Consider the following 57,671-nt stretch of genomic DNA (forward strand, 5'->3'; position numbering starts at 1 on the left):
CAGGCGAACGCAATGCGATCGAAGGTAAGTTTGGCGAAGGAAAACGGAAATATGGACTGAACCGAATCCGGGCGCGACTTGAGCAAACGAGTGGGGCTGTCATTGCCCTTCAGTTTCTCATGATGAACCTGGAACGCCGCTTGCGGCTTCTTTTCGTCTACATTTTCAACATGCTGCTGAATCGTACCACGTACAGACAATTCGCACTGTAACGAATCGTTCAGCAAGCCCTATATAGTGAAGAACTCACATTATAAAATTTACCAGTCGGACTTGCAATACAATTTCGGAAATAGCAAAGAGGGGTTCGCCGCCCCTCTTTACTATTTCCGCCAATACATCTCCCATTTAATTTTCCTTCCGCACTAACAGTGAACAGCACTCCACATGTGTTGAGTAGACAATGAGAACATAGTACGATGTGTCCTTAATGAAATGACACCTAAGGATTAATCAACTTAGGTGTCATGAAATATTACTCTTGGCTAATAAGATTATTAATATTGACTAACGGAAGTACTAGCGGTTCGAAATTCGAAGCCTTTGTAATATCAGCAATTGCAGACCTAAGGAAAGGGAACAAAGCCGTTGTACCATTTACTCTACAGAATTCATAAAAAAGTTCATTAGAAATGCTTTCTTTTGATCTAAAAAATCCTTTAAGTGAAACATACAAAGAGAATGGGTAGTTTTTCTCTAATGAATCTTCAAAAACTTTACAATGCAATGTAACAATCCCCACGTTATTTTCTTCATTTATTGCTACTTCAACATTTACACGAAAGTTAATTTCCAAAGGATTTTCAAATTTAAAGTTAGGGTTTGCTTCGAAATTTATTGAATTTAATATGTAGTTTTCAAATATAAAGCTACTTGTAATAGACTTGTCCATCATGCCACCTCAGGGATACTAAAACTATCGTACATATTTTTGGTACTATAAGTACCACGTTTATAATTATTTGGTGCTCCCTCGATAATGTAGGATTGATTAGTCTTTGTTTGCTTATACTCAACTGAATAACTAAATTTCTGTGTATTATAGCTATAGGCGTTAATCATCAATTCGTCTGCCCCTAGATAAGACGAATCGCTTTCTTCAAAAGGGCACTTTTCAATTCCCGCATCTAACAGAAGTTGATCAAATTCCTCATCATTCATCGAATCGAGACGATCCAAGATTTGTTTAGTGTATTTTTTTATGTCCATAATTCATGCCTCCCGAATCGTTTTAATACATGAGTGATTTCTAACGCAAAGCTGTATGTGTATAGGCTCAATGTTCGTACGATATACAGTATGGCCCCTAGGAATAACAAAAGCAGCTCTTACCATATCATAAGGGGCAATCTTATACATAGCGTTTAACACAACAGCGTTTATTAACTTTCGTGGTTTTTGGTCTTTTCTTTTATGATATCTATCCTTAAGCTTTTCTGCAATTTTTTGAAACTCCTCACGAGTTTCAGTATCAAGTAAATCAATAACTTTGGATGCCTCGATCTGACTTTCGAGTACAGTCCAAGCCTTGTATTTTCGTACTTTTGTACACCAATACTCAGCTTGTTTACGGTCGTTTTCAAAAAAATAAACGCCATCCCCAAGCCACTCTTCGTCATCAACAGAAAACGGAAACCGCTGTTCAGATAAAATTTTATCTGCGCTTTCACGAGTTGTACCATGATAACCCAAGTAATTGGAAGTCATTACTAATCTGCCCTCAGTTATATTTTATTATACAATCGGATTTTTGCTTTAGACCTTAAAGACCATTTTTAAAATTAAAAAAACTATTCGCCAATCGACACCGATTTCCTTTTTCATAAGAAAGCTCAACTTATCTTATGCACAACACAACCTACTGGGGATGACTAGTGAATTGGCTACACTGAATTGGACAAGTTCTCTTAAGTTCTAGTAGATGAAAAGCAAATCGATGAAGAACGGAGAGAATTTCATGAGCAAACGCGAGCGTCGTGCATTTACAGATGAGTTCAGATGTTTCAACTCTATGAGAATGGCAAACCACGAGCAGATATTCTGAGAGAATATGATCTACGTGCATCCGCATTTGACCGTTGGGTAAAACAGAGTAGAAGTACCGGTTCCTTCAAGGAGAAAGACAATCGTTCGGATAAACAAAATGAACTGATTCATCTGCGGAAGGAAAATCAACGTCTGAAGATGGAGAACGATATTTTAAAGCAAGCAGCGCTGATCTTCGGACGAAAATCATAGTGATCCAGCAAAACGCACATAAGTACCCTGTATCGGCCATGTGCGAGATCCTCAAGGTCAATTGGAGCACCTACTATTACGAGAGTAGCCAGCAGCCTTCTAGCGATGACGGAGTGGAGCAAGCGATCATCCGTATTCTTGAAGAAAATCAGCGCGTTTATGGAGCGAGAAAGATCAAAGCCGTCCTCCGCGAACAAGGAATGGTGGTTTCCAGACGGCGTATTGGACGTTTGATGAAGAAAAACGGGCTTGTATCAGTGTAAGCGTAAACAAGCGTTGTGCTGTTCTTCGGAACTTCTTTTTCTTGTTCAAGTCCTCTTTAATCCATTGATCAAGAATAGGTTTAACAGGCTCCATAACTCTAGCTTTCCGAATTTGTTTGGGCTTTTCTTGTAGGTTGAAATCATCCATTTCTGCATACTTCTGAATCGTTCTCGAATCCCGATTCATTTGTTTGGCAATCTTGCTATAAGCTTGCCCTTATCTGTTTGCCTCGTGCCTGATATAATTAATTTCTGCCACTGCTAACATCTCCTAACTTTATACCTCCCGTCGTCAGTTTGCCCAACTGGGAGTGTATTTGGTTGCGGGGACGTTGGCAAGTGGTTTTTTAATTTATGCAGCCCCGTAGGGGTTGCATAAATTAACTGCCATAACCTACATTTTTAGTCTGCCATAAACAGTACCTGAGCACGTCATTATGTCATGTAGGAAACCTCAATCCACCTGTTTCCTTTATTCCTCTCCCCTGTGGGGGGGAATAAAGTTTCCTAATCCACCTGTTTTTCCAATATCAATAAACTACAAATTTCTGAAATCAGGGCGACAGCCCCGTAAGCGTAACGAAACGAATCATTAAGAATACTTGACCCACCCCGAAGGGGTGGGAAATAAAAAATGGTTTAGCTTTGGGTTCTGACAGCACCATACTTCTTAAGATTAATTTCATCCTTAAGGTAGTGACATTGTTCTAAATCAATATCATACAAATTAGCCAAAGCAAGTGTGTAATACAATACATCATAAAGTTCGTCTTCAATTGTACCTTTGATATTCTGACTTTCATCCATACGTAAATTCTTACGAATTACCTCTGATAGTTCTCCAATCTCTTCAACTAACTTAAGGAAATAGGCTTGTTTATGTTCTGGACGGAAGTCCTTGTGCTTGATGTAGGATTGAAGAGTCTTTATCGTCATATTCTCCTTCATTTCCTGCCCCCCCATTTTATCCCAATTAATTTATCTTAAAGACAATTGCATATGATGTCGATATACCTTTTTCCTCGCAACTATGCCCACCTTGCATCGATTGTTAGCGCGAGAGGGGGAATGAAACAATGCAAGTAAAACGTACATTCATAGGAACGGCAAACCTAGAGGACATTTTATACTCCATCTGAGTAGCCAATTTGACAGTATTGCCACCAATTTATACGATGTTGATAGAGCAAATGTCATTCCTTCTAACATGGAAGGAGTGTCGGAATAATGTTAAAATGTGCTATCTACGCACGTGTCAGTACACGAAGAGAAGAACAGCAGAACAGTCTACAAAATCAAATTGCCTTAGCTGAAAAAATAGCTAGGGAAAACGGCTTTACAGTTGTAGGACGGTACATTGACAACGGAATAAGCGGTTATGGTATGAAAAACCGTGTTCAGATTTTACAGTTATTAGAAGATGCTAAGAACAAAAAGTTTGATGTAGTTATTGCGAAATCTGTTTCTCGTTTGGGGCGGAATCCACGCAATAGCATGGAAATGGCTGACCAACTGGAAAGACTATCTGTTCGTTTAATCTTGCCTGAAGATAACTACGACACAGAAACGAGTAAAAGCAGGTTTATGTTCAACCTGAAAGCTATTTTAGCTGAGGAAGAAAACTCCAAGCTTTCAGAGCGTATTAAGTGGGGATTGAAATCCAGTGCTGAGCAAGGTAAACGAAGAGTATCCGTACCGCCGTATGGATACACAGTTAATCCAGTTACTAAGGAGCTTGAAGTCGATGAATCAACCGCTCCAATCGTAAAGGAGATTTTCAGACTGTACCTTCATGAGGGTTGGGGGATGTTTAAAATTAGTAACCTTCTTATGAAAAAGGGTATCCCAACACCCAGAATGGTATCAGGGGCGGCAAATGCAGGTGTGAAATGGCATCAAAACACCATTAAGGGAATCCTGTCTAACCCTGTTTATACTGGCAAACTTGTTTTCCATCGAGAAGAAACGACTGGGACATTAGCTGATTCTGAACTTTACAAGATAAGACGCAAGGTTGAATCTGAAAAGCAGATTGTCATTGAAAATGCCCACCCTGCCATCATATCAGAAGATGACTTTCATGCCGTTCAAGAACTGATGAAAAAGAAAGGCGAACGCAAAAGTAACGGCAAAGAAAGCCTGTTTGCTCATATCGCCAAATGTGCGGATTGCCATAGCGGTATGCACTTCAAGCCTGACAGACGTAATGGGGCGTATGTTTGTGGGGGCTATGTAAAGTATACTACCTCATATTGTTCTTCCCATATCATCGAAGAACAAGCCTTATTACAAGCGATTAAAGATGACCTTAGAGCGTTGATACAAGACAGCGTAAGAATCGAACGGCTATACGGACTGGCTGAGGAAAAAGCCAACGCTTTACAGTCCACTGTCACAAAGGAATTAAAGCGACTTGACAAACAGTTAGCTGAATTGGACAAACGCTTTGAAAGGTTACTCAGCCTTCACGTTGAGGGAGCAATAACAACAGAACAATTCAAACAGCAAAATGAGCGTATTATCCAACAACAGCAAGAACTAGCAAACAAGAAGGCTGAACTGCAATCCTCTTTAGAAGCAAGGAAAGACCTCAACGAACAGCTACAAGCCTTTAGAAAAGAAGTGAAACGCTTCATTAACCTTGACATAGACGATGAACAAGTATTGAAGCAGGTGCTCCAAAGGCTTATCCACGAAATAGAAGTATTCGAGGGCGGAAAGATTAAGATACACTACAATCTTTCCAACCCTCTCCCCTCAAATTAGGTACAGTTTACTTGGCTGTATCTTTTCTTTCAAGTCTCACTATCACCTCCACATGCCCCGTATGCGGAAACATATCCACCGGCTGCACTTCCTTCACCTCATACTTCTCCGCCAGCACTTTCAAATCCCGCGCCAGCGTCGACGGGTTGCAGGATACGTACACCACCTTTTGCGGCTGCATTTCCAGAATGGTGGCGAGCAGGGCTTCGTCGCAGCCTTTGCGCGGCGGGTCGACGACGATGACGTCGGGGCGGATGCCCTGGTCTTTCCAGGCCGGGATGACCACTTCGGCCGGGCCGGTCTCGAAGGTCGCGTTTTTGACGCCATTCAGCTCCGCGTTGCGGTTGGCGTCTGCGATCGCTTCCGGGACGATCTCCACGCCGTACACGTGCTTCGACTTTTGCGCCAGGAACAGGGAGATCGTGCCGATGCCGCAGTATGCGTCGATGACCGTCTCCGTTCCTGTCGCGCCGACGTACTCGAGCGTCTTGTTGTACAAGACCTCCGTCTGCTCCGGGTTCACCTGATAGAACGAACGGGCCGAAATCGCGAACTTGATCGGGCCGATGTAATCGTAGATGACGTCGCTGCCCCAGAGGGTGACGGTCTTTTTGCCGAAAATGACGTTGGTTTTGTCCGGGTTGATATTTTGCACGATGCTGGCGATGCCCGGCACCTGGGCGCGGATCGCTTCCACCAGCTCGTCCTTGCGCGGGATGGACTCCTCGGTCGTCACCAGGACGACCATGACTTCGCCTGTCTTCACGCCGATCTTGGCGACGACGTGGCGCAACAGTCCGGTGTGGCGCACCTCATCGTACGGCTGGATGCTCAGGCCAGCCGCGATCTTTTTCACGGCGGCAACGGCCTCGTCGTTGGCCTGGTGCTGGATCAGGCACTCGTCCATGTCGATGATGGTGTGCGATTTTTCCGCGTAAAAGCCGCCGACCAAGGCGCCGTTTTCTTCGCCGATCGGGACTTGCGCCTTGTTGCGGTAGCGCCACGGGTCGGCCATGCCGAGCGTCGGGTGGATGGTGATGGCCCCTTCGCCCTCTACCGAAAAGCCGCCGATCCGGCGCAAATTGTCGCGGACGATCTGCTGCTTGTGGCGCAGCTGCTCTTCGTAGGCGAGGTGTTGCAAGGAACAGCCGCCGCAGCGGTCGTAGACGGGACAGGGCGGGAGCACGCGGTGGATGCTCGGCTCGACGACTGCCGCCAGCTTGGCGAATCCGAAGTTTTTCTTTACATGGCCGACGCACGCCTGTATCCGTTCGCCGGAGAGGGCGCCTTCCACGAACAGCGTATACCCGTCGATCCGGCCGACGCCTGCTCCCTCATGGTTCAGTCCGGTAATCTCCACTTCCACGGTTTGTCCGACATGGACAGGCACATCCAGCGGTGCCTTCGCTGCCGGCTGCGGTCCGCGCCGCTTCTTTGTCGTTTTTGCCACAGTCTTCTTTGCTCCTTTATATACGTATGGGGCTTCACGTTGCGCGGGCGTTTGCATCGCGCTGGACGAAGCACCTGGAAATGTCATTTGGTGAACTGCGGGGAGGGTCCCACTTTCTCCCCAACAAACTTCAGGGATGCGCGAGCGGCATCCCTTTGGCAGTTGCTATTCATTTTACTATCTTCTTACGGGACGAACAACTCGATATGGCCGGGCAAGGCTTCCACGACGCAGGGGAGCTGGCCGCCCAGTTCGCCGTCCAGGTTGAGCTGCACGGTCTCGCCTCCGGGGGAGGTCGCCTTGATGTAGTCGGCCTGGAAGTAAAGGATGTTCGGGTCCTTCAGGTGCTCGCCGCGCACGGCTTGCGTCGCCAGGCGGATGAATTCGGCGATGTTCGTTTTTTTCACCACGATGACGTCCAGCTTGCCGTCCGATAGGTCCGCATCCGGCGCCAGCTTGTCGAAGCCGCCGACAGAGCGGCTGTTGGCGATGAGGAAGATCATGATCTCCTCGTCCAGCAGCACCTCTTTGCGCGACTCCAGGCGGACGCGGATCGGGTGGAGGGAGGGCAGCTTTTCCAGCCCCTTGACGTAATACGCCAGCTGGCCGATTATCGTCTTCAGCTTGCTCGGGACCTCGTAGGTGAGGTTGGTGAGCGAGCCGCCGCCTGCGATATTTATGAAATAACGGTTGTTGATCCGCCCCAGGTCGATTTTCTTTTTCTTGCCTTTCGTAATAATCTCGCAGGCGCGGATGATCGATTTCGGAATGCCGACTGCCCGGGCGAGATCGTTGCTGGTGCCGCACGGAATGATTCCCAGGGAGGGGCGGGATTTTTGCTCCGCCATCCCGTTGACCACTTCATAGATCGTGCCGTCTCCGCCAGCGGCAATAATCAGGTCGTAGCCGCGCGTAACGGCACGCGCTGCCGCTTCCGTCGCATCTCCTTCTCCCCTGGTCGCATGGCATGATGTATCGTATCCGGCCGCCTCCATCAAGTCGAGGATATCCGGCAATCGCCGCCGCACGATCTCCCGGCCGGAGCTCGGATTATAGATTAATCTGGCTCGTTTCAAGGCAGATCCCTTCTTCCTTCCCTCGCTCACGGAATTTACGCTGTTCTCTACTCATCATATCCTGTATAGCCATTTTTGGGAATCGCTATGCGACGTTGGGCGTGGTAATATAGAAAAAGATGCCATTGGAATGGATGGGGGGAACCATCGTGGAACAAATTATTGTAGGTGTAGATGTAGGCGGTACGGCGATCAAAATGGCTTTGATCACACCGGACGGGAAGCTGGTGACCAAAGTACAGGAGCCTACTCCCGTCGCACAGGGAGAAGACGGTATTTTGCAAAAAGTGGCGCAATTGGCAGATGAGCTGCTCTGCAAGCACGGGTATGCCAAACAGCAGGCGCTCGGAATCGGCGTCGGGGTACCCGGTCCGATCGACTCCCGAAACGGAATCGTGCTGCAAGCCGTCAACTTGCATTGGCGGGAGCCCGTTCTACTCCGCGACAAACTGAAAGCGCTAACCGGCTTGCCTGTCGCTGTAGAGAACGACGCCAACATGGCCGCACTGGGCGAAATGTGGCAAGGAGCTGGACAAGGCGCGGAAGATCTCGTGGTCATCACGCTCGGTACAGGTGTGGGCGGCGGCATCATCGTCCACGGCAACGTGGTGCACGGCATCAATGGCGTCGGAGGAGAAATCGGCCATATTACCATGACACCGGGCAGCGGATCGATTTGCAACTGCGGCAAAACCGGCTGCCTCGAGACCTATACGTCGGCTACCGCGATCATCCGCGAAGGTATGCAGGCGGCCAAAAGCGGAGCGAGTCCCGCACTTGCCACAGTGCTTGCCGAGCACGGGGAGATCAAGGCGAAGGACGTCTTCGATGCAGCCAAGGACGGCGACAGCGCTTCGCTGGCGATCGTCGACCAGGCGGCGCTCTATCTCGGTCTCGCGCTGTCCCACCTGGCGATCATGTTGAATCCGGCCAAATTTGTCATCGGGGGCGGTGTCGCGGCGGCAGGCGAATTCCTCTTTTCCCGCGTGCGCGAGTCGTTCGCCCGCTTCGTCCCTTTCACCTACGTCGTGGAATCGACCGAAATCATCCCCGCTACGCTGGGCAATGACGCAGGCGTGTACGGCGCAGGCTGGCTGATCCACTCGCAACTGGACGAATAAAGCCGAAGTTTCATCAGATGCAACATGCAAAAGACGCTCTGGCATGAACAGCCCCTTTCGGATGTGAGAAACTTTTGACATCCGGGATGCGCTTCACGCCCAAGAGCGTCTTTTCCTTGTGTGCGGGTTCGCCATCAGGAGTTGTCGGGCTGACTGCGTTCAGCGGAAACTTGTCCGATCGCGCCAAGCTCTCGCCTCGTTTCCTTTCCGGTTTGCCGTCAGGAGAAAGGGCTTTTGCCATCAAGTCGAAAGCACACTTGCCAGTAGAGTTGGGGCGAAACTGCCATCAAGTCTGGGGCGCACTCGCCGTCTGCTTGCCCTCCGCAGCTTGCCCTGCCGCTTCTTCCTTGCCGGTGGCGATGAGGACAGCCCCGGCGAGTACTGCTGCCCCTCCCGCCAGTTGCAGCCATTGAAACGATTCGCCCAGGAGCAGCGCGGAAAAGGCGAAGGTCACGACCGGCTCCAGCGTGCTGAGGACGGATGCTTTTGTCGAGCCGATCAGTTGCAATCCCCGAAAGAACGTGCTGATGGCAACGACAGTGGAAAAGACGACGATGCCGCCAAGCGCCCACCAGCCCGACGGACCAAAGGACAGATCGAGCCCGCCGTCTTTTTGCGCGACCAAAAACGAGGACAGGCTCGCAAACAGCGAAATGTACGCAGACGTGACGTAAGGCGAGAGCCCCTTGACCACCCGGTTGCCCGTGACGATATAGACGGAGTAAAACAGGGCGGCGGCCAGCGCAAGCGCGACCCCAAACGGGTGGATTCCCCCAAACGACAATCCCAGCACCATCCCCAGCCCGGCGAGCGACAGGAGCATCGCTGCGATTGTTTTAATGCGCAGCGCCTCTTTCTCCACGAAGTAGCTCAAGATAGCGACGAACACAGGAAACGTGTACAACAGCAGAGCCGCCAGCGAGGTCGGGATGTACTGAACGGCGGAAAAAAAGCAGAGGGACTGCAGCGTATACAGGACTCCCCCCAGCAGCACCATGCTTGCCAGCTGCTTTTTGGCAATGCGAAGCGGCTCCTTGCGCCAGATGAGCAACGCGAAAAACAGCACGGCTGCAAACAAAAAGCGCAGAAACAACAGCGTCGAGACAGAGACACCTGCCCCATAGGCGTACACGGCGAAGATCGACATGACACCGAAGCCGGCAGCAGACACAAAAACGTACAATACGCCCAGGTACAGTGGATGCATGAAAATTCACCAGCTTTCTTATCCTTACAGACTCGTTAGTTTTTAATGACGGCTCCTTCCCGGCGAAACAGCTTTGCCGTCAGGGCAATGATCGCCGCCACATAGAGCAGCATCGTGCCCAGCCCGATCAGCCCGTGCATCGGGTCGACCTTGCCGTAAAAGACTTCCTTGCACAGCGCCACACCGTTGAAGACAGGGAGCACGTAGTGATAGAGGGGAATGTCGACCGGATTGAGCGGCATCAGCATGTACGAAGGAACCATCGCCACAAAGATGATCCCGCTCATATACGTCTGTCCCTCCTTGAACGACTTGGCAATGGTGCTCAGACCCAGTTCCAGACCGGCGAACAGGGCGGAGAGGAGCAGAACGGTCAGCACCAGCACGAGCGCAGTAGCAGGCGATAAAAAGCCCAGAGAAAATTCGGTCCCCTCCATATCCAGAGGCCCGATGCCAAGCACCAGCGACACCGAGACGAGCGAGGCCATGGCGCTCATCGTGCTCATCACCATCACGGTCAGCAGCTTGGCGGTCAAAATATGGTTGGCGGCGATCGGGGCGGTCATCAGCGACTCCAGTGTGCCCCTCTCCTTTTCCCCGGCGACGAGATCATTGGCTGCAGCGACACCGCCGGACGCCAGCGACACGACGAGCATCAACGGAATGATGCCTGCCAGCATGCCGCCGGACAGCCTCTCCTCTGTCGCCATGTTCTGATAGGTCGACTTGATCGGCTGGATGGCGTTTTCCGACAGTCCGGCATGTCTAAGCCGCTCCGCTACGATCTGCTGGCTGTATGCTTTCACCGTCTGCTCGATCACGTCTCTCGCGTACACCGACTTCTGGTTCGTGGAATCGTAGGCGACGGTCAGCTCGGCCGAGCCGCCTGCCTGGATGCGATCATCGAAGGACGGAGGAATCGTGATAATGGCCCGCAGCTCTCCCGCCTGCAAGGACTGCTCGGGATGCTCCGTTTGCACGATGCGGGCGCCGGGGATTTTTTCGAGGGCAGCGACCAGCCCGGATGTGCCGTGGACCGTGATCGGGATGTAGGCGCGGGCTTCCTTTTCGACGTTGCTGTAGGACATTCCGAGCAAAAAGAAAACGAACGGAATGATAACCAGTGGCACGAGAAACGTCCCCAGCAGCGTTTTGCGGTCGCGGAACAGGTCGAGCAGCTCCTTGCGAAACACGGTCCAGATGACCCGTCTGCCCATCACTTCTCGCTCCCTTCTACGACAGCCATGAAAATGTCGTCCAGGTCGCTGGTGCCGAACCGCTCGTGCAGGCTTTCCAGCGTCCCGGCATAGCGCAGCCGCCCTTTGTGGATCAAGGCGACCCGTTTGCACAGCTTGCTGATCTCGCCCATGTTGTGGCTGGAAAACAGGATCGTCTTGCCCTCCTCCTGCATGCGGCTGACCATCCGCCGAAAGATGTTGGCCGCCGTCACGTCCAGACCGGTCGACGGCTCATCGAGCAAGATGACATCGGGATCGTGGACGAGCGTGCGGGCAATCGCCACTTTTTGCTTCATCCCCCGGGAGAACGCACCGACCCGTCTGTCGATGAACTCTTCCATATCCAGCATTCGGCTCAAGCTGTCGATCCTCTCCTGCAGGCGGGCAGGGTCGAGACCGTACAGCGAGCCGAAGTAGGCGATGTTCTCCCGCGCCGTCAGCCGATTGTACAAGCCGACATCGCCCCCAAACAGGATGCCGATCCGCCGCCGCACTTCGGCCGGTTCGCGCCGCACCGAGTAGCCGCTGATCTCGATGTCTCCTTCGGTAGGCTGCAGGATCGTCGCCATCATCCGCATCGTCGTCGTTTTTCCTGCGCCGTTCTCCCCCAGAAGACCGTACACTTCTCCTGCCTCGACGCGAAAGGACAAATCATGCACCGCTGTAAATTGCCCGAATCGTTTTGCGACCTGTTTGACCTCGATCAACCGCACTCCCCCTCTCTGATGCATGCGGACACTTACTGCCCCTGCGATTTTTGCCTGATGATCCAAAGCTTCGCCAGCCGCATCGATCGCCATGAAGACCATAAAGAAAGCATGCTGACCAACTCCAAATAATGGATGTCTTTAGCATGCCCCGTCTGTACGCGATCGCATGTGCCTGGCCGCTATGCTACCGTGTGGACGATCAATCCTGGATAGCGCTCCATATACGCTGCCAGCGAGAACCCTTCAAACAGAGCCAAAAACGTTTCCGTATCGTTAATGTAATGCCGTTTTTCCGGAGTATTCGGATATTTTTCCGCAAACAGCAGGGCAGCCAGATGATTTACCGGCACTTTTTCCGCCGCCTCATCGTAAATGCCGCGTTCTGCCAGGACCTTCGCAAAGTAGCGGACATAGGTCACCGTCAACGTCTTTTGCTGTCCGTTTTCTTCCCAGGTCACGATGGAGCGGTCAAACGTCTCGGCGGGAGAGCCCCCTTTGCTCGGCGGTACATTTTCACCTGTGATGGAAATCAGTTTCATCTTCTGCTCTTCCTCCTTTGCAATCATTCATGTATGTTCATTATAGGGTAGAGTAGAATCGGTTACAAAATTTTTTCCCACTTTGTCAGAAAACCTGCTTCCGTAAAGTCTATGTCTCAAGTCAGCAAACTAGCGAGGAGTTTTTTCGATGGATAACATGGTCGTGAATCGATACGCCGAACAGGAGGATGGCATTGCCGATGAGATCCTGTGGAGCAGGCGAAGCAGGGCGACCGGGAGGCGTTCGGGGAACTCGTCAGGCGGCAGATCGCGCATACGATAAAAAGTACGGGCTGTCTCCCTGCAGAAATCTTGCTTGGGAGGCAGCCCGCATGTTTTTTTGAGGTGGTGCTTTGGCTATGGCGCGGCGCGGTCACTCCTCCGCAGCGGCTTCCAGCTCCAATAGCAATACCGCTGCATCTGCCCGCGTGAGGGAGTCTTGCCTGCCCCAAAAAAAAGCGCCCTCCCCTGCCTATCGGGGAGAACGCCTTTCATCCGGTTCCTTACATGTCTTTCAATACTTCCGCGATCAGCTTGTTGACCATCGGCGGGTTCGCCTTGCCTTTGGTTTGCTTCATGACCTGGCCGACGAAGAAGGCCGCTGCCTTTTCGTTTCCGGCTTTGTAGTCGGCCACTGCCTGCGGGTTGGAGTTGATGGCATCCACGACGATCTGACGCAGCGCGCCCTCGTCGCTGATTTGCACCAGTCCTTTTTCTTCCACGATCTTCTTCGGCTCTTTGCCGGTCTCGATCATTTCCTTGAAGACGGTCTTGGCAATCTTGGAGGAAATCGTGCCGTCCGCGATCAGCTTGATCATCTCGCCAAGTCCTTGCGGCGTCATTTTTACATCCGCAAAGGCCATGTCGTTGGCGTTCAGATGGGCCAAGAGGTCGACCATCAGCCAGTTGGCGACCGCCTTAGGCTCTGCCCCAGTCTTCACGGTCTCGTCGAAGAAATCGGCGGTTTCCTTGGACATCGTGAGGACGGCCGCATCGTCTTTGGACAGACCGAATTCGTTCACGTAGCGGGCCTTGCGCGCATCCGGCAGCTCCGGAATCGTCGCGCGCACCGCTTCGATCCACTCCTCGGAAATTTGCATGCGCACGAGGTCAGGGTCCGGGAAGTAACGATAGTCGTGCGCTTCTTCCTTGGAACGCATCGCGACCGTCTTTTTGTTGGCCTCGTCCCAACGGCGTGTTTCCTGCACGATCGTGCCGCCGCTGGAGAGGACCTCCGTCTGGCGCTGCACTTCGTATTCGAGACCCATTTGCACGTTGCGGAAGGAGTTCATGTTTTTCAGCTCGGTTTTGGTCCCAAATTCTTTCTGTCCGTACGGGCGGATGGATACGTTGGCGTCGCAGCGCAGCGAGCCTTGCTCCATGCGCACGTCAGATACCTCGGTGTACTGGATGATCGCTTTGAGCTTCTCCAGATAGGCGCGCGCCTCTTCCGGCGAGCGCAGGTCCGGCTCGGAGACGATCTCCACCAGCGGAACGCCTACGCGGTTGAAGTCTACCAGAGACTCGCCGCCGAAGTCGCTGTGCGTCAGTTTGCCCGCATCCTCCTCCAGATGCAGACGGGTGATGCCGATGCGCTTGGTCTCGCCGTTGACCTCGATGTCGATCCAGCCGTTGTAGCCGATCGGCTGGTCGTACTGGGAGATTTGGTACGCTTTCGGCGAATCCGGGTAAAAGTAGTTTTTCCGGTCGAACTTGGTCTCGCGGGAAATTTCGCAGTTGAGCGCGAGCGCCGCTTTCATCGCGAACTCGACGGCCTGCTTGTTGGTCACAGGCAGTACGCCCGGATGGCCCAGGCAAATCGGGCATGTATGCGTATTCGGCTCCGCCCCGAACTCGGTTTTGCAGCCGCAGAAAATTTTACTGTTGGTGGACAGCTCGGCGTGGACCTCCAGGCCGATGACCGTTTCGTACTTGCTCATGCTCTTACCCCCTCACCCATTCCGGCTTGCGCTGGTGGTAGCCGACGGATTGCTCATAGGCGTGGGCCACGCGCAGGACCGTGGATTCGTCAAACGCTTTTCCGATGATCTGCAGACCGATCGGCAGACCTTTCCCGGAGAATCCGCACGGCACGCTGATCGCAGGCAAGCCCGCCAGGTTGACCGGTACGGTGCAGATGTCTTCCAGGTACATTTTCACCGGATCGTCTACGTTCTCCCCGATCTTGAAAGCCGTAGACGGCGTGGTCGGATGGAGAATGACGTCAAAGTCGGCAAAGATGTTGTTGTAGTCCTGGATGATCAGGGTGCGCACTTGCTGCGCTTTTTTGTAGTACGCATCGTAGTAGCCGGACGACAGCGCGTAGGTACCGAGCATGATGCGGCGTTTGACCTCTGGCCCGAAGCCTTGGCTGCGGGACTCTTTGTACAGTTCGATCAGATTGGACGCGTTGTCGGCACGCACGCCGTAGCGCACGCCGTCAAAGCGCGCCAGGTTGGAGGATGCCTCCGAGGAAGACAGCAAGTAGTAGGCAGGCACGGCATACTCGGTATGCGGCATGGATACCTCGCTCCAGGTCGCCCCCATGCTCTCCAGCTGTTTGAGCGCAGCCAGCACGGCTTCGCGCACCTCGGGATCGATGCCTTCCCCGATCAGTTCTTTCGGCACGCCGATGCGCAGCCCTTTGACATCTCCCGTCAGCGCAGACAGGAAATCAGGCACTTCGACATTGGCGGAAGTCGAGTCGTACGGATCATGTCCAGCGATCGCCTGCAGCACGTAGGCTGCGTCCTCGACGTTTTTCGTTACAGGGCCGATCTGGTCAAGGGACGATGCGAACGCCACCAGACCAAAACGGGAGACACGGCCGTATGTCGGCTTCAACCCTACCACGCCGCAAAAAGCAGCAGGCTGGCGGATGGAGCCGCCGGTGTCGGAACCAAGGGTAAAGTAAAAATGACGCGCAGCCATCGCTGCCGCCGAACCGCCGCTGGAGCCGCCCGGCACGTACTCGGTGTTCCACGGGTTTTTCGTCGGGTAGAATCCCGAGTTTTCGTTGGAGCCGCCCATGGCAAACTCGTCCATGTTCAGCTTGGCGACGATGACCGCATCGGCCTCCTTCACCTTTTTGGAGACGGTCCCGTCATGCACAGGATCGAAGTTGGCCAAAAATTTGCTGGCGCAGGTGGTGCGCACGTCTTTCGTGATGAGGTTGTCCTTTAGTCCAGCGGGCAGACCGTACAAAAGGCCAAGCTCCTCGCCGCCTTTTGCCAGACGCTCGTCCAGCTGGCGGGCATGGGCAAGAGCGCCTTCCTCGTCTACGTGCAGAACGGACTTGATTTCGTTGTCGTGCTCCTTGATGCTGGCGATGGAAGCCTGCACCAGATCGGTCACGGACAATTCCTTTGCGCGCAGAGCGCTATGTATTTCTGACAATCGCTTGTCAAACAGCGACACAGCGGGTTCCTCCCTTCACTTCTCCTGGGGTCGTTTATTCAAAAACAGCTGGCACTTTGAACTGTCCATCTTCGTGGTCAGGCGCGTTTTTCAGCACTTCCTCACGCGGCAGGGACGGACGGTTGACGTCTTCGCGCATGACGTTTTTCACGTCAGTCGCATGGCTGGTCGGCTCTACGTTGGATGTATCCAGTTCATTCAGCTTCGCGGCGAATTCCAGAATGGCGTTGAGGTCTTTCGTGTAACGCTCTGCTTCTTCCTCTGTCAATTGCAAGCGGGCAAGATTGGCTACGTGCTCGACTTCCTTGCGGGTAATGGCACTCATGTTTCCACCTCCGAATCGTATCACATAACTTTGATCTTACTTGAAAAGAGCGGGTTCAGTCAATTTTCGACGGAATTTCTCATGGCTTAAAAAAGTTGATTGAAAAAAAGAATGTTTGGTTGTGGCCGCGGCTGTAGGGGAGGAAAAAATCAGGCACCTTACACGAACACCTGTCAAGGAGACATTCATTAAAAAGCCTGCGTGTTACGTCTTATTCTTTGTGTTCTTTTGACTGAACAATATCACTACCGAAGATAACATGGTAATAAGAGAGAGAATTAAGAGCGTGACTGACTGAAAAATAATGAATCCAAACACTCCCGATATTAGTGAACAAATGAACATAATAATTGAAAGGAAGCTGTGTAATTTTTTCATAGTGCACCTCCATCAATATAAAACACTCTCTCTAAAGCGTAAAAATGCTCAAGACCGATACAAAAAAGGCACTTGTCAGCATCAATACTTCCACCTATCGCCAGGTTTGCGACACTTAGCGAAGGAGGATGGGAAGGATGCTGAAAATGCCTCAACAACACGATATCAGGTTTTACGCGAAGGTCATGGGTCTGTCTATGGAGATCGTCGATACTTGGCTGGAGGAGGACCGCTTCGACTCCCGTAAGCATGTAACGGTGGCCTGGCACCGGGCCGTCTACTCCACCTTCTCCGCCAGCCGTTGGCCCATGAGCAGAGGTTTGCCGATTTCGATGCCTTCCGCCCATTTCAGGTGGTTGGACTCGAGGAGCAGGATGACGGTGGAGCCAAATTCAAACCAGCCGAGCTCTTCGCCTTTCAGGTAGTGCGGAGTGCCCGCGATCGGCTCGTTGGTTTGACGGCCGTGCTTGATGTTGGTCGTCGCCGTGTTGTAGGAGACTTTCACGCTGCCTACGAACAGGGCGCCGACTTTGACGAGAGCGAGGTCTCCCATGTCCTGCGTCCGGATGTAGGTGACGAGCCGCTCGTTACGGGCAAACAGCCGCTCCACGTGCTCAATCCCCAGCCTGTTTACCGGGTAGAGTCGGCCCGGGACGTAGCTGTAGCGGACGAGATCTCCCTCGACCGGCATGTGGATGCGGTGATAATCGCGCGGGCTCAAGTAAATGGTGATGAACTTGCCCCCGTAGTATCGTCTGGCCTCTTCGACGGAGCCGCCGAGCAGTTCGGCGACATCGTATTGCATCCCTTTGGCCTGGATCAAGGTGCCTTCGCAAATGTCTCCCATTTGGGATACTGTGCCGTCTACCGGACTGACGATCACGTGAGCGCCGGGCGTGATCGGTCGGGCTCCCGGCTTCAGGCGGCGGCAAAAAAATTCTTTCAGGGTGCGATATTGGCTTACCGGCTTTTCGATCACGGTAGAATCGATGTGATAATGGCGTATGTAACGCTGAATGGCTAATCGACTGAATCTGGATGCAGTTATTTTCCCCATCGTCCGCGACATCGCGTTTTGCGGCAAGCGATGGATCAGGACGGGCAACAGCTTTTTACGCATAGGACAACTCCTCGTTTTTCCGATAAACAAGCTCCTGGCATTCCCCGCCAGGAAGCTGGAAAAAGGATAACCTTACTTTACCACTTCCGCCAATCGGCAGTAAACCCCGCACTCCTACAATCGGCTCATCAAATTCTTTCCCATTCTTGCTATACTATAGGGATGGTGGATAAGTTTACATTCAGGAGAACGAAGTTATGTCAAAACTCGACATTGAAACATTAATCAGTCAGTACGGGGATATCTTGAACAGCTTTTTTCATCATATGTCCGACATGTTCTTCCTTATGTCTGTTGAAGAGGCGGAGAGCGGCCTGCAGTTTCGGTACATCATGATGAACCCTGCAGCCATGTATGCCGCCTGTCTCACCGAGGAGGATTACGGCAAACGAATCGATGACGTGTATCCACCTGTCAAGGCCGCCACCCTCAACGACATGTACCGAAAAGCTGTTCAGTGTGGAGTTCCCGTTCATTTTACCAGTGAAGGCGCTGTCATCGGCGAATCCATTCTCTCACCCGTCTATAACAAGGACGGCGTTTGCACACACGTATTCTGCGTCACCCGCGACATTACGGAGCGCAAGAAACTGGAGTCCAAGCTGGAGTACATGGCCTATCACGATGTATTGACCGGCTTGCCCAATCGGCGCTTGCTCTACATCCATTTGCAAGACGCCCTGTCCCAGGCAAAGGCAAGCGAGGATTTCGTCGCGGTGCTCTTTCTCGACTGCGACCGCTTCAAACAGATCAACGACACATGGGGACACAACATCGGCGATCTGTTCCTGCAAACGCTGGCTACCCGCCTCCTCTCGTGTGTGCGCGAAGGTGATACAGTCGCCCGTCTGGGAGGCGATGAATTTGTCGTCATTCTCACCGCCATCCAGTCGCCTGAGCAGGTGGTAAAAGTGGCGAACCGCATCCTGCAGGCGATGCAGCAGCCCTGGACCATTGCGGGCAAATCGTTTTCCTGCACGACCAGCATCGGCATCTCCCTCTATCCGACGAACGCCAGCGATGCAGACCAGCTGTTGACCTGCGCGGACAAAGCCCTGTACACGGCAAAGGCCGTGGGACGCAACCAGATTTCCTTTTACCAGCCCGAAGACCATCCCGATTGATTATTGTATGGAAAACAGAAACAACGACAAGGCCGAAAACAAAAAGCTGACCACATACAGCACGACGACCGTCTGTTTGGCAGTCAATCCGTGCGACATCAGCCGGTGATGGACATGGCGGCGGTCAGCTTGATACATGGGAGAGCCCGCGAGCAGGCGGCTGATCATGACTTGCACGGTATCCATCACAGGCAAGCCCAGGGCAAGCACGGTGACCACGAGGGAAATGAGCGTGGCCCCCTTCATCGTCCCTTCCATGGAAATGATCGCCAGGGAAAACCCCAAAAACATCGACCCGGCATCTCCCATAAAAATTTTGGCCGGATAAAAATTAAAGCGCAAAAAAGCAAGAGCCGCACCCGTCAATGCTACTGCCAGGAGCGCCGTCGATTCCTGCCCCTTGACCATTGCGAGAAAAAACAGCGTGACTGCCGAAAAGACAGTCGCCCCTGCCGCCAAACCGTCTACCCCATCCAAGAAATTCACCATGTTGATTAATCCGACGATCCAGATGACCGTCGCTAGAAACGAAATCCAGACCGGAAATGTCACAAATGCTCCTTCATCCCCGCCGAGCCAGGAGAGGCTGACCCCGCGAAACCGGATGTCGCAGAAAAATGCGATCACTCCTGCCAAAAGCTGCACCGTGAATTTGGGAAACGCGGGAAAATCTTTTTGCCTGGCCTTCCACGCATCATCGGCCCACCCGATCGCCATCAAAGCGGCGCCGCCTACCGCCAAAACCGCAACCGTTTTTTGCACCCCTGCAAAAAAAGCAGACACTGCCATCATCCCCGCAAACATGGCCACCCCGCCAGATAGCGGCATAGGCTGGCTGTGCGCTTTTCGCCCGCGCGGCATATCCAGCAGCCGCGTTTTCCACGCCAGCCAATGAGCGGCCGGCATCAGCAAATAGACGAGGAAAAAAGCAGACAATCCTGAAGCGACATACGTAAACAGTTCCCTCACCTGCCTACATCTTTTACGCTTAGTGTGGACAAAACGCGGGCAAAGAAAACGGAATGGGCATGCCTGCGCACTTCTGCCAGCCCTCAGATGCCGAGTGAAATAGAAAAAAGCCGCCTCGCAGGGAGGCAGCTTCTGTGAAACGGGAAGCGTATTACAGTTTTTCGGAAACCAGTTTGGCTTGCGTGAACAGCAGGAGGTAGTCAGGACCGCCCGCTTTGGAGTCTGTACCGGACATGTTGAAGCCGCCGAACGGATGCACGCCCACCAGTGCCCCGGTGCACTTGCGGTTGAAGTACAGGTTGCCGACGTGGAACTCTTCGCGCGCGCGCTCCAGGTTCGCACGGTTGCGGCTGATGACAGAGCCAGTCAAGCCGTACTCGGTGTTGTTTGCGATCTCCAGTGCATGGTCGAAATCGTTGGCTTTGCAGAACGCTACGACTGGGCCAAAGATTTCTTCCTGCATGATGCGCGCATTCGGAGCGACATCTGCAAAGACGGTTGGCATGATGAAGTAGCCGGAATCCGGTCCTTTTTCGCCGCCTGCCACCAGTTTGCCTTCGGTTTTTCCGATCTCGATGTACTCCAAAATTTTGTTGTACGCTTTTTCGTCAACCACTGGGCCAGTGTAGAATTCGTTGCTGCGAATATCGCCTACCGTCAGGTTTTTGGTCAGTTCCACCACGCGGCTCAGCACTTGATCGTAAACGTCCTGGTGTACGATTGCGCGGGAGCAAGCGGAGCATTTTTGACCGGAGAAGCCGAAAGCGGACGTGACGATCGCTTGTGCAGCCAGTTCGATGTCGCAGTCGTTGTCTACGATGATGGAGTCTTTTCCGCCCATTTCTGCTACCAGACGCTTCATCCATTTTTGGCCTGGACGATGCTTCGCTGCCAGTTCGTTGATGCGCAGACCTACGTCGCGGGAGCCTGTGAAGCTGATGAAACGAGTTTGGATGTGCTCAACGAGGTAGTCCCCGATCTCGCTGCCGGAGCCTGGCACGAAGTTGACGACACCTGCAGGTACGCCAGCATCTTCGAGAATTTCCATGAACTTCGCAGCGATGACAGGAGTCGTGGAAGCAGGTTTCAGAACAACGGTGTTACCTGCAACCAGCGCAGCTGTCGTCATGCCGACCATGATCGCGAGCGGGAAGTTCCAAGGCGGGATGACGATCCCTACGCCCAGTGGAACGTAGTACAGTTCGTTGTCTTCATCCGGAATGCGAGTCAGCTCGTGGCGTTGAGACAGCTTATCCATTTGACGAGCGTAATACTCCATGAAGTCGATTGCTTCCGCTGTGTCGGCGTCCGCCTCTGCCCAGCTTTTGCCCGCTTCTTTCACGAGCCATGCAGAGAATTCGTGCTTGCGGCGGCGCAGGATCGCTGCCGCTTTGTACAGGTAACGGGAACGCGCAGTGCCCGGCACTTTTTTCCACGTTTCAAACGTGCTTGCGGCTACCTGAATCGCTTTTTCTGCCAGAGCCTGGTCAGCCTGGGATACGATACCGACGACTTGTTCTTTATTGGAAGGGTTGATGGAGCTGGATTTCTTCTCGGTTTTGATGCGCTCTCCGCCGATGATGAGGTCGTATTCGCGGCCCAGCTCGCTTTCTACTTTTGCGAGTGCTTCTTCAAACGCCTTTTTATTTTCCGGTAAGCTAAAATTGGTAAACGGCTCGTTTTTGAATTCTACTTGCATCGTGACGCCTCCTTATCGATTTCATCCATGTTTCGTTCGCCGTTTTATCTATGCAAGGATCATACCAACAAAAACGACTTTCTTCACACTCCGATAGTGTTTGTCTTTTTCTCGAAAATCAACAGGCAAGAGTCGCTGACACGAATCAACACAACTGTATATCCGTGTACATTTTTGAACAAATGTGTCCGCCCTAAAATGCCAGCGGCCATTACCTCGCGCTTGCATCGGCTCGCTCGTGCACGGCAGCTTTCCATTTCATCCAAAAAGGCTCTCTCACCTGGAAAGTGAAAGAGCCCCTCTGTTCGACCTACTGCCGATAAATATGCATGTACGGTTCGCCATTTGCCGGGCGAATGTAGATCGCCAGCGGCTTGTTCATCGATTGCACGTACAGATTGACGTGGACGTTCTTGTCAAAAAGCTGGTTGATGCTGGCCGCAGCGAACTGCGTAAACTGCAGCACCTCTGTGCGGGAATCGTACTCGGCCGTCGCGGTAATGGTCAGCTCTGTCAGCTTGCCGCCCATAAACCTGCCGACGCCTGTCATCCCGATGTACTCGCCAAAGTACGATTGCGTCTGGCGCATCAGCTTGTCGTACTGCAAGGACTGCTGCGCGTACTTGCTCTCCACGTCGGTGCTCGGGAACAGGAAAAACTCCTCGTCAATCGGCTGCCACTTGGATACGGCTGCCTCGTTGGCATTGACCGTACCAGACATGATGAAGTGTCCGGGGACGAGAGAGGAATTGGCTTCCGGCACCTGATAGAGCAGGATCAGCATCGGCACCGTCGGGTTGCTCGCGCGCACGGACTGGACGATGCGCGCTGCCAGCTGCTGGCCTTTTGCCTGCAATTCCTGCGTCGTATACATTTTGTCCTGGCCCGTCGCATCCTGGTATTCCGGGGAGAGCGACAGCCCCAGCACCATGCCCGCAAGCTGCTGCTTGTCCTTGCTCAAGTAATCGTGCTCCAGCACGTGCACGAGGATGCCTTTTTTCTTCTGCCCGTTGGCCGCTCCCGTCTTCTCCTGGGCGATCCACTCCAACACCTGTTCTTTCTTGATCTGCTGCCCTTCCTGGAACAGATAATCGGTGGTCGGGAACGTGTCGCGGGCGAATTCCATAAGGCCCAGCTCCAGATGACTGAAATCAATGCGGTACTTGGTGTCGCTCAGCATGCCCCGCGTCTGGTTCGGTTTGTAAGGCGGAATACTGCCATAGTAATCTTCGGAAACTTCCACTACCGGAGACAAGGATGGGGTCGCAAGTTCTGGTCCCGGCTCCTGGCTCTTCGGCAGAAGCGAGCAACCCGATGTTGCAATCACGAGAAGCAAGGTCGTAATCAGTCTGCATCCTGTCAATAACTTCGCATTCATACGCTACTCCTTTTCGGCTGAAAAGTGGATAGCCACTTTTTTACAGGTTAATTCCATTTGACCCAGCGGTTGTCGGACAGCTTGTAGATCAGGGCGGACTCCCCTACTCCGACCCATTTCGTGTCTCCTTCACCAGCCGAGATCATAATCAGTTTTTCAGGCGAACGCGCATCCAGCAGCTGCCACTCGCCCTTTACTTTTTCATAGATTCCCTGCTCCGTGGCGACAGCCAAAACGCCCGTGCGCCGGTCGATGGAAAGAGAGTAAATCTGCTGGGCGCCAGGGAGGGTCTCTGTCTTCCATTCCCCGTCATCATTATAGAGCAAGCTGAATTGTGCCGCTACATAGAGACGTTCTTCTTCCGGATCGAAGTCCATCGAAAATACTTCCTGATCCATCGGCTGCCAGAGGCTCCACTTCTGCCCGCCGTCCGTGGATTGGTAGATGCCTTCCCCCGATACGAAGGCAAACAGCCGGATCTGCTCACCTTCGCGAATCCCGGCGAAGCTGCGAATATCTGCAGAAGACGGCAAACCGCTTCCGATGGACGTCCACCGCTTGCCGCCGTCGCGCGAGAAAAGGACCCCCTCGCTGCCGGCAGCGTAAATCTGACGAGGGTCTTCGGGGTCCACGAACCAGCCTGCGATGTCATGATGCTCCAGCTCGGGCGACAGCAGGCTCCACAGCCCGCCGGGGGTCGAGCTGTACAAGCCTGCATGCGTGCCGACCCAGACATGCTCCGCATCCGCCGTCATGGCCAGATTGTGCACCGTTTCTCCTTTTTCCAACACATCCTGATAGGTCAGGTCACCCTTTAGAGCTGCTGCCGTCACGGAGGGCGGAGCCGGCTTGCTCGACTCGCTGTCAGCGCAGCCAGCCAAGAGTACCAGTGCCATCGCTCCAAATCCCCATCGCACGAATCTCTTCATGCTCTTCACGTCCCTTCCCTTGCTCTTCCCGTCTGACGCCTCGCGTTGCTCGAATTAGCCGTTGCCTTCCAGGATTTGCAGGAAGCCTGCCTCGTCCAGCACAGCAACGCCCAGCTTTTCGGCTTTTTCCAGCTTGGAGCCTGCCTTCTCGCCCGCGATGACCAGATCGGTCTTTTTGCTTACGCTGCCCGTCACTTTGCCGCCCAAACGAGCGATTGCTTCTTCTGCTTCCTGCCGCGACATACGCGCCAGCGTACCCGTGAGCACAATCGTCTTGCCCGCGAACGGCAAATCTTCGCCGCCCTCGATCCGCAGACCCTTGTACTCCATGTTGACGCCTGCCGCTTTCAACCGTTCGATGACTGCCTTTGCCTGCGGCTGCGCGAAGTAATTGACGAGGCTCGCCGCCATCTTCGGACCGATCTCGTCGATTCGGGTGAAATCTTCTTCACTCGCCTGCATGATCGCATCCATCGTGCCGAAGTGCTCCGCGATTACCTTCGCCGCCTTCGCTCCCACCAGGCGAATCCCCAGACCGAACAGGACGCGCTCCAGCGAGTTTTGCTTGCTCGCCTCGATCGCCGCGAGCAGATTGTCGACGGACTTCTCTCCCATCCGCTCCATGCCGAGCAGAACATCGCGCTGCTCGTGCAAGTAGTAGAGATCCGCGACGCTGTGGATGATCCCCTCGTTGAACAGCTGGGCCACTACTTTTTCGCCGAGGCCATCGATGTTCATGGCGGTTCGGGAAACGAAGTGGATCATCCCTTCGCGAATGAGCGCCGGACACATCGGATTGATGCAGCGCAAGGCCACCTCGTCCTCCAGCCGCACCAGCTCGCTGCCGCACTCCGGACAATGGGTCGGCATGGCAAACGGCTTCTCGTCGCCGGTCCGCCGCTCCGGCAGCACCGCGATAATTTCCGGAATGATGTCCCCGGCCTTTTTCACGACGACGTGGTCGCCGATGAGCAGCCCTTTTTCCCGAATGATGTCCTCATTGTGCAAAGTAGCGCGTTTGACAGTCGTACCCGCGAGGCTCACCGGCCTGAGCAAAGCCGTCGGCGTGACCGCTCCTGTCCGTCCTACCGACACTTCGATGCCCTCCAGCACCGTGATCGCCTCTTCCGCCGGAAACTTGTAGGCGATTGCCCAGCGCGGACTTTTCGCCGTAAAGCCAAGCTCCTGCTGCTGCGCGTAGCTGTCTACCTTGACGACCATGCCGTCGATCTCGTACGGCAGGCTCGGGCGCTTCTCCGTCCAGCCTGCGATGAAGGCGATCAGATCGTCGATGTTGTCGAACACCCGGCGCTCCGGATTGACCGTAAAGCCCAGTGTTTCCAGCAGTGCCAGCCCTTCGCTGTGGGATTCGACCGTCTCCCCCTGCAGCTCGCCGATTCCGTAAATAAACGTGTCCAGCTGGCGGGAAGCCGCGATCTTCGGGTCGAGCTGCCGGAGCGAGCCCGCCGCCGAGTTGCGCGGATTGGCGAAAAGCGGCTCGCCCCGCTCTGCGCGCTCCTTGTTGAGCCGTTCAAACGCCGCCTTCGACATGTACGCCTCGCCGCGCACTTCCAGAGTCAGCGGTCTGGTCAGCCGCAGCGGAATGGAGCGAATCGTCCGCAGATTTTGCGTAATGTCCTCGCCAATCGTCCCGTCGCCGCGCGTGGCCCCGCGCACGAATACGCCGTTTTCGTAATGCAGCGAGACAGCCAGCCCGTCAATTTTCAATTCGCCCACGTAGCGCACCTGCTGATTGCCTACGATCTGGCGGACGCGCCGGTCAAAATCGCGCAGATCCTCCTCGTTGAAGGCATTGCCCAGGCTTAGCATCGGCGTCTTATGTACCACCTTTTCAAAGAAAGGCAGCGGCTCCCCGCCTACGCGCCGGGTCGGGGAATCCGGTGCGGCCAGTTCCGGAAAGCGCCTTTCCAGCTCGAGCAATTCCCGCACCAATTGATCGTATTCCTGATCCGTAATTTCAGGGCGATCTTCTTCGTAGTAAAGACGATTGTGGCGCTCAATTTGTTTCGTCAATTCCGCCATTTTTGTTTCCGCCGTCAGTCGATCCATTTCGTCCATCGTTTACCCTCCGATTCTGTTGCTTATCCCCGTTCAATCGGTGCAAATTTCGCGAGCAGCTTCTTGATTCCGGTCGGGCTCGGGAAAGCGATGTCCAGTTCCATGTCGTCGCCGGTCCCTTTCACTTTGACGACCGTCCCGTTGCCCCACTTGCCGTGCTTGACGCGGTCGCCCACTTTCCAATCTACGCCCGCTGCCGCGCCGTGTCCCGGCAGCTTGCCTCCAGCCTGTGCTGCTGGACGGGAAAACGGCGAACCTGCTGCCGCCGCCGTGCGCTGGGCCATGCCCATCCGTGGAGCCGCTCCCGCCTGATTGCCGCCTGCAAAGGAACGTCCCGCATCGCGCTGGGCGAATCCGCCGCTGCTGAATCCGCCGCCTCCGTAGTCCCTGTCGGCCACAGTGCTTCCTTCGAGCAGCTCTGCCGGTATTTCCTGCAGGAAGCGGGAAGGCGCGTTGACATTCGTCCGCCCGAACAGCGTCCGCATCCGCGCGCAGGTCAGAAACAGCCGTTCTTCGGCCCGGGTGATCCCGACGTAGGCGAGGCGGCGCTCCTCCTCCATCTCCGACTCGTCAAAAAGCGCACGGCTGTGCGGAAAGACGCCTTCCTCCATGCCGACGAGATAGACGACCGGAAACTCCAGACCTTTCGCGCTGTGCAAGGTCATCAGGACGACCTGACCTTCCGCGGAAGTATCCTCCTGCGCCCCGTCCTCCCCGAGCGAATCGATGTCCGCTACCAGCGCCAGATCGGTCAAAAACGCGAGCAGGCTCTTGTCCTCGTTTTTCCGCTCGAACTCCTGGGTGACGGACAGAAATTCCTCGATGTTCTCCAGCCGCGCCTGCGCTTCCAGCGTTTTGTCTTCCTTCAGCGACTCGCGGTAGCCGGAGCGCTTGAGCACTTCCTCTACCAGCTCGGTGACGCTCAGGTAGTCGGTCATCTGCATCAGGCTCGTAATGAGGTCGTTGAAAGACAGGATGGCATTGGTCGTGCGGGCAGGCAGGCCCATGTACCCGGCTTCCTGGATGGCCTGATAGAGCGACTGTCCGTTGGCATTGGCGTACGCCTGCAGCTTCTCGACAGTCGTGTCACCGATGTTACGCTTCGGTACATTGATGATGCGCGTGAGGCTGATGTCGTCGTCCGGGTTGGAGATCAGGCGCAAATAAGCGAGAATGTCCCTGATCTCTTTCCTGTCGTAGAACTTGGTGCCGCCCACGATTGTGTACGGAATGTTCGACTTGATGAACACTTCCTCCACCACGCGGGACTGGGCGTTCGTCCGGTACAGGACGGCGAATTTGTCGTAACGCCTGTACTGGGGCATCTGTCTGCGGATCGAGTCGACGATGAAGTACGCTTCATCGTGCTCCGAATCGCCCTGGAAGCAGGTGATCTTCTCTCCGCCCGGGTTCTCCGTCCACAGCTTCTTTTCCTTGCGCAGCTTGTTGTTGGCAATGACCTGGTTGGCTGCCTGCAGGATCGTTTTGGTGGAACGGTAGTTTTGCTCCAGTTTGATCATTTTCGCTTCGGGATAGTCTTTTTCAAAGTTCAGGATGATGGAAATATCTGCACCCCGCCACTTGTAAATGCTCTGATCGGCGTCCCCCACGCAGCAGACGTTGCGATACTTCTCTGCCAGCATGGAGATGAGCAAATACTGGGCACGGTTCGTATCCTGATACTCGTCTACGTGGATGTAGCGGAATTTTTTCTGGTAAAACTCCAACACTTCCGGCACTTCTTTGAACAGGCGAACCGTTGTCATGATCAGGTCGTCGAAGTCCAGCGACTGGTTGCTTTTCAGCTTTTTCTGGTACGCCTCGTACACCTTCGCCGCCACCTGCGAAAACGGGTCTCCCGCCAGCCGGGCAAATGTCGCCGGATCTGTCAGCTCGTTTTTCGCCGAACTGATCGCCGCCAAAATGGAGCGCGGATCGTACTGCTTCGGATCGATGTTCAGTTCCTTTTGGCATTGCTTCACGACAGACAGCTGATCTCCCGCATCGAGAATGGAAAAGCTGCGGCTGATCCCCAGCCGGTCAATATCCCGCCGCAATATGCGCACGCACAAGGAGTGGAAGGTCGACAGCCAGGCATCCTGCGCTGCCGTTCCCCCGATGATGCCTGCCACGCGGTTTTGCATTTCCCGAGCGGCTTTATTCGTAAATGTAATCGCCAAAATGTTCCATGGCGCTACCTGTTTGACACTGATGAGATACGCGATGCGCTGGGTGAGCACCTTGGTCTTGCCACTGCCCGCCCCGGCCAGAATCAATACGGGCCCCTCTGTGGTCAAGACAGCTTCCCGCTGCTCCGGGTTCAAACCCGCAATAATTCGATCGACAGAAGACATAGGTAAAAGTCCACCTTTCCACGTTCCTAGACGAAAGCATATGTTCCTATTTTCGCACAGATTGGGCTCGAGTGCCAGTTAGGATCAGAAACAGGAAACATCATCCTTCCGAGTTTTTGTCCGTCCGCATCAGATGGACTTGCCTGCAGCAGAGGCTCCTGCAATCATCGCGCTGTCTTCCTGCACGGGCTGCCTGCCAACGCGAAAATGCCCCCGACTCCGCCAGAGCGGACAGATCAGGGGCTGGTAACGTTATTTTTTCGCCAAATATTTGCGGATGTCAAAAGCGACGGCCGCCACGATGATCAGACCTTTGATAATCAGCTGCCAGTACGGATTGACGCCGATGAACGTCAGACCGTAGTTGATGACCCCAAAGATGAGGACACCTGCCAGGACGCCGGGAACGGTACCGATCCCGCCCGAGGTGGACACGCCGCCCACCACGCACGCCGCGATGGCGTCCAGCTCGTACATGTTACCGTAGTTGTTGGTCGCGCCGCCCGTGCGCGCCGCCTCCAGCACACCGCCCAGACCGTAGAGGCCGCCAGCGATGGCGTAGATGATGATCAGATTCAACCCTACGTTGATGCCCGACACCGTCGCCGCCTGAATGTTGCCGCCGATGGCGTACATGTTTTTGCCGAGCCGCGTCTTGTTGAAGACGACCCAGACGAGCAAGGCGACGACGATCGCGATGATGACGATGTACGGAATCGAATACGGGCCGCTCGGGCCGACAAAGCCGGTGCCCAGATGCCCGAAGTCCTGGCGCAGCCCGCCGATCGGCTGGGACTGGTTCGGCTCCATGTCAAAGTAGATGGAGTTCACCCCGTAGACGATAACCATCGTACCCAACGTGGCGATGAACGGGGGAACGCTGAAGCGAGAGACGATGATTCCGTTGATGAGCCCGACGACCAGACCAGCCGCGATGGCAATCAGAATCGGCACGAGCAGCGGCAGATCCGGCAGATCCGGGAAGAAGCGGCGCGGGTAATTCTGGTCCTGCAGCAGGGAGGCCGAGATGACGGCCGTCAACCCGACGACGCGCCCCGCAGACAGGTCTGTTCCTCCTGTAATCAGAACAAATGCCGCTCCCAAAGCGATGATTGCCCGCGTCGACGACTGCAGCAAAATATCCCGCAGCGTCGTAATCGAGAGAAAATGGGTGTCGTAGATGGCAATTCCCGCGATGAGTACGACCAGAACGATGTAGATGGCATTCTGTGTCACAAAGCTCTGTATTTTCTTTTGTGTTGTAGCATTCATATGAGTCCTCCCTCTGTGGTCATCCCAAATGCATGGTAGCCAGTCTCATGATTTCTTCTTCGGTCGCTTCCGCTCCATCGACAACCCCCGAGAGCTGTCCGTTGCTCATGACCATGATGCGATCAGACATCCCGAGCAGCTCCGGCATCTCGGAAGAAATCATGATAATGCTTTTGCCTTGTTTGGCGAGGTCTGCAATGATGGTATAAATCTCGTACTTGGCCCCGACGTCTACGCCGCGGGTCGGTTCGTCAAGCAGCAAAATATCCGGCTCGGTCAAAAGCCATCTGGCGAGCAGCACTTTTTGCTGGTTGCCGCCGGACAGGTTTTTGATCAGCGCCTTCATCGACGGCGTCTTTACCCGGAGCTTCTCGATGCTCTGGCTGACGTCCTCCCGCCGTTTGCGTTCGTCGAGCAGAAAATAGCGGGTCTCGTACTTGGCCTGGTTGGCAATGACAGTGTTTTCCAGAACGGACAACACGGGGATGATACCGGTCACCCGGCGCTCCTCTGTCAGCAAGGCCATTTTGTGATTTTTGGCCTCCCTTGGCGAACGGATTCGCACTTCCTTGCCGTGCAAGTACACTTTTCCCGCGCTGATCGAGCGCAGTCCGAACAACGCCTCGATCAACTCTGTCCGCTGTGCCCCGACCAGCCCGCCGACGCCGAGAATTTCCCCTTTGCGCAGTTCAAAGGAGACGTCGCGGAACGAATTGGCGAATGCCGACGTCAGACCCTCGACCTTTAGCAATACATCACCGGGCGTATTGCTCCGTTGCGGGTACCGCTGCGTCAGATCGCGTCCGACCATTCTCGAGATGATCAGATCGGTCGTCAGCTCGGCCGCACGCCAGGTGCCGATCAGCTTGCCGTCGCGCATGATGGTCACGTCATCGGAAATTCGCAATATTTCTTCCATTTTGTGCGAAATGTAGATGATAGCGACGCCCCTGCTCTTCAGTTCGTGGATGATGGTGAACAACTGCTCCACTTCGTTGCCGGTCAGCGAGGAAGTAGGTTCGTCCATCACAATGACCTTGGATTGATACGAGACAGCCTTGGCGATCTCGATCGACTGCACCTTGGATACCGAGAGATTGCGCACGATTTCATGCGGATCAAGGTCCATCCCCAGATCGGCAAACAGCTTTTTCGTATCGCTTGCCATTTTCTTTTCATCCACAAACGGAAAAGGACCAATCTTTTTGACGGGAAACCGGCCGAGCCAGATGTTTTCCATCACATTGCGAAACGGAACGGGATGCAGCTCCTGATGGATCATGGAGATGCCGTGCAGCAGCGCTTCCTTGGAGTTGTTCAGCGTCACGCGCTCGCCGTTGAGCTTGATTTCGCCGCCGTCCGGCTTGTAGATGCCAAACAGGCATTTCATCAAGGTAGACTTGCCTGCCCCGTTTTCTCCCATCAAGGCGTGCACCGTTCCTGGCCGCACTTTTAACGTGACGTTGTCGAGTGCCTTCACGCCGGGAAATTCTTTGGATATATTGTTCATCTCTAGCAAATAAGCGCTTTGAACCATGCCGATGCCTCCTCGCTTACGAAAAGTCGAACCCTCAAAGCCTCCTCACTCCGGCAGGATGCGGGTGCGGCCCTGTAAGCAGGAAAAAGCAAGAGAGACAGATCGATTCCTTTCATCAACCGACTCTCTCGCTTTTTCTCGTTCCCTGCTGCCAGCTGAAAGCTCTATTTCGCGTCGTTTATGTTTTCTTTGGTGATTTTTTTGTACGGCACCCAAACGTACTTGCCGTCAGTAATATCGAAACCTGTCGTTTCCTTGCTCGGCGTTTCGCCTTTTGCCAAGGCTACCGCAATGTTCAGCGTCGCCTTGCCCTGGTTGTTCGCATCGTTGAGCACGGTTCCGAGCAGCGTGCCTGCCTCCAGCTCCTTGAGTGCCGGAGCCGTAGCATCTACGCCGACGACTGGCATGTACTTGCCGTTTGTGAAATATCCGGCTGCCTTCAGCGCTTCGATCGCGCCCAGCGCCATGTCGTCATTGTTGGCCAGCACAGCTTCGATCTTGTCACCTGCTGCCGCGAGGAACGCCGCCATTTTTTCCTGCCCTTTCACGCGGTCCCACATCGCCGTATCTTCCGCCACTTTCTCCACCTTGATGCCTGCGTCCTCGATCGCCTTGACGGAGTACTTCGTCCGCAGCTCCGCATCCTGGTGTCCGGGCTCGCCTTTCAGCATGACGTACTGCAATACGCCGTCCTTGTTTTTGTCCGCTTCCGGATGAGACTTCCAGTAGTCAACCAGCAGCTGGCCAGAGATCGTGCCGGACTCTTCCGCCTTCGCTCCCACGTAGTACACCTTGTCCCATTTCTGCATATCCTCAGGCATCGGCTCGCGGTTGAAGAAGACGACCGGAATGTTCGCCTGCTTCGCCTTGTCGATGATCACCCCTGCTGCCGTCCGGTCTACCGGGTTGATGGCGAGAGCGCTTACTTTTTTGTTGATAAACAGATCGACCTTGTCGTTTTGCGTAGGCTGGGCATTCTGGCTGTCGACGATATCCACCTCGGCCTTGCCCTCCGCCGCTTTGGAAATGGCATTGCGCACACCTGTCATAAAGGTGTCGTCAAACTTGTAGATGGCAACACCGATTTTTGGATTGCCTTCGGAAGGTGCCGGAGCCTGGGCAGCCGGTGCAGCTGAATTTCCTTCTCCCCCGGATGCAGGCTGCGAACCGCCTGACGATTGGGAACAACCAACTACCGAGAGTGTCACCGCCGCGACCAGCGTACTAGCAACTAGCTTTCTCATGAAAACTTCCCCCTTCATCCCCTATGTGTTCAATATATATACAGAATGTAAACGGTTTCTACCCTGGATACCATCGAAAATCCTGCACTTTTTCATGAAAATTCTCATCAGTTTTTCCTGGTTATTTGACGAAAGGAAACAGAAGCTTCTGGTTTTCCGACCAGAACATGTTCCCCCGGTCGATGACTTTCGTGCCCGTATCCACCCGGCTCGGCACCGGACGCCCTTCGCTTGCGTCCAGCGCGTATTTGACACCCAGGTAGCCCATGGAAAACGGCTTCTGGATGATCGTCGCGGAAATGACCCCTTCCTGCAAATATTCCAGCACCTCTGGCGGGTTGTCGATCGCCACGATCTTGACCTTTTCCTGCAAGCCCATCTTCTCGATCTCTTCCGCCACGTCGATCGCCGTGCTCGCATCCAGTGCAATGATGCCCTTGATCTCGGGATTGTGCTGGAACAAGTCGCGGGTCAGCTCGCCGACCAGCTTTTTGTCCAGCTTGGCGTAGCTGACCGACACCAGCTCCACGTACTTTTCGCCTGCGATCGCATCGCGCACGCCCCTTTCCCGGCTCAGGGCATTCGCGCTGCTCCTGCCTGTGCCCATCAAGGCGATCTGTCCGCTTTTTCCGATCAGCTGGACCATCTTTTCGCACGCCTTTTTGCCCATATCGTAATTGTCGGTGCCGATGTTGCTCTTCACGGCCGCCTGCTGCCCCTCTGTGTCGAGCGTAATAATCGGGACGTGCGGATTGGTCAGCGCCATTGCCTCCTGCAACACCCTGTCTGCACTAGGCGCCACCACCAGGGCGTCGTAACCGTCGAGCGCCGCCTGCCGGACCAGCTCTATCTGACTCTGCGTGTCTTCCTCGTAATCCGGCGCGTAAAAGTTGAGGTTGAGATCGTACTCTTTGGCCGCCATCTCCGCCCCCAGCTTCACGGTCCGCCAGTAGTCGCCATGCTTCATGCGCACGATCAGCGCCACGGTCTTTTTCCGGTCCGGATGCTCCTCGTCCAGCCGGGAATCGCAGGAGGTAAAGGCAACGACTGTCGCCGCCAGCAACAGCAGGTATATGATATAACGTTTGATTGTCCCCATATGGTCAGCCCTCTTGTCCGTCATCGCACAGGTACGGCAGCCATACATTGACTGTCGTCCCGACCTCCAGCTCGCTCTCGATCTCGAGTCCGTACTCATCGCCGAAGGTCAAGCGGATGCGCTCGTTTACGTTTTGAATGCCTACCCCTGAACCACCCTCGCTTTTATACCCGCCCGCCAGCACCTGCTCGCGCACATGCGGCGGCATCCCAAGGCCGTTGTCCTGGACCGCAAAGAGCAGCTTGCCTTCGCACAGGGAGGCGGATATGCGGATGTGCCCCGGGTCCGCCATTTGCTCGATGCCGTGGTAGATCGCGTTTTCCACGATCGGCTGCAGGAGCAGCTTCAACGTTTTGCAGGCGAGCACATCCTCCCGGGCTTCGATCTCGTACTCGAACTTTTGCTTATAACGCATTTTTTGAATGATCAGATAGTTCCTGACGTGCTCGATCTCCTCCTGCACGGTGATAATGCTCTTGCCACGGCTCAGGCTGATGCGGAACAGCTTGGACAGGGAGGTAATCGTCGTGATGACGTCTTCGTTTTTCCCGATGCCGACCATGCGCACGACGGAGTTTAGCGTATTGTACAAAAAATGCGGGTGAATCTGCGCCTGCAGCACCTCCAGCTCGCTTTTGCGCTTGGCCTCCTGCTCCTGGATGATCTGGTTCATCAGCTCCCGGACCTTGGCCATCATCAGGTGAAAACGCGCAGACAGCTGCTCGACCTCATGGCACCCGCGGATCGGCTCGTTGACGGTGAAGTCGCCTTGCTCTACCCGTTCCATCGACCGCTCGAGCATCTTGATCGGCCGCGAGATTTTCGCAGAAATGTAGGAGAGCAAAAACAGCACGATGACGAACACAAAGCACAGCAGCCAGATCAAAAAGCGGCTGATCTCGCTTTTCGTCGTCGCGATCTCGTCCATGTAGGAGACGCCGATGATTTTCCAGCCCAGCTGATCGACGGTCCTGATCGTAATCAGGCGCTTCTCTCCCCCGGACTCGTCCACGTAGCTGCCGTAGGCATAGCGCAGCGGCAGCGAGCGATTTTCGTTCTTCAAGCCTACGAAAATAAGCTGCTGCTGCGGATGGTACACGATGTTGCCGACCAGGTCGATGATGTAGACGTACCCCTTTTTGCCCAGCCCGACCCGCTGGCACAGGTCGTCGATCTCCTTGAAGTTCACGTCGACCAAAAGCACGGCGGGGATGTCTCCCCTGTCTCCCTTGATCGTGATGCCCCTGCTCATGGAGACGACCCAGGTGTACTCGCCCTTGAACAGGTTTTGGATGTGCGGCAAGGAAAAGGACAGGTTGTTCGGATCGTCGACGGCCGACTGAAACCAGCTCTGCTCCGTCAGCTCGCTGTTTTTGCGCATCGGCTTGGCGGGCGTCCCAAGCAGCAGCTCGCCTTTGCGGCTGAACACGGCGATCGAGACGATGTCCTTGCGCGTCTCCACGATGGCTTCCAACTGCTCGGCCAGCTTCTCCGAGGCTATGCCCTGGCTGCGCCTGATCTTGTCGTCCACCAGCTCGAAAATTTGCGTTGTTCCGTTCAAATAGCTGTCCAGATTGTATTTGACCTGCTCGAGAATTTGCTGCGTATTCAGGTAGGCGTTTTGCTCCGCCGTCTCTGTAAATTTGCTGTACAGCATCACGCCGACAAACAGCACCACGAGCACCGTGACGAGAGTGAAAGATGTCGTGATGATAAACTGGATACTCTTGGCCTTGATCGCATCGATTACGCCGGATAGAAGCCTTTTCATCGCGCTTCCTCATTTCCGCTCTTTCCGTTGCTGCTGCGGTATTCTTTGGCCGACAGCCCGACGTGCTTGCGGAAGCAGAAGCTGAAGTAATTGGCGTCCGAATAGCCAACCCGCTCGGCGATCTCGAAGGTCTTCAGATCGGTCGTGAGCAGCAGCTCCTTTGCCTTTTCCATGCGCAGCTGCAAAAGATAGGTCACGAAGGTCATCTTGGTCTCCCGCTTGAAAATGCTGCTGAAATAGCCGGGGCTGATATGCAGCTCGGCGCACACCTTGTGGATGGAAATATCCGGTGACTGGTAATGCTGGTGCGTGTAGGCGAGCGCCTGGTCGACGAGCCGCTTGTACGTACTGTTGCGCCCGCTGGCGATGCTGTTCATGATTTTCCGGCATATGTCGATGATCCGGCTTTTCGCCTCCTGCACGCTCGTAAACGTCGTGATTTCCGCAAGCAGATGCGTCTGTCCGCCAATCAGCCGGTCCATATCCAGTTCGGCGCGCTGGGCGGTTTTCAGAATCGTCGTCATGATCTCGAGCAAATAAATGCGGTAGTCGTGAATCGAGACCTTCCCTTCGATGACGTCGGCAAACAGTTCGTCGACCACCTCGTGCAGCTCGGTCACCGTCCCCATTTTGATGCAGCGGACCAGATCGTGCTCCTTGCGTTCATCGAAGCGCACGCTGGCTCGCGGCTGCGATTCGACGTCATCGATAAAAATGAGCCGGTTGTTGCCGAGAATTCCGCGGTAATCGAGCGCAAGGCCGGCGTCCTCGTACGAATAGGACAGCTGCGTCACATCGGGGACGACCGTTCCGACCCCGACCGTCACGGTCACGCTCAAATATTTTTCGACCGTGCGCCGGATTTCCTCTGCCAGCCCTTGCATGATGTGCTCCAGCCGGGCTTGTTCGCCCGCTTCCTTGCGCAGAAGCAGCACGACCAGATCGTTGTGCAAAAAGACGAGCCCCGCATACGCTCCGAGCTGGAGCTGCTCTTCGGCGATGTTTTTCACGGCGAACAGGAGAATCTCCGCCTGCTCTTTCTTCTTCAGGTCGAGCGAGATGACCGCCACGAGAAATTCGCTGCCCTCCAGCGCCACCCCGTATTCCGCCGCCTTTGCCCAAATGGCCTCGCGCGTCAGCTGGCGAGTTAGCAGCGAGGACAAAAACACTTCCCGCAATACCGGCAAGCTGTTTCGGTAGCGCTCCCGCAGCAACTGGTTGTTCTCCCGGTGGGCCGCTTCCTCGTCCATCCGCTTCTTCACTTTGACCAGCGCGTCGATCAGCTCGACGGCGGAAAACGGCTTGAGCACGTATTCGTCAATGTAGAGCTTGACTGCCTTCTGGGCGTATTCAAACTCGTCAAAACCTGTGAGAATGATAATGCGGGTCGCGGGAAACTGACTGCGCACAGCTTCCGCCAGCTGCAAGCCGTCCATAAACGGCATCCGGATATCGGTCACAACCACATCCGGCCGCAAACGCTCCACGAGATCGAGCGCCTCTTTGCCGTTCTCGGCCTTTGCCAGCACTTCAAATCCGTAGGCGTGCCAGTCAATCTCCTGACTGACCCCTTCTCTTACATCTTCTTCGTCGTCTACCAAAATCAATTTGTACATAGGCACCCCCCGCTGATGTACATGTACAACGAGGGCGGCAAGAACTCCTGCTTGCCGGGTCATGTCACGGCCGAGCGCGGCCCTGGGCGACTGCCCCGGAGCTGGCCGTCCGGCTCTGGATGCCGGGTGAAAGGAAAAGGAGACCGCCCCAAACGGTCTCCTTTTTGCCTGCTTGTTACAATTTTTCCGTATGCCGTGCGATGCCGTTACCCTTTCACAGCCTTTACAGTAGCCAAAGCTGCCTGCAAATCATCGTAGATCACGTTGCCCACGACGACCGTGTCGGCGATGGCGGCCATTTCAGCAGCCTGCTGTGGGGTGCGGATGCCGCCGCCGTAAAAGAGATGCGCCTCGTCTGCGCCGACTCGGCAGGCGCGGACGATGTCCGGATCGCCGTATGTACCGCTGTACTCCACGTACACAATCGGAAGGCGGCAAATTTTCGTCGCCACCTGAGCGTACGCTTTGGCCTCTGCGGCGCTCTCGACGGGACGCGCCTCGGTCAACCGGGCGACCCCCGCTTCGGGGTTGGCGATCAGGTAGCCTTCCGTAAGAATGTCGTCCCAATGGATGTACGAGCCGTACGCCTTCAGTCCCGATACGTGGGGGGTAAAAATCCACTCGGGATTGCCCGCATTGAGGACGAGCGGGATCAAATACGAATCAAAGCCCGGCACCACAGCATCGAGCGAGGAAATTTCCAGGACGGCCGGAACGGCATAGCGGCGAATGCGGGACATCAGCTCCAGTGTGTTGTCAAACGTGACACCGTATGTGCCCCCGACGATGATGGCGTCTGTGCCCGACTCGCAAATTGCCTCCAGCGACTGGTCGTCAATCGATTTCTCCGGGTCCAGCTTAAACGTATGGCGCCAGTTGCGATAGTCAATCAACGCTGCCTGCCTCCTACTCTATTTGCCGATCCGCTCCAGCGCCATCTGATACCCGTCGTTGCCGTAATTGAGGCAGCGCTTCACACGGGAGATCGTCGCGGTACTGGCTCCAGTCTCGGCCTCGATCTGGTTGTAGGTGAAGCCTTTGCGCAGCATGCGCGCTACTTCCAGACGTTGAGCGAGCGACTGCATTTCGTTTACCGTGCACAGGTCGTCAAAAAATTGATAGCATTCTTCTATGGTTTCCAAAGACAAAACGGCTTCAAAAAGTTGCTCGATTCCCTTGCCTTTCAGCTTTTCCAATTGCATGTTAGTCACCCCGTTATCTGGTCGGCCTCCGGTTTCTCACTGTACAATTTTTCAGCACTAAAGCCTCCATCAAATATCTTAGAAGAAACAGGCGTGGTCTGCAACCTTTTCTTGCGGATCAAACAGCTACTGGAATTTCAGCGATTGGGCCAGACCCGGGGAAGTCGGCAAAATCTCTACCCATGTATTTCCCGGCAGAAGCGGCAGCTCCTCCGTCAGCGCCGCATCGGCGTACGCGCGAATGACGCCGCCCGAACGCTTCCACTTGACCTTTTGCGCTTTGCCCTGCTGGAACAGATAGCCGTCCCCCGGACCGACGACATCTACTGCGCGCCGTCCTTCGCTGTCCAGCACGCGATGCTTGGCAGCGATGACGAGCACGTTCGTCGCCGACAGCTGCTTGTTGTCGATAAGGTCTACATGGGGCTTGCCTGCCGTGTAGCGCATGTATTTCTTTTCCTTGTCATCGTAGACGAAGCCTGCCTTGTTCAAGGAGTGGAAGGTCAGGTCGATCCTGGTCGCCGGTTCCCCGTCCCGGATGACGGCATCTGCGGGCAGGAATAAAAAGTGCGGCACCTCTGCCGTCGCCCGCATGTTTTTATCCTGCATGGCTTGCTTTACGAGCGCCGGTTTGGTGTACAGATTGTGCGGTGCTTTGCGGAAGCTCTCCCGCCAGAAGTAGCGGCCGTTCGGGATTTCGTCGAGATGGCTGTAGTCGGAGCGGGCGAGCGTCTCCAACGCTTCCTGGCTCCCTCCGGCATGCACGAGTACGGCGTCAAAGCCCGTTCCGATCTGGATAAAATAGGGGCGTATGCTCCGTACCGGCCCGATCACCTCGGGCTCCTGGCTCTGGAAAATCGCGAGGAAGCGCGTCATTTCCCCTTCTGCCAGCACTTCGTATACGAGATCCGCCTTGCTGAGCCCGGATTGCGGGCGTGCAGGCGGGGCATTGTTGATCATCACCATGATGGGGCGTTTGCTGTCCAGGCGTTCCTGGCTCCCGAGGCCGGTCAAGGGTGCTGTGTAAGGATACTGGGGCGGCTGTTCGACAGGCGAAGGTGTCTGCACAGTCGGAGCGGGCGGCTCTGGTGCCGGCTGGGGCTGTGTCTCTGCAGGCTGGCCAGTGCATGCGGTGAGCAGCAGCATGGACAGCAGTACGAGAGACGTTTGTATGCGTCTTTTCATGGGAACGCTCCTTTCCATTTATCCGGGATGTTTTCCTTACTCATTCGTGAGCATGTCCGGGAATCCTGCCTTCCACACGTTTTCCACGATTCTCTTACGCGGCTGCCACACACGCCGTTTTTTCCTGTGCTACAATAAAAATACCGATACAAGACAGATGCAAAGCGAGGATTGAATCATGACTACCCCTTACCTCGTCTATCTGGTGGACGACGAAACCAACCTTTTGGAGCTTTTGCAATCGTATTTGCAGAGCGCAGGACTGCAAGTCAAAGCATTTTCCAGCGGGAACGACGTGCTGCCGTATCTGGATGAGGCACATCAGCCCCACCTCTGGATTCTGGATATTATGATGCCGGATATCGACGGCTACGAGCTGCTCCGCCTCATCCGCGAAAAGTCAAACGTGCCGATCATCTTCATCTCGGCGCGCGATCAGGATGTCGACAAGATCATCGGACTGGAGCTCGGGAGCGACGACTATTTGGCCAAGCCGTTTTTGCCGCGCGAGCTGGTCATCCGTGCGAAAAAGCTGTTGCAGCGGACGTACGAAAAACCTGGCACTGTCCCCGTTCAGCCGCAGACCTTTCAGGACTGGGTCCAGGTGGGTCCGTACATGATCTCGGAAAAAGGCCGCCAGGTAAAAGAAGGCGACGAGCTGATCGAGCTGACGACCAAGGAATTCGAGCTGATCGTCTACCTGCTGCACAATCAGGGGCTGGCCTTAAACCGGGAGCAAATTCTCACCTCCATCTGGGGGGAAGACTACATCGGCTCGGACCGCGCTGTTGATGATCTGGTCAAACGAATCCGCAAGAAAATGCCGAAGTTTCCACTCGAGACGGTGTACGGCTTCGGCTATCGGATGACGCGCGTATGACCATGACCAAATTCCGGCTGAAAAACTTGCCGCTCTCCCGGCAAATTCTCATTTTGTTCATGCTCCTGACCACCGTGCTGGGCATCGGCCTCGGCGTCGGCTACCCGTTCGCCGTCAAGCAGTATCTGGTGTCCAACACGTACGCGCTCCTCGAGGACGAATTTTACTCGCTGTCCGAGCACATTACCTTCAACGAGCACAACGAGCTTCTGCCGGTGCCTGCAGCTGCGCCCTACTTTTTGCAGCTGCTCTTATCCCGCTACGAATATTCCTTTGACATGATCGTGTACGCAGAAAACGGGAAGGAGCTGGGCAGCCGCAGCACAGAGCGGATTCCGCAAAGCGACAGCCGGGAGCTGTACGAGCGCGCCGCTGCCCACCCGGGTAATGTGCTGCAGCACGGCACGCTCGATCGCGGCGACGAGAGCTATCTGTTCGTCAGCAAGCGGATGGACTATCACGGCTTTCCGTATTATATGGTCCTGTTCTCCAAGGAACGGGAGCTCAATCAGATCAACTCCATTTTGACCCGCCAGTTTCTGTTGATCTTCAGCCTGCTGCTTCTGGTAAGCTGGCTGCTCGCCGTCTGGTTTAGCGGTTATTTGAGCAGGCCGCTGCGCAGTCTGGACGAGCTTTGCAAAAAAATCGCCCGCCGCCAGTTCGACATTCCGCTCACGATGGATCGCGGCGACGAGATCGGGCAATTGGCGCGCTCCTTTGACACGATGAAAAATCAATTGAAGGAATACGACGAATCCCAGCGCCATTTCGTGCTCAACATCTCCCACGAGCTGAAGACGCCGATCATGGCAATCCAGGGCTACGCCCAGGGCCTTCTCGAAGGAGTGTTTCAAGGCCCGCAGGCAGAAAAAGGGCTGACGATCATCATGGAGGAAAGCAAACGTCTGGAGAAGGTCGTCGGTCAGCTGCTGTACCTGACGAAGATCGAGTCCGTCTCCCAGATGGTGCAGGTCGGCCACGTCGATCTCGCCGAGATGATGCACCTCTTGAAGCAACGTCTCTCCGTGCTGAACCAGAACGTGGAGTGGGAGCTGAACCTGCCCCCGCAGCTCGTGGTCGAAGCAGACGGCGAACAGCTGAGCACCGCCTTCGTCAACATCATGGAAAACCAGCTGCGCTACGCCAAGAGCCGCTTGATGATCACCGGCAGAATGGTCGGACAGAACGCCGTCATCAGCATCGCCAACGACGGCCCCCCGATCGAGGAAGCCTTGCTTCCCAATCTGTTCCAGCGCTTCCGCAAAGGCAAGTCCGGCAAGCACGGCCTCGGCCTGGCGATCGCCCGGGCGGTGTTCGAGGCACACAAAGGCACCATCGTCGCCCGCAACGACCCGGACGGCCCGTGCTTTACCATGACGATTCCCGTATCGTTCAAAGGATGAGATTGACAAGGGTAACCCCTTTTTGCGAAAAGGGGTTTTTTCCTGTCTGGGCACGCTTTCCCGCTCTTCGCCACATCCTCGCACCACCGCTGCCACTCTGCCCGCCTTCCCGTTGCAGTGGAAAAAGGTTTGCCCAGAATACTCGCCTCTCTTTTCTTCCGTTTCTACCACCGGAACGTGACAAAGGAATACCGCTCCACGGTCGTAAACCCGAGTTTTTCATAGACGCGGATCGCCGCCTGATTATCGGCAAAGACAAACAGGTATACATTCGGCGATTTTTCCAGTCCGATCCGGCAGATGTCCGAGACAACCTGCATGCCCCATCCTTTGTTGCGGTGCCCTGCTGCCGTACCGATGTTGCCGATTTCGACGAACTCATCCTCATAGACATGAAAACCAGCCATGGCGATCAGCTCCCCTGCCTCCGACGCGAGCGCGATGTGCGGCATCTCCTCTAGCTCTTCGGCCCGAAAACTGAGCATCCCGATTGTTGCCGCCAGCTCTGCCGCCTTTGTCGCGGCAGACTTTTCCAGCAAGAAAGACTCTCCGCGCGGCAAAAGCCTCTTGGGATCGGTCAGCTTCATCAGGAGCATCGTTTTTCGCTCGGTTACATCGGGAATTTCCAATCGCTCTGCACACGATTCCTCGACCGTGAGAACCCCCTGCCTCTCGTTCCCGTCGTCCCCACCGAGCCTCCTCCGAAACTCTGCCAGCATTTCTTTGACCGAGTACGCACCTGTTTCTTCTATTAGATGAAACGTGAAAGCGTGAAAGGGCAGCCCCTGCAAATAGGAGCCTGCCGCGATCCAGCCCCGCTCGTCCACTTCTGCGAGCGTAAGGCTCCGCTGTGCCCGCAGGCGCAAATTGCCGTAGAAAATATACGACTTTTCCCATTGCAATTGTGCTTGCAATTCAGTCTGTTCGCAAAGCTTCAGAGATTTTAACAAGAAAATACGCCTCCTTTCGATTCCCTATTGACGTTATCGCACATTCGCGGTTACCATGATTAAAATTCTCTAAAACAACGATTGTTACAGGAGGAGAGAGCAGTGGCTTTTTATTACACAGAACCGTCCCGGACGTTCAACGAGTTTTTGTTGCTTCCCAATCTCACCACGAAAGAATGTACACCGCAAAACGTCGACCTTTCCACCCCGATCACCAAGTTCAAAAAAGGCGAGAAGCCTGCCATTTCCCTGAACATACCGTTCTCATCTGCAGTCATGCAAGCTGTATCCGACCATCACATGGCGGTGGCTTTGGCTCAATGTGGCGGTATTTCCTTTATTTTCGGCTCCCAGTCGGTCGAGAGCCAGGCCACGATGGTCCGCAAAGCAAAAGCGTACAAGGCGGGCTTCGTCGTCAGCCGCTCCAATCTGACGCCCAGCCACACGCTCAAAGATATATTGGAATTAAAAGAACAGACAGGCCACTCCACTGTCGCCGTCACGGAAGATGGATCTGCCAAAGGCAAGCTGCTCGGCATCGTCACGGGCCGGGATTACCGGATCAGCCGGGATTCGCTGGACAAGCCGGTCAGCGAAATCATGACGCCGTTCTCCTCCCTCATCTACGGCAAATCCGGCATCACTCTCTCCGAAGCGAACGACCTGATCTGGGAGCACAAGCTCAACTGCCTGCCAATCGTGGACGAGAACCAGCGCCTGGACTTCCTCGTCTTCCGCAAAGACTACGACGCGCGCAAAAACAATCCGCTCTCGCTGCTGGACGCAAACAAAAGCTACATCGTGGGAGCCGGGATCAACACGAAGGACTACAAGGAACGGGTACCTGCTCTGGTGGAAGCAGGCGTGGATGTCCTCGTGATTGACTCCTCTGACGGCTTCAGCGAGTGGCAAAAAGACACCGTGCAGTACGTCAAAGAAAATTTCAACGTTCCGATCGGCGCCGGAAACGTCGTCGACAAGGAAGGCTTCCGCTATCTGGTGGACGCGGGCGCTGACTTCGTGAAGGTCGGCATCGGCGGCGGCTCCATCTGCATCACGCGCGAGCAAAAAGGGATCGGACGCGGCCAGGCTTCGGCAGTGATCGAAGTGGCTGCAGCGCGTGACGAATATTTCAAAGAGACCGGCATTTACGTACCGATCTGCTCCGACGGCGGGATCGTCCACGACTACCATGTGACGCTCGCCCTGGCGATGGGCGCCGACTTCGTCATGCTGGGCCGCTACTTCGCCCGCTTCGACGAGTCCCCGACCAAAAAGGTGAAGATCGGGAACAACTTCGTCAAAGAATATTGGGGGGAAGGCTCCAACCGCGCCCGCAACTGGCAGCGCTACGACACCGGCGGCAAGCAGAGCCTGGTGTTCGAGGAAGGCGTAGATTCTTACGTCCCTTATGCCGGCAGTCTGCGGGAAAACATGGACCGCACCCTGCACAAAATCAAATCGACGATGTGCAACTGCGGCGCCCTCTCCATCGCCGAGCTGCAGCAAAAAGCGCGCATCACGCTCGTCTCGGCAACCAGCCTCGTCGAAGGCGGCGCGCATGACGTCATCCTGAAAGAAAGCAGCATGGCTGCGGAATAGTTTCTGCCCCGCATCTCTCCCAAAAACGATCCTCTCCCGACTTTTCCGTGGTGAGGATCGTTTTTCTTTGCTTGCACGAAACGTGAAGCGGAGCGCTAGGGCAAGCGGACGAAGGCAAACGGCTCGCCGTGACGGTACGGGGCACTTAGCTCGTCCAGCTGTGCCAGCGTCGCCTCGTCCAGCCCGATGGATGCGCTCTGCACGTTGTCTGCCAGCTGCTCCACCCGCGTGGCCCCGACGATGACCGAGGATACGACCGGCTGATGCATCAGCCATGCGATGGAAAGGGCGCTCGGGGTATGCCCCAGCTCGCGCGCGAGCCCGCTGATCTTTTGCCCGAACGCGATCTTGTCCTCGCTTAGAAAACGGGTAAAACGCGGCTCGGTGGCGGCGCGAGAGCCTTCCGGGACGCTGTCTGTCGCCGTGTACTTGCCGGTCAGGATGCCGCCTGCCAGCGGGTAGTACGGAATGATCCCCACGCCCTGATCGAGACATGCCGGGACCAGCTCCCTCTCCGGCGTGCGGTCTGCCAATGAGTAACTGACCTGTGTGGAGACGTAGCGATTCAGCCCCAGCCGCTCGCTGATCCCTAGCGCCTTGACCAGCTCCCAGGCGGCGTAGTTGGACGCGCCGATATAGCGGACCTTGCCCGAGCGCACCATGTCGTCCAACGCCCGCAGCGTCTCCTCCAAAGGCGTCTCGGGATCGAACGTATGAATCTGGTACAGGTCTACGTAATCCGTCCGCAGCCGGCGCAAGCTGTTCTCCAGCTCCAGCATCAGATGATGGCGCGAAGAACCTTTCTGATTCGGCCCTTCTCCCCGCACCAGCCCTGCTTTGGTCGCCAGCACCACCTCATGCCGCCTTCCCTCCAAAGCCGCCCCGATGATGCGCTCGGATTCCGTATTGGTGTAGATGTTGGCAGTATCGATGAACGTGATTCCGCACTCGATTGCCTGATGAATGATTCGCGTGGCTGTCGCCTCATCTGCCCGGCCCCCGAACGAATTCGTGCCGAGTCCAAGTGCCGAGACCTTCAGCCCGCTGCTGCCCAGACGTCGATAATGCATCTTCTTCCCCTCTTTCTTCCGGAAAAAATAATTTTCTTCTCTTCCATTATCTCTCAATCCCCCCGACTTGTCGCCTGTTCGCATATCCATTTTTGGAAAACGCATCCTATAGCGTGAACTTTTCACATTGCAAAACTATAACGTTTACGTTAAGGTTATGGTTGTCGCTCCAGATTCGTGATAATCCCAATCAGATTGGAAGGAATTGCGATGTACAAAATCGACGAAGTGGCACAGAAAACGAAATTGACCAAGAGAGCGCTCCGCTATTACGAAGAGCTGGGGCTCGTCGCCCCATCCGGCAGGACTGACAGCGGCTACCGCGTGTACACCGATGAAGACGTGGAACGGATACTTCGCGTCAAGGACATGCGCGATCTGCTCGGCGCGTCCTTACATGAAATCAAGGAGATGGTAGAGCTTGGCCGGCTCTACGAGGAGCAGCGGGAGTTCTACAACCAGCACTTCAAAAACCGCGATCTGGACGGCCTCGAGCTGCTCAAGCGCATTGACATGCTGAAAACGCTCGAAGACACGCTCACTCCGCAGCGCAACCTGCTGAAAGCGAAAATCGTGAGAATGCAGGAGCTGCTGGCCGACTTCGATGACAAACTCGAAAGAATCGTCAGCAAACGAATGGAGCTGACGAACGAATACAAGGGAGGAACACACTGATATGTCTTCAGAAGCGCACTCGCTTTCGACCATTTTGAAACAGACCAAATCGGCTTACGCCGTTGCCTTTGCCTGTGTCGTCGCGTTCATGGGGATCGGCCTCGTCGACCCGATCCTGCCTGCCATTGCTGCCAAGATGAATGCGACGCCAAGCCAGGTATCGCTCCTTTTTACCAGCTACATGATTATGACCGGAGTCACGATGCTCGTCACCGGTTGGCTGTCCAGCCGGATCGGCCCAAAACCAACCATGCTGTTCGGTCTGCTTGCCATCATCGTGTTTTCTTTTCTCGGCGGCATGGCGTCCTCCGTCGACGGGATCGTCCTGTTCCGTGCAGGCTGGGGCTTCGGGAATGCCTTTTTTATTTCCACGGCACTCGCCGTCATCGTCAGTGTAGCAAGCGGAGGCACCGCCTCTGCCATCGTCTTGTACGAAGCTGCCATCGGCCTCGGCATGTCGGTCGGCCCGCTGCTCGGCGGTCTGCTCGGCGGGATCAGCTGGCGCGGTCCGTTTTTCGGCGTTTCCATCCTGATGGCGATCGCCTTCCTCGCTGTCTTCGTACTGTTAAAGGATGTGCCGAAACCGAAAAAACGCACCTCCGTCCTGGACCCGTTCCGCGCATTGGGACATCCCGGACTGTTCACGATGGCGGTCACGGCCCTGTTGTACAACTTCGGATTTTTCACTTTGCTCGCGTATTCGCCATTCGTCCTGCACATGGACGAGCACAGTCTCGGCCTCGTCTTCTTTTTCTGGGGTGTCCTGCTGGCCATTACATCCGTCATCGTCGCTCCAAAGCTGCAGGATCGCTTCGGTTCGGTGCAGACGCTGTTTGCCGTCCTGCTGCTGCTGGCGATCGTCCTCGCTTACATGGGATTCGGCGTCAATTCTCAGACTGGACTCGTCATCGCCATCATCATTGCCGGCGGGCTTCTCGGCATTATCAACACGGTCCTGACTACTGCCTCCATGGACGTAGCACCAGTCGAACGCGCCGTCGCTTCTTCGGCCTACAGCTTCGTCCGCTTCGTCGGCGGAGCCATCGCACCGTGGCTGGCCGGCAAGCTGTCCGAATGGTTCACAGCCAGCATTCCGTTCTACGCCGGAGCGTTTGCCGTCCTCGTCAGTATGCTCGCCCTGTTCATCGGCCGCCGTCATCTGTCCGCGCTGAAATAATCCATGGATCGCACCTTTTGCTTCCTGGCCCTTTCTGCTTCTCCACGGCCGGGCGCAGAAGGTGCTTTTTTTCTTCATGCGGCGAAATCCGCGGCGCGCATGCCATTCACGTACCATCTGCGGCCCAGGAAAAAATCAAAGCGGCAGCCGGGACCCTTTTCCAATCCCTGTCTGCCGCAACTTACAACCACACGACCGCTTGCCGCCAGAGCGCGATGATGACGACCCCTGCGAGCAAGGCCCAGACGATCTGCTTTTTCCACAGACCGACGGCGAGGGCAGCGGTCCCTGCCACGAGGTATTCCGCACTCCATGCTCCTTCTGGCGCGTGAAAAACAATCGGAGGAATCGTCATCGAGCTGAACACGCCGACCGGCACCATCGCCAGCCCCCGCTTCAGCCAGGCCGGGATGTCCCACCGCGAGCTGATCAGCAGCATCGGGAAACGGGTCAAATACGTGATAAGCGCCATGAGGGCAATATACAGCCATACTTTATCGTTCACCGCTCACCGCTCCTATCACCACTGCCGTGAGTGTCCCCGTGATGACACCGACCGTTCCGCCTCCCAAGGCATAGCCGATGCAGGCGGCCGCAGCCGCGCAGCCCGCTACCTTGACGTGAAAGGACGACGCCAGATTGACCGCGAGAAAACCGAGAAAGGTCGCCACGAACGCAAAGTCAAGCCCGTACGCCTCCGTCTCGGTAAAGACGGAGCCAAACCACGCGCCTGCAAACGTGCTGACATTCCAGATCAGGTAATCCGTCGCGCCCGCTCCTGCAAAGTAGGACAGGCTCGGCTTCTCGCCACTGGCCAAATACGTCGCTTTCAGGGCGTAGGTCTCGTCATTGAGCCACCCTCCCATCAGAGCCAGCTTCCACGGCTCCACTCCCCGGAACTGCGGTCCCAGCGACAGCCCGTACAGCAGATGCCTGGCATTAAGCAGCAGCGTCGATACGAGGATGGGCCACCCGACGATCCCCTGCGAAATCAGCCCCACTGCGGCAAACTGGGAGGAACCGGCGTTGACCAACAGCGAGAACAGCATCGCTTCTGTCACACCCAAGCCCGCTTGCCTCGCCAAAATGCCAAATACCAGCCCATCGACGATCCCCGCCGCAGCCACCGGGAATATTTGTTTCATTCCTTTCTTAAACAATGCATAAGACAAAGCTGACTGCTCTCCCTTCCCGTTACACACACTCTCTTATTTTCCATGGGATGGACCCGGAGTTTTGGCGTCCATGGCACCGGACGCGTTCGGCATTCAGGAGCCCGACAAGCACAGCATTTACTCGCCAGACAAGTACGGTCTCCACGTCTGGGCCAGCAGCCGGATTCCCGCCTCGATGTCCTCCGCCGATTGTCCACCGAAGCCAAGCTGAAAGGAAGGAAGCCTGTCCGGCGCCGGAATCAGCCATTTGTGGCAGGCAGGATGGACGCGAATTCCCGCCGCTTCCGCCAGCTGCGCCAGTTGGGCCGAGCTGTACGCGCTGCGGACCTCCACCGTCACCGACATCCCGGCATCTTGCCCCATGATGCGAATGTGCTCCCCCAGCTCCTGCTGCAAGACGTTCAGCAAGACCTCGTGTTTCTTGCGGTACAGCGTTCTCATTTTGCGAATATGCCGCGCCCAGTCGCCGTTCTTCATAAACAGCGCGAGCGTCTCCTGATGAACCCGCGAGGCCGACTGATCGAAATCCTGCAGTTTTTCCTTAAACACCGCCAGCAAAGGTGGGGGAAGCACCATGTAGCTGATGCGGATCGTCGGCAGCAGCGCCTTGGAGAAAGTCCCCAGGTAAATGACCCGCCCTTCCGTATCCAGCCCTTGCAACGACGGAATCGGCCGGCCGTTGTAGCGGAATTCTCCATCGTAGTCGTCCTCCATGATGTAGCTTCCCGTCCGTTTCGCCCACTGCAGCAGCTTGAGCCGCTTCGCATACGGCATCACGATGCCGGTCGGGTCCTGGTGCGATGGCGTGATGTAGACCAGCCTTGCCCCGCTTTTCCCCAGAGCCTCCACGTCGATGCCGTCCTCCTCCAGCGGAATCGGCTGTACCTGAAAGCCCAGCTGCTGAAAAACGGTCCGCACCCCGTGATAGCCCGGGTCCTCCATGGCAACCATCTGCCCGCGCAGTCCGAACAAAAACCCGAGCAGCGTAATCATGGTCTGCGTCCCGGCGCCGATCACCACTTGCTCCGCTGCCGCCTGCACTCCTCGCGCCTGCCGCAAATAGCGGGCGATTTCCTCCCGCAGCACCAGCTCCCCCTGCCGATCCCCGTAGTAGAGCACGCCGCTGTTTTCCTGTTGCATGCACTGATTGCTGTATCTGCGCCAAATGTCAAAAGGAAAATGCTCCGCATCCACCCTCGCCTGATGAAAATCATACCGGATCTTCTTTGCCGGAGCAGAGACGAGACAGGTCCCATCCTGCCCGGATGACGCAGGGGGCACGGGACGGCGCCGCCCTGTAGTCACAGGCTCGTCCCACTCCACATCGACTACGTAAAATCCGCTGCGCTCTCGGCTCTCCAGATAGCCCTCGGCAAGCAGCTGGTGGTACGCGGTCTCCACGGTCGTCTTGCTGACGCGCAAATGCTGGCTGAGCGCGCGCACCGACGGCAGCCGCATTCCTGACGGCAGCCGCCTGGACTGAATCTCCGCGCAAAAATACCGGTATAACTGCAAATAAAGCGCTTCGCTTCCTTCTACCAAATGAGGACTGAACTCCAGCACGCTCTTTCCTCCCCGCCCATGCTTTTCAAACAGCAAAGGAGCCGTATCCCCCAAGGGCACGACTCCTTCGCTGTATACGCTTTTGCTTGAGATTATGCCAGATAGGCTTCGCGCACCTGCGGATTCGCCAGAAGCGTCTGGGCGTTGTCCTTCAGGATGATTTCACCCGTCTGGATAACGTAGCCGCGATGGGCAACCGAGAGCGCCTGATTCGCATTTTGCTCGACCAGAAGAATGGTCATGCCTTCTTTGTTCAGCTCGGTAACGATGTCGAAGATTTGCTCGACCAGAATCGGTGCAAGACCCATGGACGGCTCATCGAGCATCAAAATTTTTGGCTTCATCATCAGACCGCGGGCGATCGCCAGCATTTGCTGCTCTCCGCCGGACATCGTGCCGCCTTTTTGGTTGATCCGCTCTTTCAGCCTTGGGAAGTACGTGAAAGCTCGCTCGATTCCTTCTTCGATCTGCTTTTTGTCGGTGACGGAGAAGGCTCCCATCTCCAGATTTTCCCGCACGGTCAGCTTCGGGAAAATCCGGCGTCCCTCCGGCACATGCGCGACGCCCAATTGCGCGATATCATGCGTACGCATCGCTGTGATGTCCTTGCCGTCAAACAGGATTTTGCCTTCCCTTGCCCGCGTCTGTCCACAAATCGTCTTCAGCGTCGTCGACTTGCCTGCGCCGTTTGAGCCGATCAGCGTCACGACTTCGCCTTGCTCTACCGTAATCGTCAAGCCTTTCAACGCGTGGATGCCGCCGTAATAGGTGTGAATGTTATGCAGTTCCAACAATGCCATATCCGTTTCCTCCTCCTACGACACTTCCGACGCGCTTTTGCCGAGATACGCCTCGATCACGTTCGGATTGTTGCGGATTTGCTCCGGTGTTCCTTCGGCAATTTTGCGTCCGTAGTCGAGCACGTGAATGTACTCGCTCAGGCCCATGACCAGCTTCATGTCATGCTCGATCAGGATGATGGTCAAATCCAGCTCGCGTTTCAGCCTACGGATAAAGTCGGTCATTTCGACAGTCTCGCGCGGGTTCATCCCCGCCGCCGGCTCATCCAGCAAAATGATGCTCGGATTGGTCGCCATGGCGCGGGCGACCTCCAGGCGCCGCTGCAGACCGTACGGCAAGCTGCCCGCCGCTTCGTTGGCCACATGGGCAATGCCGACGTATTCCATCAGCTGGTACGCCTCTACGCGTGCTCTTTCCTCTTCTTCCCGCACGCGCTTCGTGTTGAACAGGATGCCGAGCAGCCCTGCGGACAGCCGGCTGTGCACACCGACCATCACATTTTCCAGCGCTGTCATTTCCTTGAACAGGCGGATATTTTGGAACGTCCGTGTAATGCCGCGGCTGGCGATCTGGTCCGGGCGCAGCCCCTTGATGCTTTTGCCGTTCAGGAGGATGTCGCCTTCGTCCGGCTCGTAGAAGCCCGTAATCATGTTAAAGAAGGTCGTTTTCCCCGCACCGTTCGGACCGATAACGGCTGTAATGGTACCTTTATCAATCGAGATCGAAACGTCCTGGTTCGCCACAAGACCGCCGAATCGCTTCGTCAAACCTTTCGCTTCCAACAATGCCATGATCTTCCCTCCCTGTCCCTACGACTGTTTGCCCGAAGAAATTTGGGAGATCTTTCCGAGAATCCCCAGCTTCGTTTGGCTAAACTTGCTCGCTTTGATGGCATCGAGATCGTTTTTCTTCCTCTTCGCCGGAATCAGTCCGTTCGGTCGGTACAACGCCACGAGAATCAGCATGATCCCGAAGACGAGACGCTGGAACTTGGATGGGTCCAACTGGTTCGGCAGGTTAATGACACCGGCCTGCTGCAGGGAGTGCAGGAAGTTGGAGAACTCCTTGAGCAGCTGTACTTGCAGGATCGTAACGAAAGCCGCCCCCAGCACCACGCCCGGGATGCTGCCGCTGCCGCCCAGAATGACCATGACGAGAATACCGATCGACTCCATCAGTGTAAAGGATGTCGGGTCGACAAAGGTCTGCTTCGCCGCAAAGATGACACCGACCACACCTGCAAAGGATGCGCCTGTCGCAAATGCAGCCAGCTTCGCGTTCAGCAGGGAGATCCCCATCGACTGGGCAGCCAGCTCGTCTTCGCGAACGGCAATCCACGCACGGCCCAGACGGGAATGCTCAAAGCGGATGTTCGCCAGGACGATGAAGGCGATGACGAACAGCACGATAAAGTAGAAGTAAAACGGCGTGCCCATTTTCAAACCGAACAGCTCCGGCGACGGAATCGGGGTGATCCCCTGCGGACCGTTCGTGATGTTGATCGGCTTGTCCAGGTTATTGAAAATAATGCGAATAATCTCCCCGAAGCCGAGTGTAACGATTGCCAGGTAGTCACCTTTTACCCGGAGAACGGGCAAACCGAGCAATATCCCAAAGATGGCTGCTACAATCAATCCGACAATGAGGAACGGCCAGAACCATTCGCCCGACAGCGGGAACAGGTTGCCCGGGATGAATTCATTGGCCTGGGACGTGGAGAAGATCGCGTAGGCGTATGCCCCTGCCGCAAAGAACGCAACGTATCCCAGGTCGAGCAAGCCCGCGAAACCGACTACGATGTTCAGCCCGAGCGCCATGGCGACGTAAATCCCTACCTGCGAAGCTACCTCCATGTAGTAGCGGTTTTCCCCGGCTACCAGCGGGATGATGACCAAAAGAACTGCTGTCCCGATCAACATTTTGACCAGTTTGGACGTGTTGGTGTAGTAGACCAGCACGATCGAGGAGAGAATCCCCAGGAACGCGATAACCGATTTATCCAGGAAGTGCAGGAAAGCAGTAAAAACTGCGATCCAGATCAACGTGACGTAAAGCGGAATGCCATTGAACGATTTCCATTTCATGTTTGCCATCGTATTCACCTACACTTTCTCTTTCACAGCTTCGCCAAACAGCCCTTCCGGTTTGAAGAGAAGCACGAGGATTAGAATGCTGAATGCAAACACGTCTTTGTACTCGGCACCGAATGCACCATTGGTCAGCGGCCCCATGTACGCCCCGGAGAGGGACTCCAGCAAGCCGAGCAGCACACCGCCCACCATCGCTCCGCGCAGGTTGCCGATCCCGCCCAGTACAGCCGCAGTAAAGGCCTTGAGCCCAAGGATAAAGCCGATATACGGGTCGATCGTGCCGTAATTCTGGGCAAACAACACGCCCGTCGCTCCACCGAGAGAGGAGCCGATCAGGAAGGTCAGCATGATTACCTTGTCCACATTTATAGTCATCAGCGAAGCCGTGCTTCTGTCCTGTGCTACGGCACGCATGGCGATTCCCCACTTGGATTTGTTCACAAACACCGTCAGACCTACCATCATTACAATTGCGATCACAATGACAATCAGCGCTTTGGACGGAATGGTCGCGATGCCGCCCAAAGAGATAGTACTGGTAAAAAGTGTAGGAGTGTTCAGATAAAACTCGTTACGCGCGAGGGCTTCAGTGAAACGAACCAGGTCCTGCAGCAAAAACGATACGCCAATCGCAGAAATCAGCGGCACGAGACGAGGCGCCCCCCGCAGCGGACGGTAAGCGACACGTTCGATCAAAACCCCCAAAGCTCCAGTCAGCACCATCGCCACAACCAAGGTGATGAACAGAGCGACGAACGGATTCATCCCTTGCAGTGAGCCCATCGCATCGGTAATCAGCAACACTTCTGTACCGACAAATGCCCCCACCATGAAAATTTCTCCATGAGCGAAGTTGATAAATTCCAAAATCCCGTAAACCATAGTGTAACCAAGTGCCACAACAGCGTACATGAAGCCAAGTGTTAACCCGTCAACCAACACCTGAGGCAAAATGTTGAGCAACATGCTTTCCCATCCCTCATTTCTTCGTGAACTTGTAGAAATCTTCTGCATCTCAAACAGGAGGTGGCGAATGCCCAAAAAGGAAGGGGCGCACATCGCGTGTCGCCCCTTATTTGGTTGAGGCTGCAAGTTAAGATTCTATGATGTCTGGTTTATTCTGCCTTGCCTACAAAGTTGGATTTGTTTTTGTCGTACTTATAAATGAATACGTCTGCATTCACGTTGTCACCTTTGTCATCAAAGGTAACTTTTGTAAATTGACCTTGGAAATCTTTTGTTTTGTGTACGGCATCGAGGACTTGCTCGCGGGTAGGCTTTTTGCCGCCGTTCGCCTTGATCGCTTCCAGTACGCCGTTCAGGATGACGTTCATCGAGTCATAGCCGTAAACGGAATACGTCTCGAGAGGCTTTTTCGTAGTTGCCTTGTACTCTTCTGCCCACTTCTTGCCCTCTTCGGTTTGCGTCACGTCACCTGCTACGGACGTGAATACAACGCCTTCAACGGCATCGCCGGCAATTTTAATCATATCAGAAGAGTCCAAGCCGTCGCCACCCATAAAGTATCCTTTGTAACCCTTTTCACGGGCTTGTTTCACCAGGATGCCGCCCTCTGGGTAGAGACCGCCGAAGAAGATGATGTCAGGATTCTTCGCCGTCACCTGGTTCAGAACAGCGCTGTAGTCTTTTTCGCCTTGCGTGATGCCTTCATAGCCGAGGATTTGCACGCCGTCCTTCTCGAACTGCGCTTTCACCTGATCGCCCAGACCTTGACCGTACGCGGTCTTGTCGTGGATGATGAACGCGGTTTTTACGCCGAGCGTGTTTTTCGCGTACATCGCTGCTTTTGGCCCCTGCGCGTCGTCGCGAGCGCAGATGCGGTGCACGGTCTTCTTGCCTTCCTCTGTCAGCTTGACCGCGGTGTTCGCCGGGGACACCATGACCAGCTTGCCTTCCTCGTACTTCACGGACGAAGGAATGGCGACGCCGGAGTTCAGGTGGCCGACTACGCCGTACACATCGGGATCGGAAATGAGCATTTCCGCGTTCGATACCCCGATTTTCGGGTCTGCCTGGTCATCCTGCGGGAAGAGCTGGATGTCGAAGCCCAGTGCCTTGAATTCGTCCTTGCGTTGGTTCAGTGCGTATTCAGCGCCAGTTTTGATCGCGTCGCCCAGGGACGATTGGTTCCCGGACAGTGGGGTTTGTGTCGCGATCTTGATGACACCCCCGTTAGCAGGTGCAGCGCTTCCACCGTTGCTGCCGGAGTTGCTGCTCGGCTGTGCCTGTGCCTGACTGCCTCCGTTTGCGCTGTTGCCTCCTGAACTGTTTCCACCCGCGCAACCAGTCAATGCAACGCTTGCTACTAATACCGCAGAGAGAATGCTGACGTGAGAGAGCTTTTTCATGCGGAATTGAATCCCCCTTTAAATTTTTCTTTATTTTTTGTTTTCCCATAACCATCTCTCTCTTTTACCTGGTTGCGACTTCGTAAACACTGGATGGAATCGGTATAAAGACAGATATGGCCTGGTTCTTCTTTATTGTAAAATAAATCGCAAAATTTACAAGAGAAAATATATAAATTTCAAATACATGTATATCCAATACATACTCAGTAATTTTAGATCCAGATTGAAATTAAAATGATATATCATAACTTTTTCGTGGTGAAGCGTTAATGTTATGAATAAAAAACTTGCGCTCAATCTAGCGGAACTGATGGAAACAGGATGCGCCCGCTTTTGACATCCACGATTCCGTCTGCCGTGAGCCGGGCATACGGCAAATGCGTCGCGGTAAAAAAGAGAAGCGAATACAGCGGATCGAGATGGTCGTGTCCCTTCGCCCGCAGACGCGCGATCAATGCCTCGGCCATGCCGATGACTTCCTCCATCGGAGATGCGGAAAATTTTCCGGCAAGCGGCAGGGGGCACTCGCACGCGACCGTTCCCTCGTCGATGAGCACGACTCCTCCTCCGATTGCCCGCACGCGCTCCATCGCTGCCGCCATCGCCTGCGGATCACGCCCGATGACGACCCACTCCCCTGACGCCGTGTACGTGCTGGCCAGGCCCTGCAGATCGCGTCCATACCCGCGCAGCAGCGACACGCTTCGCCTGCGCCCCACCGGGTCTATGCTCGCGATCAGAGCCAACTCGGGGTCATCCTCAACGGAGACGTACCCTTCTGCGTCCACAGGCAGCTCCTCCAGCTCCAGCCTCGTGATCACCGCGTTTTGCATGTGCAGCACGGGAGTTTTGTCATCGGTCGGCCGCAAACGGAACCAGCCTGTATCGATCCGCCCTCTCATTACGTCGACAGCCGGGAACGCGTACTTTTCCCATTGCGGCTGTACGGTCGGGACGAGCAGCTTGCCATTTTCCGCAGCGCGGCGGCCGTTGGCGATTACCGTGACAGGCGTCGGCTCGTCTCTGGCGGACAAGATCAGCATGTCAGCGATCCTGCCCGGGGCGATGCCGCCAATCTCAGCGTCCAGCCCGTAGTAGACGGCAGGGTTTAACGTCGCCATGACGTACGCTTCCTCAGGCGGCATCCCCGCTTCGATGGCGACCCGAATGGTGTAATCCATCAGGCCGTTTCTGTGCATGGGCGGCGTGCTGCCGTCCGAGGTAAGCATCATCCGCGGCGACCACGGCAGCCCCAATTCCAGCCAGCCTTTGACAAGCTCGGGCAGGTCCGGCCGGATCGACGAGTGGCGCAGGGTGGCGTACATGCCGAGCTGCAGCCGCTGCAGCAGATCCTTTGCCGTGATCCCTTCGTGGCAAGCCGTAATGCCTGCCGCGCCCGCCGTATTCAGCGTCTCTGCTGACGCTCCCGGATGGTGTCCTTCCATCCGCTTGCCCAGGTCGCGGGAATGCTTGAGCCCGTACAGGAGCGTCTCGTCCTCCGTCAGAACGCCCGTCCAGTCGGTCAACTCCCCGCCCTGCACGACCAATGGATGCTCCAGCATACGCTTGATGCCCTCGCGTGTAAATTGCGGATGCTCCTTTCCGGTCTGCGGATCGAGGCGTGCCCAGAAGTATTGCTTCACCGGGTGGGCGGTCAGCGATTCCATAATTTCCTTGACTTGGGCGAACGGCAGGTTCATCAGCATGAGTGTGTCGGATACAAGTGTCGTCGTCCCCCGCTGCAGGGCGAAATCCGCCAGTGTGTAGGGATTGTACCACTGAAACGGGTGGGCATGCGGTTCAAAGTATCCCGGGACGAGAAACTGCCCCGATGCATCCACCAGCTCGGTATGTTCGTCCACCAGCGGCTTCTTTTCCCCGACATAGGCGATCCGCTCGCCTGCGGTCACGACATGGACTTGCTGCCACGTTTTTGTATAGACATTCAGCACCTGTGCGCCAAAAATCCACATACTGGCCGGCTCCTGCCGCCTGCTCACGCGCAACAAGCGCAAATATGCCTCCGTCGATAGCGGCCTTGCTCGCATGGCTCTCTCCTCCTCGACTTTTTCTGTCCATCCTTTTTGCGAATTTCACGAACCGACTGAGCGACCGCTCACCCGCTCCTGCATAACTTTTTCGCTGCCGCTCGGCTTAGTCCTGCTCACCCGCTAGAAACAATTTCCGCGCGTGCATTCACCGCCTGCGGCACAGACTAGCCGGTAGAAGCGATTTTATAGGAGGCAGACCACCATGCAAAAAAACGTCGGCACGACAGATGCCCTCATTCGCATTACCGGAGGACTTTTGGGACTGGCATACGGCATCGGCAGGATGAGTCGTCGGCCGTACAAGGCCCCGTGGCTGTTGATGGCTTTCTCCGCCATGAAGGTCGCCGAGGGCGTGACCAGGCAATGCCTGATGTACCGCGCCCTGGGTATCAATACCTACGCGCCCCGCGCGGAAAAAGGAATGCCGAACTTGCTGGCGCAGGCGAAAAACAAAGGCTTCCAGATGGTCATGAGCCAGGTCGCACGCACCATGAATGCCCGCAAAAACGAGGAAACCACTCCCAGCCCGCAGAACCATGCCGCCGGGGAGAAACAG

50 protein-coding genes and 2 pseudogenes (1 of these 52 running past the window's edge) are annotated in these 57,671 nt (G+C 55.2%); 12 read left to right on the forward strand and 40 right to left on the reverse strand.

The features are described 5' to 3' along the window. The coding region (locus ACFSO0_RS00600; RefSeq protein ID WP_376874808.1) for a transposase at positions 1-212 on the forward strand (212 nt) is incomplete at its 5' end. Between the two features lie 263 nt (positions 213-475). Here the strand turns inward: ACFSO0_RS00600 and ACFSO0_RS00605 are convergent. From ACFSO0_RS00605 to ACFSO0_RS00615, 3 genes are read right to left on the reverse strand one after another with little or no spacing between them, the layout of a single operon-like run. Further along, positions 476-892, reverse strand: coding sequence for a protein-export chaperone SecB (locus ACFSO0_RS00605; protein WP_376874811.1), 417 nt, complete (start codon positions 890-892; stop codon positions 476-478). After that, positions 892-1,209, reverse strand: coding sequence for a hypothetical protein (locus tag ACFSO0_RS00610; protein ID WP_376874814.1), 318 nt, complete (start codon positions 1,207-1,209; stop codon positions 892-894). Before ACFSO0_RS00610 ends, ACFSO0_RS00605 begins: the two co-directional genes overlap by 1 nt. Before the next feature lie 3 nt (positions 1,210-1,212). Beyond that, the gene (locus tag ACFSO0_RS00615; protein ID WP_376874817.1) at positions 1,213-1,707 is read right to left on the reverse strand and encodes a thioredoxin domain-containing protein; all 495 of its coding nucleotides are present in this window, start codon (positions 1,705-1,707) and stop codon (positions 1,213-1,215) included. A gap of 250 nt (positions 1,708-1,957) precedes the next feature. On the opposite strand from ACFSO0_RS00615, the pseudogene ACFSO0_RS00620 reads away from it, so the two are divergent. Both ACFSO0_RS00620 and ACFSO0_RS00625 read left to right on the forward strand, forming a co-directional pair. Next, positions 1,958-2,325: pseudogene (locus ACFSO0_RS00620) on the forward strand (hypothetical protein); the annotation flags it as partial. 71 nt (positions 2,326-2,396) lie between these two features. Next, positions 2,397-2,495: pseudogene (locus ACFSO0_RS00625) on the forward strand (IS3 family transposase); the annotation flags it as partial. A 645-nt stretch (positions 2,496-3,140) separates the two neighbouring features. Here the strand turns inward: ACFSO0_RS00625 and ACFSO0_RS00630 are convergent. Next, complete coding sequence (locus tag ACFSO0_RS00630) at positions 3,141-3,449, reverse strand: MazG nucleotide pyrophosphohydrolase domain-containing protein (protein WP_376874820.1); 309 nt, start codon at positions 3,447-3,449, stop codon at positions 3,141-3,143. A 279-nt stretch (positions 3,450-3,728) separates the two neighbouring features. On the opposite strand from ACFSO0_RS00630, the gene ACFSO0_RS00635 reads away from it, so the two are divergent. Beyond that, positions 3,729-5,267 carry a recombinase family protein gene (locus tag ACFSO0_RS00635; protein WP_376874823.1) on the forward strand — a complete coding sequence of 513 codons (1,539 nt, stop codon included), beginning with the start codon at positions 3,729-3,731 and terminating at the stop codon, positions 5,265-5,267. 7 nt (positions 5,268-5,274) lie between these two features. On the opposite strand, the gene rlmD is transcribed toward ACFSO0_RS00635, so the two are convergent. Together rlmD and ACFSO0_RS00645 are read right to left on the reverse strand one after the other, a co-directional pair. Continuing rightward, positions 5,275-6,717, reverse strand: coding sequence for a 23S rRNA (uracil(1939)-C(5))-methyltransferase RlmD (gene rlmD / locus ACFSO0_RS00640; RefSeq protein ID WP_376874826.1), 1,443 nt, complete (start codon positions 6,715-6,717; stop codon positions 5,275-5,277). Between the two features lie 185 nt (positions 6,718-6,902). Then, positions 6,903-7,793 (reverse strand): diacylglycerol kinase, encoded by an 891-nt coding sequence (locus ACFSO0_RS00645; protein WP_376874829.1) that lies wholly within the window; start codon positions 7,791-7,793, stop codon positions 6,903-6,905. A gap of 149 nt (positions 7,794-7,942) precedes the next feature. On the opposite strand from ACFSO0_RS00645, the gene ACFSO0_RS00650 reads away from it, so the two are divergent. Then, on the forward strand, positions 7,943-8,914 hold the full coding sequence (locus tag ACFSO0_RS00650; RefSeq protein ID WP_376874832.1) for an ROK family glucokinase: 972 nt from the start codon (positions 7,943-7,945) through the stop codon (positions 8,912-8,914). A gap of 286 nt (positions 8,915-9,200) precedes the next feature. Here the strand turns inward: ACFSO0_RS00650 and ACFSO0_RS00655 are convergent, their stop codons facing one another. The 8 genes from ACFSO0_RS00655 to asd form a co-directional block, all read right to left on the reverse strand. Beyond that, the gene (locus tag ACFSO0_RS00655) at positions 9,201-10,121 is read right to left on the reverse strand and encodes a DMT family transporter (RefSeq protein ID WP_376874835.1); all 921 of its coding nucleotides are present in this window, start codon (positions 10,119-10,121) and stop codon (positions 9,201-9,203) included. 35 nt (positions 10,122-10,156) lie between these two features. Then, positions 10,157-11,338, reverse strand: coding sequence for an ABC transporter permease (locus ACFSO0_RS00660; RefSeq protein ID WP_376875112.1), 1,182 nt, complete (start codon positions 11,336-11,338; stop codon positions 10,157-10,159). Further along, a complete protein-coding gene (locus tag ACFSO0_RS00665) occupies positions 11,338-12,066 on the reverse strand; it encodes an ABC transporter ATP-binding protein (protein ID WP_376875115.1) in 729 nt (242 codons plus the stop codon). Before ACFSO0_RS00665 ends, ACFSO0_RS00660 begins: the two co-directional genes overlap by 1 nt. Positions 12,067-12,248: 182 nt before the next feature. After that, on the reverse strand, positions 12,249-12,608 hold the full coding sequence (locus tag ACFSO0_RS00670; RefSeq protein WP_376874838.1) for a hypothetical protein: 360 nt from the start codon (positions 12,606-12,608) through the stop codon (positions 12,249-12,251). Between the two features lie 503 nt (positions 12,609-13,111). Then, positions 13,112-14,548: an Asp-tRNA(Asn)/Glu-tRNA(Gln) amidotransferase subunit GatB gene (gatB, locus tag ACFSO0_RS00675; protein WP_376874841.1), complete on the reverse strand. Its 1,437-nt coding sequence runs from the start codon at positions 14,546-14,548 to the stop codon at positions 13,112-13,114. A gap of 4 nt (positions 14,549-14,552) precedes the next feature. Then, a complete protein-coding gene (gatA, locus tag ACFSO0_RS00680; protein WP_376874844.1) occupies positions 14,553-16,025 on the reverse strand; it encodes an Asp-tRNA(Asn)/Glu-tRNA(Gln) amidotransferase subunit GatA in 1,473 nt (490 codons plus the stop codon). Positions 16,026-16,059: 34 nt separating this feature from the next. Further along, on the reverse strand, positions 16,060-16,350 hold the full coding sequence (gatC, locus tag ACFSO0_RS00685; protein WP_376874847.1) for an Asp-tRNA(Asn)/Glu-tRNA(Gln) amidotransferase subunit GatC: 291 nt from the start codon (positions 16,348-16,350) through the stop codon (positions 16,060-16,062). Positions 16,351-17,005: 655 nt separating this feature from the next. Continuing rightward, positions 17,006-17,848 carry an archaetidylserine decarboxylase gene (gene asd / locus ACFSO0_RS00690; RefSeq protein ID WP_376874850.1) on the reverse strand — a complete coding sequence of 281 codons (843 nt, stop codon included), beginning with the start codon at positions 17,846-17,848 and terminating at the stop codon, positions 17,006-17,008. Positions 17,849-18,045: 197 nt separating this feature from the next. On the opposite strand from asd, the gene ACFSO0_RS00695 reads away from it, so the two are divergent. Next, positions 18,046-18,972 carry a diguanylate cyclase domain-containing protein gene (locus tag ACFSO0_RS00695; protein WP_376874853.1) on the forward strand — a complete coding sequence of 309 codons (927 nt, stop codon included), beginning with the start codon at positions 18,046-18,048 and terminating at the stop codon, positions 18,970-18,972. Here the strand turns inward: ACFSO0_RS00695 and ACFSO0_RS00700 are convergent, their stop codons facing one another. The 15 genes from ACFSO0_RS00700 to ACFSO0_RS00770 all read right to left on the reverse strand — a co-directional run bounded on the left by ACFSO0_RS00700 (position 18,973) and on the right by ACFSO0_RS00770 (position 39,306). Next, positions 18,973-19,941: an MraY family glycosyltransferase gene (locus ACFSO0_RS00700; protein ID WP_376874856.1), complete on the reverse strand. Its 969-nt coding sequence runs from the start codon at positions 19,939-19,941 to the stop codon at positions 18,973-18,975. A 151-nt stretch (positions 19,942-20,092) separates the two neighbouring features. Beyond that, positions 20,093-21,640, reverse strand: coding sequence for an L-glutamate gamma-semialdehyde dehydrogenase (pruA, locus tag ACFSO0_RS00705; RefSeq protein WP_376874859.1), 1,548 nt, complete (start codon positions 21,638-21,640; stop codon positions 20,093-20,095). Positions 21,641-21,950: 310 nt separating this feature from the next. Further along, positions 21,951-23,018, reverse strand: a complete 1,068-nt coding sequence (locus tag ACFSO0_RS00710; protein WP_376874862.1) for a CamS family sex pheromone protein — start codon at positions 23,016-23,018, stop codon at positions 21,951-21,953. A 47-nt stretch (positions 23,019-23,065) separates the two neighbouring features. Beyond that, complete coding sequence (locus ACFSO0_RS00715; RefSeq protein WP_376874865.1) at positions 23,066-23,914, reverse strand: WD40/YVTN/BNR-like repeat-containing protein; 849 nt, start codon at positions 23,912-23,914, stop codon at positions 23,066-23,068. An 87-nt stretch (positions 23,915-24,001) separates the two neighbouring features. Continuing rightward, on the reverse strand, positions 24,002-26,017 hold the full coding sequence (gene ligA / locus ACFSO0_RS00720) for an NAD-dependent DNA ligase LigA (RefSeq protein ID WP_376875118.1): 2,016 nt from the start codon (positions 26,015-26,017) through the stop codon (positions 24,002-24,004). 32 nt (positions 26,018-26,049) lie between these two features. After that, positions 26,050-28,380, reverse strand: coding sequence for a DNA helicase PcrA (gene pcrA, locus ACFSO0_RS00725; RefSeq protein WP_376874868.1), 2,331 nt, complete (start codon positions 28,378-28,380; stop codon positions 26,050-26,052). A gap of 252 nt (positions 28,381-28,632) precedes the next feature. Then, the gene (mglC, locus tag ACFSO0_RS00730) at positions 28,633-29,652 is read right to left on the reverse strand and encodes a galactose/methyl galactoside ABC transporter permease MglC (RefSeq protein ID WP_376874871.1); all 1,020 of its coding nucleotides are present in this window, start codon (positions 29,650-29,652) and stop codon (positions 28,633-28,635) included. Between the two features lie 19 nt (positions 29,653-29,671). After that, complete coding sequence (locus ACFSO0_RS00735) at positions 29,672-31,189, reverse strand: sugar ABC transporter ATP-binding protein (RefSeq protein ID WP_376874874.1); 1,518 nt, start codon at positions 31,187-31,189, stop codon at positions 29,672-29,674. 164 nt (positions 31,190-31,353) lie between these two features. Next, positions 31,354-32,433 carry a galactose ABC transporter substrate-binding protein gene (locus ACFSO0_RS00740; RefSeq protein ID WP_376874877.1) on the reverse strand — a complete coding sequence of 360 codons (1,080 nt, stop codon included), beginning with the start codon at positions 32,431-32,433 and terminating at the stop codon, positions 31,354-31,356. Positions 32,434-32,554: 121 nt separating this feature from the next. Next, the gene (locus ACFSO0_RS00745; protein WP_376874880.1) at positions 32,555-33,532 is read right to left on the reverse strand and encodes a substrate-binding domain-containing protein; all 978 of its coding nucleotides are present in this window, start codon (positions 33,530-33,532) and stop codon (positions 32,555-32,557) included. A 4-nt stretch (positions 33,533-33,536) separates the two neighbouring features. Continuing rightward, positions 33,537-35,303, reverse strand: coding sequence for a sensor histidine kinase (locus tag ACFSO0_RS00750; protein ID WP_376874883.1), 1,767 nt, complete (start codon positions 35,301-35,303; stop codon positions 33,537-33,539). Beyond that, positions 35,300-36,919, reverse strand: coding sequence for a response regulator (locus ACFSO0_RS00755; RefSeq protein ID WP_376874886.1), 1,620 nt, complete (start codon positions 36,917-36,919; stop codon positions 35,300-35,302). Before ACFSO0_RS00755 ends, ACFSO0_RS00750 begins: the two co-directional genes overlap by 4 nt. Positions 36,920-37,125: 206 nt before the next feature. Beyond that, positions 37,126-37,812, reverse strand: a complete 687-nt coding sequence (pcrB, locus tag ACFSO0_RS00760) for a heptaprenylglyceryl phosphate synthase (RefSeq protein ID WP_376874889.1) — start codon at positions 37,810-37,812, stop codon at positions 37,126-37,128. Between the two features lie 18 nt (positions 37,813-37,830). After that, positions 37,831-38,121 carry a YerC/YecD family TrpR-related protein gene (locus ACFSO0_RS00765; protein ID WP_023556537.1) on the reverse strand — a complete coding sequence of 97 codons (291 nt, stop codon included), beginning with the start codon at positions 38,119-38,121 and terminating at the stop codon, positions 37,831-37,833. 126 nt (positions 38,122-38,247) lie between these two features. Then, complete coding sequence (locus ACFSO0_RS00770) at positions 38,248-39,306, reverse strand: DUF3048 domain-containing protein (protein WP_376874894.1); 1,059 nt, start codon at positions 39,304-39,306, stop codon at positions 38,248-38,250. A gap of 178 nt (positions 39,307-39,484) precedes the next feature. Between ACFSO0_RS00770 and ACFSO0_RS00775 the strand changes: the two genes are divergently transcribed. Further along, positions 39,485-40,186 (forward strand): response regulator transcription factor, encoded by a 702-nt coding sequence (locus tag ACFSO0_RS00775; protein WP_376874897.1) that lies wholly within the window; start codon positions 39,485-39,487, stop codon positions 40,184-40,186. Positions 40,187-40,188: 2 nt separating this feature from the next. Continuing rightward, positions 40,189-41,589, forward strand: coding sequence for a histidine kinase dimerization/phospho-acceptor domain-containing protein (locus ACFSO0_RS00780; protein WP_376875120.1), 1,401 nt, complete (start codon positions 40,189-40,191; stop codon positions 41,587-41,589). A 164-nt stretch (positions 41,590-41,753) separates the two neighbouring features. On the opposite strand, the gene ACFSO0_RS00785 is transcribed toward ACFSO0_RS00780, so the two are convergent. Next, positions 41,754-42,539 (reverse strand): GNAT family N-acetyltransferase, encoded by a 786-nt coding sequence (locus ACFSO0_RS00785; protein WP_376874900.1) that lies wholly within the window; start codon positions 42,537-42,539, stop codon positions 41,754-41,756. A gap of 102 nt (positions 42,540-42,641) precedes the next feature. On the opposite strand from ACFSO0_RS00785, the gene ACFSO0_RS00790 reads away from it, so the two are divergent. Continuing rightward, a complete protein-coding gene (locus ACFSO0_RS00790; RefSeq protein ID WP_376874903.1) occupies positions 42,642-44,141 on the forward strand; it encodes an IMP dehydrogenase in 1,500 nt (499 codons plus the stop codon). A gap of 95 nt (positions 44,142-44,236) precedes the next feature. On the opposite strand, the gene ACFSO0_RS00795 is transcribed toward ACFSO0_RS00790, so the two are convergent. Continuing rightward, complete coding sequence (locus ACFSO0_RS00795; RefSeq protein ID WP_376874906.1) at positions 44,237-45,211, reverse strand: aldo/keto reductase; 975 nt, start codon at positions 45,209-45,211, stop codon at positions 44,237-44,239. Between the two features lie 210 nt (positions 45,212-45,421). On the opposite strand from ACFSO0_RS00795, the gene ACFSO0_RS00800 reads away from it, so the two are divergent. Both ACFSO0_RS00800 and ACFSO0_RS00805 read left to right on the forward strand, forming a co-directional pair. After that, positions 45,422-45,886 carry a MerR family transcriptional regulator gene (locus ACFSO0_RS00800; RefSeq protein ID WP_376874909.1) on the forward strand — a complete coding sequence of 155 codons (465 nt, stop codon included), beginning with the start codon at positions 45,422-45,424 and terminating at the stop codon, positions 45,884-45,886. 1 nt (position 45,887) lies between these two features. Beyond that, the gene (locus ACFSO0_RS00805; protein ID WP_376874913.1) at positions 45,888-47,063 is read left to right on the forward strand and encodes an MFS transporter; all 1,176 of its coding nucleotides are present in this window, start codon (positions 45,888-45,890) and stop codon (positions 47,061-47,063) included. A 181-nt stretch (positions 47,064-47,244) separates the two neighbouring features. Here ACFSO0_RS00805 and ACFSO0_RS00810 read toward each other — a convergent pair whose 3' ends face one another. The 9 genes from ACFSO0_RS00810 to ACFSO0_RS00850 form a co-directional block, all read right to left on the reverse strand. Then, a complete protein-coding gene (locus ACFSO0_RS00810) occupies positions 47,245-47,568 on the reverse strand; it encodes an AzlD domain-containing protein (RefSeq protein WP_376874916.1) in 324 nt (107 codons plus the stop codon). Next, positions 47,558-48,235 (reverse strand): AzlC family ABC transporter permease, encoded by a 678-nt coding sequence (locus ACFSO0_RS00815; RefSeq protein WP_376874919.1) that lies wholly within the window; start codon positions 48,233-48,235, stop codon positions 47,558-47,560. The genes ACFSO0_RS00810 and ACFSO0_RS00815 overlap by 11 nt, the downstream gene beginning before the upstream one ends. 120 nt (positions 48,236-48,355) lie before the next feature. Next, positions 48,356-49,801, reverse strand: coding sequence for a MocR-like pyridoxine biosynthesis transcription factor PdxR (gene pdxR, locus ACFSO0_RS00820; RefSeq protein ID WP_376875122.1), 1,446 nt, complete (start codon positions 49,799-49,801; stop codon positions 48,356-48,358). Between the two features lie 92 nt (positions 49,802-49,893). Continuing rightward, complete coding sequence (locus ACFSO0_RS00825; protein WP_376874922.1) at positions 49,894-50,601, reverse strand: ABC transporter ATP-binding protein; 708 nt, start codon at positions 50,599-50,601, stop codon at positions 49,894-49,896. A 15-nt stretch (positions 50,602-50,616) separates the two neighbouring features. Next, positions 50,617-51,393, reverse strand: a complete 777-nt coding sequence (locus tag ACFSO0_RS00830) for an ABC transporter ATP-binding protein (protein WP_376874925.1) — start codon at positions 51,391-51,393, stop codon at positions 50,617-50,619. Between the two features lie 18 nt (positions 51,394-51,411). Then, positions 51,412-52,695 carry a branched-chain amino acid ABC transporter permease gene (locus ACFSO0_RS00835; RefSeq protein ID WP_376875125.1) on the reverse strand — a complete coding sequence of 428 codons (1,284 nt, stop codon included), beginning with the start codon at positions 52,693-52,695 and terminating at the stop codon, positions 51,412-51,414. A 9-nt stretch (positions 52,696-52,704) separates the two neighbouring features. Then, positions 52,705-53,658: a branched-chain amino acid ABC transporter permease gene (locus ACFSO0_RS00840; protein WP_376874928.1), complete on the reverse strand. Its 954-nt coding sequence runs from the start codon at positions 53,656-53,658 to the stop codon at positions 52,705-52,707. Positions 53,659-53,807: 149 nt separating this feature from the next. Continuing rightward, positions 53,808-55,061 (reverse strand): branched-chain amino acid ABC transporter substrate-binding protein, encoded by a 1,254-nt coding sequence (locus tag ACFSO0_RS00845; RefSeq protein WP_376874931.1) that lies wholly within the window; start codon positions 55,059-55,061, stop codon positions 53,808-53,810. A gap of 296 nt (positions 55,062-55,357) precedes the next feature. Beyond that, complete coding sequence (locus tag ACFSO0_RS00850; RefSeq protein WP_376874934.1) at positions 55,358-57,112, reverse strand: adenine deaminase C-terminal domain-containing protein; 1,755 nt, start codon at positions 57,110-57,112, stop codon at positions 55,358-55,360. Positions 57,113-57,317: 205 nt separating this feature from the next. Here ACFSO0_RS00850 and ACFSO0_RS00855 point away from each other — a divergent pair, with 205 nt between their 5' ends. Then, positions 57,318-57,671, forward strand: partial view of a YgaP family membrane protein gene (locus tag ACFSO0_RS00855; RefSeq protein ID WP_376874937.1) — the 5' portion only. The gene runs 195 nt beyond the window's last position; only the first 354 of its 549 coding nucleotides appear in the window; the start codon lies at positions 57,318-57,320; its stop codon lies beyond the right edge, outside the window.

It is taken from the genome of Brevibacillus sp. GCM10020057 (genome assembly GCF_042683565.1).
Taxonomy (GTDB): Bacteria; Bacillota; Bacilli; order Brevibacillales; family Brevibacillaceae; genus Brevibacillus.

Excerpts from the sequence above, each read along its gene's own strand:
- ACFSO0_RS00605 (WP_376874811.1), bottom strand. The coding sequence starts at position 892 with ATGGACAAGTCTATTACAAGTAGCTTTATATTTGAAAACTACATATTA.
- ACFSO0_RS00610 (WP_376874814.1), bottom strand. The coding sequence starts at position 1,209 with ATGGACATAAAAAAATACACTAAACAAATCTTGGATCGTCTCGATTCG.
- ACFSO0_RS00615 (WP_376874817.1), bottom strand. The coding sequence starts at position 1,707 with ATGACTTCCAATTACTTGGGTTATCATGGTACAACTCGTGAAAGCGCA.
- ACFSO0_RS00630 (WP_376874820.1), bottom strand. The coding sequence starts at position 3,449 with ATGAAGGAGAATATGACGATAAAGACTCTTCAATCCTACATCAAGCAC.
- ACFSO0_RS00635 (WP_376874823.1), top strand. The coding sequence starts at position 3,729 with ATGTTAAAATGTGCTATCTACGCACGTGTCAGTACACGAAGAGAAGAA.
- ACFSO0_RS00655 (WP_376874835.1), bottom strand. The coding sequence starts at position 10,121 with ATGCATCCACTGTACCTGGGCGTATTGTACGTTTTTGTGTCTGCTGCC.
- ACFSO0_RS00660 (WP_376875112.1), bottom strand. The coding sequence starts at position 11,338 with ATGGGCAGACGGGTCATCTGGACCGTGTTTCGCAAGGAGCTGCTCGAC.
- ACFSO0_RS00670 (WP_376874838.1), bottom strand. The coding sequence starts at position 12,608 with ATGAAACTGATTTCCATCACAGGTGAAAATGTACCGCCGAGCAAAGGG.
- gatB (WP_376874841.1), bottom strand. The coding sequence starts at position 14,548 with ATGAGCAAGTACGAAACGGTCATCGGCCTGGAGGTCCACGCCGAGCTG.
- gatC (WP_376874847.1), bottom strand. The coding sequence starts at position 16,350 with ATGAGTGCCATTACCCGCAAGGAAGTCGAGCACGTAGCCAATCTTGCC.
- asd (WP_376874850.1), bottom strand. The coding sequence starts at position 17,848 with ATGCGTAAAAAGCTGTTGCCCGTCCTGATCCATCGCTTGCCGCAAAAC.
- ACFSO0_RS00695 (WP_376874853.1), top strand. The coding sequence starts at position 18,046 with ATGTCAAAACTCGACATTGAAACATTAATCAGTCAGTACGGGGATATC.
- pruA (WP_376874859.1), bottom strand. The coding sequence starts at position 21,640 with ATGCAAGTAGAATTCAAAAACGAGCCGTTTACCAATTTTAGCTTACCG.
- ACFSO0_RS00710 (WP_376874862.1), bottom strand. The coding sequence starts at position 23,018 with ATGAATGCGAAGTTATTGACAGGATGCAGACTGATTACGACCTTGCTT.
- ACFSO0_RS00715 (WP_376874865.1), bottom strand. The coding sequence starts at position 23,914 with ATGGCACTGGTACTCTTGGCTGGCTGCGCTGACAGCGAGTCGAGCAAG.
- ligA (WP_376875118.1), bottom strand. The coding sequence starts at position 26,017 with ATGGATCGACTGACGGCGGAAACAAAAATGGCGGAATTGACGAAACAA.
- pcrA (WP_376874868.1), bottom strand. The coding sequence starts at position 28,380 with ATGTCTTCTGTCGATCGAATTATTGCGGGTTTGAACCCGGAGCAGCGG.
- mglC (WP_376874871.1), bottom strand. The coding sequence starts at position 29,652 with ATGAATGCTACAACACAAAAGAAAATACAGAGCTTTGTGACACAGAAT.
- ACFSO0_RS00735 (WP_376874874.1), bottom strand. The coding sequence starts at position 31,189 with ATGGTTCAAAGCGCTTATTTGCTAGAGATGAACAATATATCCAAAGAA.
- ACFSO0_RS00740 (WP_376874877.1), bottom strand. The coding sequence starts at position 32,433 with ATGAGAAAGCTAGTTGCTAGTACGCTGGTCGCGGCGGTGACACTCTCG.
- ACFSO0_RS00745 (WP_376874880.1), bottom strand. The coding sequence starts at position 33,532 with ATGGGGACAATCAAACGTTATATCATATACCTGCTGTTGCTGGCGGCG.
- ACFSO0_RS00750 (WP_376874883.1), bottom strand. The coding sequence starts at position 35,303 with ATGAAAAGGCTTCTATCCGGCGTAATCGATGCGATCAAGGCCAAGAGT.
- ACFSO0_RS00755 (WP_376874886.1), bottom strand. The coding sequence starts at position 36,919 with ATGTACAAATTGATTTTGGTAGACGACGAAGAAGATGTAAGAGAAGGG.
- ACFSO0_RS00765 (WP_023556537.1), bottom strand. The coding sequence starts at position 38,121 with ATGCAATTGGAAAAGCTGAAAGGCAAGGGAATCGAGCAACTTTTTGAA.
- ACFSO0_RS00770 (WP_376874894.1), bottom strand. The coding sequence starts at position 39,306 with ATGAAAAGACGCATACAAACGTCTCTCGTACTGCTGTCCATGCTGCTG.
- ACFSO0_RS00775 (WP_376874897.1), top strand. The coding sequence starts at position 39,485 with ATGACTACCCCTTACCTCGTCTATCTGGTGGACGACGAAACCAACCTT.
- ACFSO0_RS00780 (WP_376875120.1), top strand. The coding sequence starts at position 40,189 with ATGACCAAATTCCGGCTGAAAAACTTGCCGCTCTCCCGGCAAATTCTC.
- ACFSO0_RS00795 (WP_376874906.1), bottom strand. The coding sequence starts at position 45,211 with ATGCATTATCGACGTCTGGGCAGCAGCGGGCTGAAGGTCTCGGCACTT.
- ACFSO0_RS00800 (WP_376874909.1), top strand. The coding sequence starts at position 45,422 with ATGTACAAAATCGACGAAGTGGCACAGAAAACGAAATTGACCAAGAGA.
- ACFSO0_RS00805 (WP_376874913.1), top strand. The coding sequence starts at position 45,888 with ATGTCTTCAGAAGCGCACTCGCTTTCGACCATTTTGAAACAGACCAAA.
- ACFSO0_RS00825 (WP_376874922.1), bottom strand. The coding sequence starts at position 50,601 with ATGGCATTGTTGGAACTGCATAACATTCACACCTATTACGGCGGCATC.
- ACFSO0_RS00830 (WP_376874925.1), bottom strand. The coding sequence starts at position 51,393 with ATGGCATTGTTGGAAGCGAAAGGTTTGACGAAGCGATTCGGCGGTCTT.
- ACFSO0_RS00835 (WP_376875125.1), bottom strand. The coding sequence starts at position 52,695 with ATGGCAAACATGAAATGGAAATCGTTCAATGGCATTCCGCTTTACGTC.
- ACFSO0_RS00840 (WP_376874928.1), bottom strand. The coding sequence starts at position 53,658 with ATGTTGCTCAACATTTTGCCTCAGGTGTTGGTTGACGGGTTAACACTT.
- ACFSO0_RS00845 (WP_376874931.1), bottom strand. The coding sequence starts at position 55,061 with ATGAAAAAGCTCTCTCACGTCAGCATTCTCTCTGCGGTATTAGTAGCA.
- ACFSO0_RS00850 (WP_376874934.1), bottom strand. The coding sequence starts at position 57,112 with ATGCGAGCAAGGCCGCTATCGACGGAGGCATATTTGCGCTTGTTGCGC.